Origin of the sequence: Flavobacterium aquariorum (genome assembly GCF_003254745.1) — a bacterium.
GTDB classification, from domain to species: Bacteria; Bacteroidota; Bacteroidia; order Flavobacteriales; family Flavobacteriaceae; genus Flavobacterium; species Flavobacterium aquariorum.
In genome coordinates, this window is the sequence record NZ_QKXH01000007.1 from 173,014 (window position 1) to 230,684 (window position 57,671).

Here is a 57,671-nt window from a genome sequence, read left to right on the forward strand (position 1 = left end):
AAGTATTTCCGAACGCAGAACATATCAGTTGATTTCGGGATTGCGTAATCTTCCTGCGTTCTTGGTTGATAATCCAGGATTGAATTCAGGATTTATGATTCCGCAATATACAGCTGCAAGTATTGCAAGCCAAAACAAACAGTTGGCAACTCCTTCGAGCGTAGATAGTATAGTTTCAAGCAATGGTCAGGAAGATCATGTCAGTATGGGAGCGAATGGCGCTACCAAATGTTTACGCGTGATGGATAATTTGGAGCGTATTTTAGCCATTGAATTAATGAATGCTTCACAAGCGATAGAATACCGTAGACCTTTACATTCAAGTGATTTTATAGAAATGTTTTTAAAATCTTACAGAAGTGAAGTTCCTTTGGTAAAAGAAGACAGAATTCTTCATTATGATATAGAGAAAACAGTAAGTTTTCTAAATAGTTTTCAAATAGAAGAAGATTTGTTAACATTAGCTTAACATTGGCTTTAAATAATGAAGTAATTTTGCACTACTAAAACATAAACAAATGTCATTAAATAGTATTTTTCAATTTCTAGTTCCAAAAGACAAAAAGTTCTTTCCTCTTTTCGAAGAAGCATCAAGTAATTTAATCGAATTGGCTTCAATTTTGCACGAAGCGGTAAATCTTCCTTTGAAAGAAAGAGAAGTTCTTTTTATCAAAATTGATGAACTAGAGCAAAAAGGAGAAGACATTACTCGTCAAACCAATTTAGAATTGAGCAAAAATTTTATTACTCCTTTTGACAGGGAAGATATTCACTCTCTAATCACTTCAATTGATTATGTAGCCGATTATCTTCATGGTGCCGCTTCAAGAATGCGTTTATATCAGGTGGATAAAATCACGAAATCAATTCGTAAAATGACAGAAATCAATCTAGAGGCCTGTCAAAATATTGATGTTGCAGTAAAAGAGTTGAAAAACTTGAGCAATATGAAAACGATTACCAACGCTTGTGCTAAAATTAATAAGTTGGAAAACAAGTCGGATATGGTTTATAACAAAGCCGTTTTTGAAATTTTCGAAAATGAAACCGATGCCAAAAATATCATTAAATATAAAGAAGTATTGTCAGTTTTAGAATCAGCAACTGATAAATGTAAGAGTGTTGCTAGTGTTTTAGAATCTATTACGGTAAAACATTCTTAATTTAATTCTATTCATTTGAAGATATTGATATGACTTTACTCATAATTATTATAGTTCTAGCATTAATTTTTGATTACATTAATGGTTTTCATGATGCTGCCAATGCTATTGCTACTGTTGTTGCAACCAAGGTTTTATCACCGTTTCAGGCGGTACTTTGGGCAGCTTTTTTTAACTTTTTGGCTTACTGGGTTTTTGGCTTGGGTGTTGCAAATACCGTTGCAAAAACGGCTGATTCAAGTCAAATTGATTTAGTAGTTATCCTTGCAGGTGTTGTAGCGGCAATTATTTGGAATTTAATTACTTGGTGGCAAGGAATTCCTTCCAGTTCTTCACATACTTTGATTGGCGGTTTTGCTGGTGCTGCGGTTGCGCATGCAATTACAATGCATGGTTTTTCAGATTATATTTTAATTGAAGATGGAGTACAGCACACTAGACATTGGTATGATATTGTAAGTTGGTACAAAGCTGGAAAAGATGGAGGTATGCCTTCAGGGGTAGTGATTATTATTGCATTTATAGTTCTTGCCCCTTTGTTAGGAGCCTTTATGTCGTATTTGATTTCTATTTGGTTGTTAAATGCTTCCAGAAAAAGTATCATACCTAAGCTATTTACAATTGCATTAATGATATTGTCAGTTTGGTTTGTTTATAGCCAAATGGTTCCATTCGAAAAAATCGAAAAGCCTCGTTTTGAATCTTCTGTTTTTTGGAGTGTCGTATTTGAATCACACAATATTAAGTGGTTTTTGGTAGCATTTATAATACTATCGATGTCAACATTTGCTTTAGTATTTAGTAGTTTAAATTTACACAAAGCGGATGCGGTTTTGAAAAAAATGCAATTATTGTCTTCAGCGGCTTTTAGTTTAGGTCACGGTGGAAATGATTCACAAAAAGTAATGGGAATTATTGCTGCAGCTGTGGCGGTTTATATCAAAACTAGTGGTGTCGATATTATGAATCTTCCAGATTGGTTGCAAGTAGTTCTTCCAGATGACGATAAAGGTATAAAAGGAGTAATGCCTGAATGGATTCCTTTAGCTTGTTATACTGCTATTGCTGTTGGAACATTAAGTGGTGGTTGGAAAATTGTGAAAACAATGGGTTCTAAAATTACCAAAGTAACTTCTTTTGAAGGAGTAGCTGCAGAAACTGCAGGAGCTTTGACACTTTATTTCACAGAACATTTTAAAGTGCCGGTAAGTACAACACATACTATTACAGGATCTATTATTGGAGTTGGATTAACAAAACGTATTTCAGCTGTTCGTTGGGGTGTAACGGTGAGTTTACTTTGGGCTTGGGTACTAACGATTCCTGTTTCAGCATTACTGGCTGCGCTAGTATATTGGTTTCTAAATATATTTTTGTAAAATAATTATCATACTATAAAAAAACCATTCGCATTCCGAATGGTTTTTTTATGTCTTAAAATTTGCGTTTTTTATTTTTGGAGCAGAGACCTGTTCGGTAATAATCAACAGTTCTCCAGCTGTTCACTGTATTCCCGATTAATAAAAACTACGGCAAAAAAGCCTTGTTTTTCTATATCGGGAGATGCCGTTTCCATCTGGGCTAAATGACAAGTTTAGAACTATTATGAGCTTTTCAAAAAATGAAATTCTATGTTAACAGTTGTGATTTTAGAAGAAAATAAATTTTAGAAGATTTTATGATAGAGTTTAATTGCCTTGAATTAAATTTTTACGATTCTTTCTGCGTTTGTAATGAGTTTGCTTTAGAGTATTTTCACCTGTAATTATGCTTATGTTTCCATCAATTTCAAGCATGGCGAGTTTTACATCCTTGAAATTTTCTACACCATGTTCTCTCATGGCTTCTTTCAATTCATCCGAAGTTATGTCTAGCTTACTCAAGTTTTTGAAATCTAAAGTTCCACTATGAATTAAGATTTCGGGTTTTTCAAGCATTAATTCCTCAAATTTTTTATAACGATACATTAATTTCTTTAAGATGAAATTAATCGCAAAAAGTACTGTTGCTGCTGCTAAACCTCCCCAAAGTGTTGTGTTGTTTCCTACCATCGCATTTTGCACGGAATTGCTTATCAGTAAAATTAAAATTACATCGGCGGTATTGAGCTGGGATAGTTCTTTTTTGCCAAAAACCCGCAGCGCTATAACCATGAAAAAATACACAGTTGCACTGCGAATGACGATGTCTAGGTAAGGGTTCATAGTTTGGATTTTGGGTTTCAGATTTCAGATTTCAGATTTCAGATTTCAGATTTCAGATTTCAGATTTCAGATTTCAGATTTCAGATTTCAGATTTCAGATTAAGAATGTTAAGCATCATATTGTGTTTAGATTAAATTTTTTATAGTCTTTTCTGTTTTCTGCCGTCTACTTTCTGCCATCTATACTCTTTGCTCTTTATTCTATTCTCTAAAAATCTATTTTATTTTGAAATTCTTTTCAATAGCTTTAATCATCTCTCCAGCAATATCTTTGTTGGTGGCACCTTCAATTCCTTCGAGTCCTGGAGAAGAGTTTACTTCAAGCAATAAAGGTCCTTTTGCGGAGCGGATAATATCAACACCTGCAACTTTTAAATCCATTGCTTTAGCGGCTTTTATGGCAATCTTTTTTTCTTCTGCCGTAACTTTAATTACCGATGCTGTTCCGCCCAAATGGATATTAGCTCTGAATTCGCCAGGCATCGCTTCTCTTTGGATTGCAGCAACAACCTTCCCGTCAATTACAAAACACCGAATATCTTTTCCGTTAGCTTCTTTGATAAATTCTTGAACTAATATATTCGCATTAAGGCTTTTGAATGCGTTAATTACACTTTCTGCAGCTTTTTTGGTTTCTGCCAATACAACGCCTTTTCCCTGAGTACCTTCAAGTAATTTCACGATAAGTGGCGACCCTCCAACCATTTTGATTAAATTATCTGTATCCAGTGGAGAATTGGCAAATCCTGTTGTTGGAATGTCAACACCATGATTAAGTAATAATTGCAAGGAATATAATTTGTCTCTCGATTGTGTGATAGCAGTTGACGAGTTTAAACAATAGACTTTTAATGCTTCAAACTGTCGAGTTAAGGCGCAACCGTAAAAAGTAATACTTGGTCGAATTCGGGGAATGATTGCGTCAAATTGGTTTAATATTTTTCCGCCTCGGTAATGAATTTCTGGTGTTTTAGCGTCCAGTTTCATATAACATTCCTTAATATTCAAAAAATGCATTTCGTGACCGCGCATTTCTCCAGCTTCCATAATTCTTTTGTTGCTGTACAATTCAGGATTACTGGCCAAAAGTCCTATTCTTAAACCTGAGCTGGCTTTTTCTGAATTTTTATATAATTCAACGAGACTTTCAGTGGTAGGTTGTCCTAAAAGATATTTTTGTTCCGGGTCAACCAGTATTCTTCCGCTCATGGCTTCGCGTCCCAAAAGCATGCGAAAACCCATCGAGTCACGATTTGTAAGGGTCATTTCAATTGGCCATTTCGAATCACCAATGGCAATTTGAGTTTGAATAACATATCGGTGCTCCCTAAAGCCACTGGAACTTTTTACAATTCTTTTGTCAACCATTGGTGCTTCACAATGAATAACAGTTTTTGTATTGTTCTGTATTGGATTTATGTCAAACTTTACCCAATTAGCATCATTTTTTATAAATGGAGCAATATTGATAGCATGCAAAGCAGATGTCTTTGCGCCAGAATCGACACGGGCTTTAATTGTAGGGATTCCTAATTCCGGAAAAGAGCACCATTCTTCACTACCCAGTATGACTTTATTTTGAAACATAAATTAATTTTGTTGGTCTTTTTTATAACTACCAAATGTAGATATTTGTTTTTAAAAAAATACGATAATATCCTATAAAAAACAAACCCGTTATGTTATTAAAACGTAACGGGTTTGTTATGTAGTATTTTATAATAAATTATTGATTAGTAGGTTCTTCAGCTTGATTAGTAGGTTCCTCGGCTTTGTGAATATTTACAGTTAATTCTTGTGAGCCATCTGCAATATCCATAAAGATTTCATCACCGGTTGCAATTTTTGATGTGATAATTTCTTCAGCCAACGTATCTTCAACATACTTCTGAATCGCTCTTTTTAATGGTCTTGCACCAAATTGTTTATCAAAACCTTTATCCGCTATAAATGCTTTGGCTTTGTCAGATAATTTTAATTGATAACCTAGTTCTTTGATGCGGTCATATAGTTTTTGTAACTCGATGTCAATGATCAAATTGATGTCTTCTTTTTCTAAAGTATTAAATACAATTACATCATCTATTCTGTTCAAAAATTCTGGAGCAAAGGTTTTCTTTAAAGCATTCTCAATTACGCTTTTAGAATTATCATCGGCTTGTGCAATTTTAGCAGCAGTGCCAAACCCAACTCCTTGCCCGAAATCTTTCAATTGACGGGCTCCAACATTAGACGTCATAATGATAATTGTATTTTTGAAATCAATTTTTCGGCCTAAACTGTCGGTTAAAAATCCATCATCAAGTACTTGAAGCATCATGTTGAAAACATCAGGATGTGCTTTTTCAATTTCATCAAGCAATACAACACAATATGGTTTTCTGCGTACTTTTTCAGTTAATTGACCACCTTCTTCATATCCTACATATCCAGGAGGCGCTCCAACCAATCTCGAAATTGCAAATTTCTCCATGTATTCACTCATGTCTATACGAACCAACGCATCTTCTGAATCGAAGAGTTCTTTTGCAAGGACTTTTGCTAATTGTGTTTTTCCAACACCAGTTTGGCCTAAGAAAATAAAAGAACCAATCGGTTTGTTTGGGTCTTTCAATCCAGCGCGATTTCTTTGAATCGAACGAGCGATTTTTAAAACTGCCTCGTTTTGTCCAATTACTTTATTTTGAATAAGCTCAGGAAGTTTAGCTAGTTTGTTGCTTTCAGTTTGTGCAATACGATTTACCGGAATTCCGGTCATCATTGATACAACGTCGGCAACATTATCTTCTGTAACTAATATTCTATTGGTTTTAGAATCTTCTTCCCATTGCTCTTGTGCTATGGCTAAATCTTTTTCTATCTTTTTCTCGTCATCACGAAGTTTAGCTGCCTCTTCATATTTTTGTTTCTTAACAACCAAGTTTTTCAATTCACGAACTTCTTCCAATTGTCGTTCCAAATCCAGTATTTGTTTTGGAACATCAATATTAGTGATGTGAACTCTTGATCCAGCTTCGTCCAATGCATCAATGGCTTTGTCTGGTAAAAATCGTTCAGACATATAACGATTTGTTAATTTAACACAAGCCTCAATTGCTCCAGGCGTGTAAATCACATTATGATGATCTTCATATTTATTTTTAATGTTGTTCAAAATGGCAATCGTTTCTTCAACAGAAGTTGGTTCTACGATTACTTTTTGAAATCGTCTTTCTAATGCACCATCTTTTTCTATGTATTGACGGTATTCGTCTAATGTGGTTGCGCCTATACATTGAATTTCACCTCTTGATAAGGCAGGTTTGAACATATTGGATGCGTCGAGTGAGCCTGTAGCTCCGCCAGCACCAACAATTGTATGAATCTCATCGATGAAAAGAATGATGTCATCATTTTTTTCCAATTCATTCATTACTGCTTTCATTCTTTCTTCAAACTGTCCTCTATATTTAGTTCCGGCAACTAGGCTTGCCAAATCTAGAGTTACAACACGTTTGTTGAATAATATACGTGAAACTTTCTTTTGAATGATTCGCAGGGCAAGACCTTCGGCAATAGCAGATTTACCAACCCCTGGTTCACCTATTAGCAAAGGGTTGTTTTTTTTGCGGCGGCTCAAAATTTGAGAAACACGTTCTATTTCTTTTTCGCGTCCTACAACGGGATCTAATTTCCCCTCTTCTGCCATTTCAGTTAAATCTCTTCCAAAGTTGTCAAGTACAGGAGTTTTAGATTTTTTATTTGATTTATTGGCAGGATTATTAAAATTACCTTCCTTGAGGCTGTCATCTTGTCCTGAATCGTCATTGTAGGATTCGTTTTTTGGCAAGTTTTCTAAAAAATCGTCTTCGTTTGGAGTCATGTTGATGTATTGTTCTTTAGCTACGTCATAATCTATTTTAAGTTTATTCAATAGCTTGGTTGTAGGATCATTTTCGTTTCTCAAAATGCACAACAGTAAGTGTGCAGTGCTGATTGATGAACTTTGGAAAACTTTTGCTTCTAAAAAAGTAGTTTTCAAAGCGCGTTCTGCTTGACGTGTCAGATGTAAATTTTTCTTTTCTACACTAACATCAATGCTAGGGCTGGCGGGGCTTAGGATTTCAACCTTTCTTCTTAAATGGTCAAGATCAACAGACAGGTTGTTAAGGATGTGAATTGCTTTACCATTTCCATCCCTTAGAATGCCAAGCATCAAATGTTCAGTACCTATAAAGTCATGTCCAAGGCGTAAAGCCTCTTCTTTGCTATAAGTAATAACGTCTTTTACTCTAGGTGAAAAATTATCATCCATATTATTAGGTGTTGTTATTGTAAATTTAGTAAATAAGATTATCAAAAGCAAAAATCATACCTTTAAATACTCTTACTGCTAAGTGACAAAAAAAATGATGAACATATAGTTAAAGCCTACTTAATTTATTAACTAAATGCCAATGAAAATTTGTTAATAAATCGAATAAATTTCTGTCTGTTTATGAGTGAAAACATATTGAGAAAGGTTATATTAGCGGGATTTTTTAAAACAAAATAATTTTAATTTAAGTATATATTATGTCTGAAGGAGAAAAGTTAATTCCTATTAACATTGAAGATGAAATGAAAACAGCTTACATCGATTATTCGATGTCAGTAATTGTATCAAGGGCGCTTCCTGATGTTAGAGATGGCTTGAAACCAGTACATCGAAGAGTACTATTTGGAATGCATGATTTGGGTGTTAATTCAAGATCTGCCCATAAAAAATCCGCAAGAATTGTCGGGGAAGTTCTTGGAAAGTATCACCCACATGGTGATACATCTGTTTATGATGCCATGGTTCGTATGGCGCAAGAATGGAGTATGCGTTATTTATTGATTGATGGCCAAGGTAACTTTGGATCTGTAGATGGCGATAGTCCTGCAGCAATGCGTTATACAGAGGCAAGAATGCGTAAGATTTCGGAAGAAATTCTAGCAGATATAGATAAAGAAACAGTTGATTTTAAACTGAATTTTGATGATACATTAGAAGAACCAACAGTTATGCCGACTCGTGTTCCTACACTATTGATAAATGGTGCGACAGGAATCGCTGTAGGTATGGCAACAAATATGCCTCCTCACAACTTAACTGAAGTGATCAATGGTACTTTGGCTTACATGGATAATAATGACATAGAAGTTGACGAGTTGATGACGCATATTAAAGCTCCGGATTTTCCTACAGGAGGTATAATATACGGTTATGAAGGAGTTCGTGAAGCTTTTAAAACAGGAAGAGGTCGAGTAGTAATGCGTGCCAAAGTAGGTTTTGAAGAAGTGGATGGCCGTGAATCTATTATTGTTACCGAAATTCCATACCAAGTTAATAAAGCAGATATGATTAAACGTACTGCAGACTTGGTTAATGAAAAGAAAATCGATGGTATAGCTAATATTCGTGATGAATCGGATAGAAACGGAATGCGTATCGTTTATATATTAAAGCGTGATGCTACGCCAAATGTGGTGTTGAACACGCTTTATAAGTTTACACAATTACAATCTTCTTTTAGTGTTAACAATATTGCAATTGTGAAAGGTCGTCCACAAATGTTAAATCTGAAGGATCTGATTCATTATTTTATTGAACACCGTCATGATGTGGTGACTCGCAGAACGCAATTTGAATTGAAGAAAGCTGAAGCCAGAGCTCATATATTGGAAGGTTTGATTATTGCTTCTGATAATATTGACGAGGTTATTGCGTTAATTAAAGCATCTAAAAGCACAGAAGAGGCAAGAGAAAAATTAATCGAAAGATTCAATTTGTCAGATATTCAATCTCGTGCTATTGTTGAAATGCGTTTACGTCAATTAACGGGTCTTGAACAAGATAAGTTAAGATCGGAATATGATGAAATCATGAAGTTAATAGAGCATTTAAAAGCTTTATTGGCAGATGTAAACCTAAGAATTGCGTTGATAAAAGAAGAACTAACAGAAATTCGTGATAAGTACGGGGATGAACGCCGTTCTCAAATTGAATATTCAGGTGGAGATGTAAGTATTGAAGATTTGATTGCAGATGAGAATGTGGTTATTACAATATCCCATGCGGGTTATATCAAACGTACTAACTTGTCCGAATATAAAACACAAAATAGAGGAGGAGTTGGTCAAAAAAGTGCCGGTACAAGAGATCAGGATTTCTTGGAACACATGTTTGTTGCAACGAACCATCAATATATGATGTTTTTTACACAAAAAGGAAAATGTTTCTGGATGCGCGTTTACGAAATTCCGGAAGGAAGTAAAACTGCTAAGGGTAGAGCTATTCAGAATTTGGTGAATATCGAAAGTGACGATAAAGTAAAAGCTTTTATTTGTACTCAAGATTTAAAAGACAAAGAGTATATCAATAGTCATAATCTTGTAATGGTGACCAAAAAAGGACAGGTTAAGAAGACTTCATTGGAGAAATATTCTAAGCCAAGGGTTAATGGTGTTGCTGCAATTACAATTAAAGAAGGTGATGAATTATTGGAAGCCAAATTAACTAATGGTGAAAGCCAAATCATTTTAGCAGTTAAATCGGGTAAATTGGTTCGTTTTGAAGAAACCAAAACACGTCCAATGGGAAGAACAGCTTCCGGGGTTCGTGGTATTACTCTAAAAGACGAAACTGACGAAGTGATTGGAATGGTAACTGTAAATGATATGAGCAGTGAAATTCTAGTAGTTGCTGAAAATGGTTATGGAAAACGTTCTAGTTTAGATGAATATAGAATCACAAATCGTGGAGGTAAAGGGGTTAAAACTCTTAATATTACTGAAAAAACGGGTAAATTGATTTCTATAAACGCTGTAACGGATGCAGATGACTTAATGATTATCAATAAATCTGGTTTGACCATACGAATGGCTGTTGAAGATCTTAGGGTTATGGGAAGAGCTACGCAAGGTGTAAAATTGATAAATATCAAGGGTAATGATTCAATTGCGGCTGTTACTAAAGTAATGAAAGATGATGCCGAAGAAGTAGTAGTAGATGAAGATGGGAATGTAATTGAAGCTGCGGCTATCGAAAGAGTAAAGCCTGTTTTGGAAGTGCTAGAAGATGATGGGACAACTGAAGAGGATGAGGAAGACGATGATGAAGAAATAGAAGATGATGACTCAGCAGACGAAGAAGATGCTGATGATGAGGCATAATTAAACAGTAATAGAATAAATAAATATAAAATAGATTAATATGAAAAGTAGATATGTAATAATAGCGTCAGCATTATTTTTATCAGTAGCAAGTATTGCTCAAAAAAATGAAATAAAAGCTGCTGAAAAAGCATTAAAAGCGGGCAAATCCGATGAGGCTATTACAATTTTAACAGGAGCAGAGTATTTGTCTGTAAATGCTCCTGATGCTGAAAAAGCACAATTCTTATTTGTAAAAGGAAATGCACATTTGGATTTGGCGAATAAAAATGTTGAGGCTGATAAGAATTTAAGTTTAGCAGCAAAAGCGTATCAAGAATTGTTAGAGGTTGAAAAAACTTCTGGAAAAGTAAAATATTCGACACAAGCTGCAACATCAATAGCTGAAATTAAAGGTAAATTAATTAATTCAGCTATTGAAGATACAAAAGCCAATAAGGATGCTGAAGGAGCTAAAAAGTTATATGAAGCATATTTATTAGAGAAAAAAGACACCATTAATCTTTATTATGCAGCGTCTACTTACGTAAATGCAAAAGATTATGATACGGCTCTTAAGCTTTACGAGGAGTTAAAAGTTCTAAACTATTCTGGAAAAGCTACTTATTATTATGCCGTTAATAAAGTAAATAATCAAGAAGATTTTTTTAATACTGCGGCCGATAGAGATCGCATGGTAAAAATGGGAACTCATGAAAAGCCAAGAACTGAAAATGTGCCTTCTAAAAGAGGTGAGATCTATAAAAATGTAGCCTTAATTTATGTGCAACAAGGAAAAATGGATTTAGCTAAAAAAGCAGTTTCTGATGCTAGAAAAGCAAATCCAGATGATACTTCGTTAATATTAACTGAGGCTAATTTGTATCTTGAGTCGAAAGATATGAATACTTACAAAAAGTTGATTTCTGAAGCATTAGAAAAAAATCCAAATGATGTAGATTTGATTTTTAATTTAGGTGTTGTTAGTGCCGGAGCGAAAAACTATGCTGAAGCTGAAAAATTCTATACTAAAGTTATGGAATTAGATCCAAAATACATTAATGCTTATATTAATATGGCAGCAATGAAATTGGATGACGAAAAAGTTATCATTGATGAGATGAATAAACTTGGTACTTCTGCTGATGATATGAAACGTTATAATGTGTTGAAAAAGAAAAGAGAAGACTTATTTAGAAGTACAATTCCGTATTTGGAGAAAGCGGTAGCATTAGATCCTAAAAATGTTGATGTAGCAAAAACATTGTTAAATGTATATAGTGCACTAGAAATGACTACAGAGTATAAAGCATTGAAAGCAAAAATGTAGTCTTCATTGAATAGTTATAAAAAATCCTGCTCGAGTATTCGATGCAGGATTTTTTATTTAATATGTTTTTCTTAAATGCTAAAATAGTAACAATTGGAATTTTTTTACCATATAAAACTAGTATAAGAAATATAAATAGATTTTAATAGGTTGTTATACTAGTTTTATATGGTAAAAAAACTCGTGAAATAAAAAAAATATTTTGGTTTTTATTGGGTAAGGTTATTATAGTGCAATAATAGCTTAAAATTGCATGATTTTTTTTTGAATAAAATCGAAAACAATACAGTTTGTCTTATTTAACGAAATCATTATCTTTTTGTTAAAATTTATTACTATTTTATTTGTGCAATCAAAAAAAAAAATTATTTTAGACCAAAATTATAAGTTTAGAAATCGATATAGTTAACGTAAAAGTTATGTAAACTAAGTATTGTTAATTGTTTAAAGATGAAATTTGTAATTCAAAAAACTAATTAAATTCAAATTGTGTAACCTAAAAATTATTTTAAATATGCCAAAAACTACTTTCTTGTAAAATGTTTGAAAAAAACATTTCTTTAGGGTTGAAACCTATTTTAGAATTTTAATCAACTATTATTTTAAATTGCATTTTAAACCCTTCTAATATTTATTTTACTTTTTTGTTTAGTAACTACTATAGTTTTTCTAAATGCAGAAGGAGTAAAATATAATTTTATACTAGTTTCTATAAAAAATAACCCCCTAATATTAACAACTAAACTTAACCTTATGAAAAGAAAATTTGTAATACTGTCAATAGTGTTATTGATAAATGCTGGTGTATTTGCACAAAAGGACCAAATAAAAGCTGCTCAGTCGGTTTTTGAAAGCGGAAAATCTCAAGATGCATTGGGGATTTTGAAAAAAATTGAATATTTAATTTACAATTCTACCGATGAAGAGAAGTCAGATTTCTATTTATTGAAAGGTAATATTTTAAAAGATTTAGCTTTAAAAAATATTGATATGGCCAATAATCTTTCCTTGGCAGCAGAGGCTTATCAAGAATTGATTAAAGCGGAAAATGAGGCAGGAAAGTATAAATATTCTTTACAAGCGAATACGGCTTTGAGAGAAATGAAAGCTACACTTGTCAATGGAGCGGCTGATGATTATAGGACGGGTAAATACAAAGAAAGTGCTGAGAAAAGTTATAAGGTCTATTTATTTGATAAAAAAGACACTTTGAATTTATTTAATGCAGCTTCTTCATCGATGACGGCTAAGGACTTTGATTCAGCAATAAAATATTATGAAGAATTAAAAAGAATTAATTATTCTGGAAAAGGGGTGATTTACTACGCTACAAATAAGAAGACAAAAGTAGAAGAAAGTTTTGCTTCTGCAGCCGTTAGGACAGCAAGTATTGCTGCAGGGTTTCATGAAAAACCTAGAGATGAGTTTTCGCCATCTAAAAAGTTGGAAATTAATAAAAATTTAGCTTTTATATATCTTGAAAAAAATGATGCAGTTAAAGCGGAAATTTGTTATAATAAAGTTTTAGAGTTAGATCCAAATTATATTGATGCATATATTAATTTAACGTATGTTAAATTGGAGTCTAAAAAGGCTTTAGTTGATCAGATGGCAGCTTTGGGCAATACTCCAAAAGAAATGGAGCTTTATGATCAGTTGAAAAATAAAAAAGATGATTTGGTAAGAAGTGTGATTCCATATCTTAAAAAAGCATTGGTTATTGAGCCTAAAAATCAAGATGTTTTGAAGTCACTTTTAGGCGTTTATAGGTCTTTGGATATGACTAATGAATACAATTCATTAAAAGCAAGTATGTAGCTTTGTGAGAATAACAATTATATAAAAAAAATGCTAGAAAATATTTCTAGCATTTTTTTTATATAATTTTTTTAATTACTCTTAATTTATGAGTGTGTTTGTTAATTTCAGCATTGTAAATTCCTAAATGGTCTAGTCTGTCAATTCTTACCTTTCCGCTTGCGTGAACAATATAGTTATTTTCCATTATTATTCCCACATGGATTATATTTCCTTCGTCATTGTCAAAAAAAGCTAAATCACCAGGTTCACTTTCTTCAATAAAACTTAATGCTTCCCCTTGTGTGGCTTGTTGCGATGCATCTCGCAATAATTTATAGCCATTGAGTTTGTAAACCATTTGCGTAAAACCGGAACAATCTATTCCAAAAGGTGTTTTTCCTCCCCATAAATAGGGCGCACTTAAATACATGAAAGCAGAATTTAGTATATTATTTTTTGGTTTTATTCCGCTTATTTTTGTTCCTTCGAAATCAAAATTATTGATATTGATTTCTGGACAGCTTAAAAAAGATAAGGAAGCTCCAAGTGGAATGGGAATCAATAAATTGGAAGGTGCTATAATGTATTCTATCAAATCGCCATTAAGGATAATTGCGTCAGACGAAAGTTGGTTGAAGCAAGATTCTGTAATAGGTTGAAATTGTTTGGTATCTATCCAGCCTTCGTATTCATCATATTGCATTTTTATATAAGACCATTGTTTATGTTGTTCCAAAACTTCAAAATGTTCTCCAAATAAGACCTGAGAAACAATTTCACTTTTATCACTAGCTTCGGCGCGAAGTGGAATCATGGCTAAATTACAAATCCCAAACATTTATATAAATTAGAAATTAAAATAATACGAATCAAAAAATATCTGTAAAAATAGTAATTTTCAATTCGTATTATTTAATAATTGTATTTTATTTAAAGTGATATTTATGAAATGTTTCTTTCAATAACAAAGGCAGAAGCGCCACCGCCACCGTTACAAATAGCAGCTGCTCCATATTTTGCATTATTTTGTTTTAAAACATTTAATAATGTAACAATTATTCTAGCACCTGAACAACCAAGAGGATGTCCTAATGATACGGCTCCGCCATTAACATTTACTTTTTGATTATCTAATCCAAGTATTTTTGAATTAGCTAATCCAACAACTGAAAAAGCTTCGTTAAATTCAAAATAATCAATTTCGTCCAAAGTTAAATTGGCTTTTGTTAACGCTTTAGGTAACGCTTTTGCAGGACTCGTCGTAAACCATTTTGGTTCTTGGGCAGCATCTGCATAACCTCTTATGTAAGCTAAAGGTTTTAAACCTAAAGAAATTGCTTTTTCTTCACTCATTAAAATAACTGCTGCTGCACCATCATTTATAGTTGATGCATTCGCTGCGGTAACGGTTCCGTCTTTCGTGAATACTGCATTTAGTGAAGGTATTTTTTCAAGCGAAACGTTAGTGAACTCTTCATCTTTTGAAATGATTATTGAGTCGCCTTTTCTTTGAGGAACGGCTACAGGAACTATTTCGTTATCAAATTTTCCTTCACTCCAAGCTTTAGCAGAGCGTTCGTAAGATTGAATTGCAAAATTATCTTGTTCTTCTCTTGATATTTTATATTCTGTGGCACAGAGGTCAGCAGCAACACCCATGGCACTATTGTCATACGCATCTGTTAAGCCATCTTTTTGCATTCCGTCAACCATTGTACTGGGTCCGAATTTAGTTCCGCTTCTCAAATGCATATAATGAGGAATCAAACTCATATTTTCCATTCCGCCGGCAACTACAATTTCGGCGTCTCCACATTGAATAGCTTGCGATCCCAACATTAGGGCTTTCATTCCAGAAGCACATACTTTATTAACAGTTGTACATACAACATTATTCGAAAGGCCCGCATAAATTGCAGCTTGACGTGCTGGAGCTTGACCTACGCCAGCTTGCACGACATTACCCATAAAAACTTCGTCAACTAAATTTGGATCTAATTGTATTTTTTCTAACGCACCTTTAATAGCTATTGCTCCTAATTTGGGTGCGGCAATTGTAGATAATCCTCCCATAAAACTGCCGATAGGTGTTCTAACAGCAGAAACGATAACAACTCTTTTGCTCATGTTTATTATATGTTGATTTATTATAGCAAATTTAAACTTATTTTGTAAAATTCAAATTTTTAATGAATTTAAATTGGGATATATTTAACGAATCTCTGTTTTTGCGTTGATTTTTGTTTAATTTACTAATAAATGACTTTTCTATTTTGAAGTGTACATTATTTCAATTTGAAAATTTTACATTACTATGTTTCAGGCTTCTTTATTGCTAGATATGAATGTTTATTTTTTGTTGCAATTTTAGTGTACAGTAAAAGAAGTAAATCATAATATTGGGACGATAGGAGGTTTAATTAATATTCAAAAGCAATTTAGTGATGTTGTATTAACAACAACAGTTTGTTTTGGGTTTTTAATTGGAAAAAGTAATTTTTTGAACGATAGTTATATCTTTGATAGTGAAGTCATTTGAATAAATAGTAGAGAAATATGAAAAAAAAGTTCTAAAATAGTTGTGAGAAACGTAAACATGTCTTAAGTTTGCAACCGCAAAACAGGACACGTTTCCTGAGGTTTTGGAGAGGTGCCAGAGCGGTAATGGAGCAGATTGCTAATCTGTCGACGGGTAACCGTCGCCAGGGTTCGAGTCCCTGTCTCTCCGCAAGTTATTTGTGATTAAGAATCATAGCGAGATTCGATATTTTATTATATTTTCATAAATAAATTGATAATTTTTTTTCGGGGTGTAGCGTAGCTCGGTTATCGCGCCTGCTTTGGGAGCAGGAGGCCGCAGGTTCGAATCCTGCCACCCCGACTAATAAGAATAATGGACGCATAGCTCAGCTGGATAGAGCACCTGCCTTCTAAGCAGGCGGTCGAAGGTTCGAATCCTTCTGCGTTCACTTAAACCAATTTTTAAGTTCATTAAAAATTGGTTAAAACACAGGAAACCCGCACTTTACAAAGATGCGGGTTTTTTTATTCTTCATTTTTATTTTCAAAAACACTCATTATTGCACGAAATTTTATGGCTGATTTGTGGCATTTTACTTTGTCAAAAAAAGCTGCCACAAAAATCTCTTTAACTTGTTGCTGGTCAACATGTAAAGGTGGTTAACGACTTGATTTTGGGATATTATAATTCGACCTTTATTAACTTATTAAATTGTTGAATTATGTTAGAAAACAGTTTTGGAATTATCTTCTTTTTGAAGAGTTCTTCAAAAAGTACCAATGAAAGATTTATTTATCTGAGAATTACTGTAAATGGTGTGCCTAAAGAAACCTCTACTAAACGAAAGTGGAATGTAAACAGATGGGAGCAGAAAACAGGACGAGCAACAGGAAATAAGGAAGATGCTAAAGCTTTAAATTTCTTTTTATATTCTCTGGAAATGAAAATAAGAAAGTTTGCAGAACAACTTTCTGAAAAGCAGGAATCTCTTAGTAGCATAAAGTTGATTAATTTTGTTTTAGGAAAAACCAAGCAGAAAACAACCGTGCTTCAGGAATTTCAGCTTCATAACGATCAAATGCTTGCTTTAGTGAAAAGGGGGGAGTATGCTATCGGAACTCATGTACGTTTTGAAATATCAAAAAAACATGTTAAAGATTTTATGGGGTATAAATATGGCGTAGAGGACATGGAGTTTAACGAGCTTAATTTTGAGTTTGTAAAAGAATATGAATTTTATCTTAAGACGGTAAAGAAAAATGCTAATAATACAGCACTTAAATACATTACTAATTTTAAGAAAATTGTTCTTATTGCAATGGATAAGGAATTTCTTGTTACAGATCCTTTTAAGCGGTTTAAATGTAAAAAGGTAAAGGTGTCGAAAAAACCTCTAGCAGGTTTTGAATTGTCACTGCTGGAGAAGCACAAGTTTTCTACAGCTCGTTTAGGTGTAGTTAGAGATGTTTTTGTTTTTCAATGTTATACCGGTCTTGCATATATTGATGCTTTTAATCTTAAGCAATCAGATATAAAAGAAGGTGTTGATGGGGAACAATGGATTTTAACAGAAAGACAAAAGACAGGAAGTCCGATTAACATTCCTTTACTTCCAAAGGCAGTTGAAATTGTTGAGCGATATAAAAATCATCCTCTCTGTATTGAAAGAGATTCAGTACTTCCAGTGAGTTCAAATCAGAAAATGAATGAGTATCTTAAAGAAATAGCAGATTTATGTGGTATTACAAGTACGTTAAATACCCATAAAGCCAGAAGAACCTTTGGGAGTACGGTAACACTGAATAATAATGTGCCAATCCACATCGTGAAAGAAATGCTGGGACATCAATCAGTTAGCCAAACTGAGCAGTATGCTCTTACTGAACAGATTTCTATCGGGCGTGAAATGACGGGGCTAAAACAAAGACTGGCAGATAAGGAAGATGTTTCAGGTAAAGTGACTTTACAAACAATTGAGAGGATGGAAAAAGAGTTACGTGATATGAAGGAAAAGCTAGCCTTATTAAAGTCATGATTATAAAAAAGGTAGTAGCTCCAAAAGTTTACAGCGATAAATATTTCTTAACAGATTACTGTTATATACATTGTACTATAAGCAATACATTTTTTGACAGAGGTCAAATTGAAATGGTATCTACTTTCTCTGAATTAGTACATAACTATTTCAAGGGAGAAATAAATGTACTGTGCTAGCACAGAAGTTTGGATGATGATTTTGATGAGATTGTACTGAGCGCATAGTTAATATGAATAATAACTAGCTGGCCCAAGAATACTCATTAAAAACTGCACAAAATCTCAAGACTCTTTGCGGAATTTTTTAGATTATTTGAATAAACGGTTGATGATGCTGAAGGTTTTAGTTCTCTTTAAAAATGGTTAAATGCATTTTTAATTTTAGGATGCAGATCAACTTTATGGACGTTTCATTTTTAGATAATTAGCTTGTACCTTTTAAATTTCTATGGATTAAGAGCAGATATTATGGGCACTGGGATGGATTGTATTAAAACGTCTGCACCAAATTTTTGTATCAGTTCATCATCGGAAATGCTGTCAGGAAATGCCATAGCCAGCAGATGCTGCGGTCTGGAGCAGGCAACATAGATTATCCTTTGCTTTTCACTTGGAAATGTAGTTGTCTGGTTAAAATCCTTGAACGTAATACTTTCCTTGCCGCTAACCCTATCAAAAAAGCACAACATGGCATCCATAGTACTGCCCTTAACCTGATGTACGGTTGTAATAGGAATATTTGTCTTTTTAGAAGCGGGTTTATTAAAATAGTTATCTACTGGTTCTTTTTTCAAGTCTTTCATAGTAAACCCATCCATTCTTTGCTTAAAAGTAAAAGCTTCCGAAGCATCAACACCGAATTTATCAGTAAACGCTTTCAAACAAAGTGTTGTCCAATCTTGTAAAGAATTTGATGTGGCTGGTAATTGATGGAAAAAAATCAATAGTAATGAATTAAAATTTGAATCTGTTTTTCTTTCATTAAGTAATTCCTGCCTGTCATTATATGGGAGTTTTGGATGTTCTAAAATTGTAACTATAGCTCGTATCTCATTAATGGCATTCCTAACAAGCCCTGACTGAAAGTGAAAAATAGCTTTTAATATCAATACTGGAATAAATGTTTTCCACGGATTAATATCAGTTGTATTTCCGGTCACTTTATCCTTAAGGGTGTTCCCTCGTACTACCACATGGCAATTTAAAAGTCCATGATCGATACATTTTTGTTCAAAATGCTCCAAGATGTCCTTAGGGTTTGTGTCATTATACTTATAGACAATGATGGGTAACTTTCTGTCCTCGACTCCAAGAGAGTTTATTTTTGGATCTTTGGCAGTTCTCATTATACTAAAGCAGTCTATAATACGCTGCACGGATCTCCTGTTCTCATTTAAAGGCAGCCCATTCCATCCAGCTGCAGTATACTTCGCCGTAAAAAGAGCAGGTTTTGCACTTCTCCATTCGTAAAGGCTCTGGTAAGGATCCCCTATCATCTCTATATTGGAAAGACCTAAAGATACCAGTACATTAAATATTTCATGCTGAATATCAGAGTTATCCTGCGCTTCATCAATCAGCATGTATGGAAATCTTTGGATCAGCAAGTGTCCAATCCGCGGGATATCTCTTAACAAGGTTAGTGCAAAAAAGGCACTGTCAAGGTTTGAAATTAGGCCTTTCTTTTTTTTGATTTTCATAATTGCTGCGCCGTAAGCCTGAAAATCTGCATCAGCAACATTTTTTGGTACAGTTCCTTTAAAGCTATATCTTCCCGCGGCATCTATCCATACAGCACTTGGTGCATACGAGCGTGCAAGCTGACTGCCATTTGTTGTTATGAATCCTCGTATTTCTGGTGAAAAAGCTTCCTGCTGTTTCCCATCCTTTAAATAATATACTTTACAGATACTATCAATTTGTTCTGCACTCTCAGCTATTTTTGGCCTTAGGCAGCCTGTCTCAAGCAGATAGAAAAAAGGTAAGGTTATGTAAGTATTTACAAAACTGTCAAGTGTAGATACTAAATGCGGGTATTCCAATTGATCACTATAAGATTTGCGGTACTTGTCAAGTATTTCGTCTTTGGCATTGTTTGTAAAAGAAAGACAGGCAATGCCGGAATACTTTCCGTAAGTATCCAGACATTCTTTTTTCAACAGGGAAAGTTTGTGTACAAGGCATGTCGTTTTTCCGCTTCCAGGACAGGCACTCAGGATAATTTTTCCCCTTGCATCAAAATAAGCCTTTCGCTCTACAGTTATGTCAATTGTCATTGAATTAGTTTTTCAAGTGGTTAAATGCCTTAACTATGTATGGCGGTACTACAAATGAAGTTTTTGCTTCGGCAATATTTTCGATTATATAAAGTGCAAAATCCTGTGCAAATACGGCCTTGCCCGGCATGCACTTCCACATAAGGATAGCTAATTTTTCCTGCTCCTGCTTACTAAAATTTGACTTTAGGGAGCTTAGGTACGTATCCATATGAACAACAGGATCTGGACAGTTTGCCTTTAAATATTTGTAAAGGAAATTATTTTGCAGAGCGGCGAGATGGTCAGGAATATTACTGTAGCAAAGATCATATTCAAGAGTCTGAAATGCTACATTTACACTAATATTCGTTTGTTTATTTGCCACCGATTCCAGATTTTTTATACGGTTACGAGTATTTGGCGCAATTAAAGATGTGTGGAGCGCTATATGGTTTCTATAGCTATCTGCAACAAGATTATCAATATTGTATTCCTTCTCTTTTGATTGCGGGAACCGATCATCATCAGTAACTATAGCTATCTTTTTAGGAAGCTTCTTTTTGTTATCAGTGCTGTTGAATAAGAACATAAAAGGATAAAAAGATATCCCTCCGACATTCACCATTTCGATACTATAATCTTCTAGGTTAAAACCTTCGACGTTACAGAATGCGGACAGCAGCAGTTCTTCCGAAATTCCCTCTACGAAAAGACAAGATTTTGCAAAAAACAATTGGGATTTTGTGACGTCTATATAGCGCTGTAACTGCTTCATTTTAAAATTTATATCATCCTGTAGAAGTGGTTTTTTTTTGGATGTATCCTGAATAATTTTTTCGGAGTCACGTTCCTTAAAAATCTCTTCAACAGTATAAGCATCACTATCCAAAACAATAAGATTGGAGAAAGGCACTTTTGAAGTGAGTGTCGGTGAGTGGGTTGTAATAAAGAGCTGGCTGTTTTCAGAACTGTTGGATTCTTTCAGGAAATTGTACAGGCTCAACTGAAGCTGGGGATGTATATGTGCTTCCGGTTCTTCGATTAACAAAGAAAAATGAGGAATCGGATCCTCTTTAATACGTTCTTTGATATCTCCCAGTACGGTAGCTATATAGATAAGGTTGTTGAATCCCAAGCTATTCTGCATCAGGTTGAAACCCTCGTCCGAACCGGTTTTCATATCATGAGGGAGGTAGGGCTTAATGACATTTACGATATATTCGATTCTTGACTGTTCAACATGCAGACCGATCTGGTTATTATTGGTATTCTTATAAATACTTTTTAAATTGCTGTTTATATTGTCCCTTGTTTCCTGTACTTCTGGTCTTTTTAATAACTTATCATTGGCTTCTTTGATAATTTCTTTAAATTTTTCTTCCGTTTTCTTCTGTTCTACAAGCCGTTTGATAACCTTACCCAATAAATTTCCTCTTGTAGTCAAAAGGTCTCTTGTGCTGTCACGTATAGCACTCAAATAGTAGTGCTGGAAGAGCTGAAAGGTATTATAATCGGCTTTTTGGCCTTCAATAATTCCAGTAAAAAATGAAAATTTTGGATTGTGTTTATCCTTTTTGTAACGCAGTTCTATCCTCGCGTAATCGTTTTTACTATTGACAGGGTCAATTACCATATATTCATAGAATGCACCTTGCTGCTGCGGGCTTAATCCCCGGAATTCGTAACTTATGCTTATAAGATCACTTGTATTTATTAGTAGTGCTCCTGCTGCATCAATTGAAATAGTTTCATGAAAATCTTCATTGGAAACGGTAAGTTCCCTGATCGGTTCGCCGATATTATATAAAAGACGTATAGCGTCAATAAGTGCTGACTTACGTGCGCCATTTTCTCCGATAATAACATTAATTTTTGAAGAAAAATTGACCTCAAGGTGGCCTATGCCTTTATAGTTGTTGATGGTAATTTTTGATAAATACATCTAAAATTCTATTAATTGGTTTTGCTTACTTCTAATTCTACTCTAGGGAACAATACTAAAAAAGTTTGATTCCATTTATTTAATTCCTTCAATATTTTATAAAAAAATGATTACGAAATGCAATATACGTTATCTTGATTTATCTTTTAACAATGATTGTAAAAAAACGTATTATACTTGATTTATATTTAAATCAAAAAAATAAATTTAGTGAAAGGAGTAGGAAGATTTAAGATTTCAATTGCAGTTTGGAATTCAAAAGATTGCAAAAAGGAAAAAGTCAGGGAAGCGGAAAAGTAGGTGTAGATTCAAAGATTGAATGAATTGCAGAAAAGTGCCTTGAAACAGCCTTTGAAAGAAGTCCGTAAGTTTAATACCTTAACTTTTTGTGACAAAAAAGGTATCCCCTCCAAAAGTTGGTAACCATCATATATGCCAAAGCATCAGATTACCATATTGGCGCCTTTGCAAAATTTATTTCCATAGATCAAAAAGATGCCGCTCTTAAACCTAAGAATATTTCAATGGAACAAGCTGCATCTATTCTTCTTGTTGAACTTACAGCGTGTAAGGTCCTGATGGGAAGGGCAAAAATTACTCATGGCAAAAAAAAAAATCTTTATTCAGGCTGGCTTAGGCTAAAGAGCTACTTTACCTTTGTATATAAAACCGCTCCATGTATCGGTAGCAGAATGGATATCATTTGGATTATTAATTGTTTCATCGAATCAAGATTGTGTTTTTTAGCTTTTTAAGTTCTTGTTTTTGTTGCTCAATCAATTCTTCCATTTCATCAAAAATCAATTTATATTTTTCATCTACCGATAAACTTTCAATTTTCGATTCATAATTATTAAAGTCATAAACTCCCGAACTATCATTTGACCAAGTTATCATTTCAAAATGTTGCAAAAAATCTTTTTCTTCATCACTAAGAAAATCTTTATTCTCTATAAACCAATCACTCGTTTTTGATAATAAATCTTTATTTAAATTTGTACTAATGACGGTTAAGAATAGCTTTTCAGTATTATTTTTTACCAAATCAACAAAAGTAGCCCATTCATTATTACTAGGTAAATGTCTATATTCAAGCCAATTTGGAAGAAATGAAAGGTCATCCTTTTTAAATACTTTTAATAATTCAATTATTGGTTTTAAATCCTCCAGTGGTTGTCGCATAGGTAGATTCTCTTTTTGTGACCATACTTTTAAAATTATATCACAACATTCTTTTTGCAATTTTTTCTTTTCTTGTTCAGATTTACATTTTTCTACGTTCTGAATTAATTCAGCCAGATAATGAACCATCCATCTAGCCAAAGTATTTACAGTATACTCAAGTTTTAATTCTTCTATTAGGCGCTTACCCAATTTTATAATTTCTTCCTCTGATTGTTTTAACTGTGCCATCTGGTGTTATTAAATATATTTTAGTATTTGTGTTTTTATCAAATGAAGATTCATCTTCATCGACAGCATGTTGATTTCTATTTCGATATTTTTTTTCTTCGAGTTGTCTATTTATATGACATTCAATTATAAGAGAACTGTTAATGACGGATAAGTATTTGAGAAGAAAACTTATTTTTACCTGCAATGTTCCAGCATAAGTTTCTAAATTAGTGTCGTATCGGCGATATCTTTCTTCAGTAACATCATACCAATTTTTATAAATTGAAATTTTTTGATTTTCATAGTATGCTTCTTTGTTATTTTCTGAAAATGTAATATCAAATATTTTGCAAATCTCCTTGCCTAAAATCACATAATCTTTGCCAAAAGTGGCTGTTTCCGGATCATGAGAATCTAAACCTTCAAAATGCGAACTTATTTGACGCAACCAACCTTTATATTTAAAATCACTATAGTTTATTTTAGAGCGTTCTTCATTTTCGAATGGTACATTATAATCGTATCTATTTTTTGCAGTTTGAAATGCTGCTAATAATGCTTGGGCACCTTTTTGTGAAACTAATGCTGATTTTATTGATACAGTTTCACGGTTTTCACCAATGTACTTAGAAACATAAGAATATGGAGTAAGATAACCTGTTTCTTGAAAATTAGTTAAGCCGACTTCAGTATCAAAATCTTCTTCATTTATATTATCTCTCCAATTAGAATCAAATTCATCATATTTGTATTGCCAATATTTTTTTTCTAAAGGTAAAGAATCCCTCAAGTCTGATTGCCAAACATTGCTCCAGATATTTCCTTCTGAATTCAACCATTCTTTCCATGACTCGTACATGTTTTTTTTAAGCAATGGTTTAGTTTCTAACAAATCGTTTGCTGCACAAAACATAGCGTGATATTCATAATATGTTTCATGATTTTCTATTACACATTGACTACCTTTTCTATTATCAAACAAGCCATAATCATTATCATTTTTAAATTTTCCAAGGTGATTTTCATATAGGTTATCAATAACTCCCCATTTCTCTACTATATATTTTTCAGCAATTACAGCAACCTCTTCGCCAGAAATATTAAAATGACTACCTACACCGCTGTACCAGTAAGGTATTGTATCCATTCTATCAAAAGAGAAACGCCATTTGTAATTTTCAAGTTCAGATATTTTTTCATATTTAGGAAAGTATTTCTTTTGTTCGCCATTCTTTTTTAATTTTGATTTCAGACTTTTTTTAATGGCTAAGTTTTCATCATCTGTATAAATTTTATTATCAAAAGAATAAAGATTAAGACATGTTCTTCTTATAAAATATTTGATTAGTAAGTGAGGTAACTCTATATTAAATAACTCTGTATAAAATTGATCTTTAAAATTGATTAATTGTTCAGGTACTTCTGAACTTAATCTTTCAATAGCTATCCACAAATATAATTTTGCCGACATCCAATAATGTGGGTAATTTTTATCTTGAAAAGGAATACAACCTTTATTGTTTTGATTTTGAAGTAAAATTTGTAAAATTTCTACGTTTCCAAAATTCACTAATCTTCTTATACTGTGAATTGCTCGCCATCGCATTCGTTTGTCAGGATTGGCCAAAACAAACATTAAAACTCCTGCAATAATTTCATTATTGTTTATGGGAGGTAATAAATTATTGTTCCATGGGCCATCTGCTATTTCAGGCTTAATTTTAGCATTCCATCTTTTCAGTACCCATGAAAGAACATTTTCATTTTCTTCGATAGTCAGTCTGTTTTTGATTAATTCAATAGTACCGTAAATCGATTCGTATGTCATTAAATCGATTTTCTCAGGTAATATACTTACTATATGTTCTGTAAGTGTAATGTCATCTACGGAAAACATATTGGCAAACTGTTGTACTTTCCAAAGGCTCAAACGATAACCATCGTCAAAATGTTCAAACCAGTTGAGTAATACGTATTTAAAATTAGCTTTTTTCCATTTTTTGACGCCAGGATGTATGTCCCATTCTTCGAGCCTTTCTTTTAATATATTCTCAAAGTAATCGGATTCTAAAAGTTGAGAACTAATATCAACCAAGGCATCTAAATGTGCGACATACTGAGATGGTGAACATTTGGCTTTTATGTCTTTAAATAAGTTTTCAATTTTCCATCTATTATGGTAGTCGTTTGCATTGATTAAAACTTGCTGTAAGGCAGATTCCAACTCGTTAGTTGATGTAAGATCAAGATTGTCAATGCTTATATTATGTGGATAATCAGTAATTGAAAAGTCATTTATAGAATTTGATTCTTGCTTTTTCTCAGTGATGCTTTCTTGAAAATCCAGATATTCTTTAATTCTATTAATTATTTCAGGTTTTATAAATTTACCTGTTTTAATTTCATCGTATATTACTTGAATTACGCTATCACTTTTTGATAGTTCATTATCCCTAAAAATTCTTTGCACAAATTGTGACTTGTTTTCAATATCTCGATTTTCATCAAACTTTGAAAGGACTAATTTATAAAGTTTGATCTGATTGTCATTATAATGATAATAATTATCAAGTGGAATTAATGATCCCGCAACAATGTGATCGATAAAACCTTTTTCTAATGCATTTGTTATTAATTCTGGGATGAAGTCTTCAAGTTTTATAATACCTCGATCATGCCATCTACAAATAGTTGTAAAAGCCGATGGTATATCAATTTCTAAGATAGACTTTAAACCCTCTTTATATGGAAAATGATCAGTATCATAATAAGAAAGTTTAATGTGACAGAATTCAATAAACCGCGCCAAATAATAAGCTAATTCAGGATTAGGATGTTTAATTCCGATTTCTGTAAAGCTGCTGATAGCCCTTATTTGTGACATAGCTTCATAATCTATATCAGAAACAGATTCTATTGCTTTGTTAAAATAATACGTACCCGTTTCAATATCTATTTTATTACCATATATACTGCATTTTATATAGTCATCCGTAATTTCTTTTGCACCACTATTACTATCAATAAGTATAGAATCTATTTCGGATAATATTTTTAAAGAAAATTCATTATAGCCATCTAATATTGTAATTATTTTAAGTGCATTAAATCGCTGAGTTAGTTTTGAAGTAATGTTTTGAGTGTTTATAAATATCTCTTCAATTAATGGAATAGAATCAGGAAAATGAATAGCAATCTCAAATAATAAATCAGAGAAGTATTGGGTTCTTTCAAAGCTCCAGTGTCTATTATATCTTTTAAATTCATAATCATTTCCCAGATTTTTACAAATTTGATAGAATTTTGTTAGACAATCCTCGTCGGTTTTAAAATTGCCTAATTTATCAATTTTTAGATGGTGGATTTGTAATGCATATTTAAAAAAGCTCTCAAATTCATTCTTATCGTTTTCAACTGAATTTCTTTCTTTATAATCTTTGATTTTAGCTAAGTCAATAAATTTTTCAGGTAAAATTTCTTTTACGTTTTTAACTTTTCCATTTAAAGCAGCTGTCAGTGTCTCTATTCTTATAGCAAGATTTACCGCTGATGAGCCTTCACCATCATAGTATTTACTAGTAAAATGAGGAACACGGTCAGGGAGTTTATACTTAATTAACGAGAGGATATTTAATATTTCTGCAATATCAAGACTTTTATAATGGAGAAGTATGTTACAATAGTCAACAATTAAGAGATTAAAATTTAGAGGGAGTTTAATATTTCTCTGTAAAATTCTTAACAAAATATAAGCTAATTCAGTTAAATCAAAATCAATTTTCTTTTTACAACTGAATAGCCTACAAACAATGAAGATTTTTACATCAATTCGTAAGTTGCAATTTAGCCATTTTTCTAACTGTGTGTCAGTGCTCATAGATAGAATGTTATCGGCTAAATATCTACCTGCAGATAATAGTGTACTTTTTGGACTCCACCTATTAATCGAGTTAAAAGCATTTTCAGCTCCATATATTCTTAGTATAGCTTCTGTCTCATACGCAATATCTATATTTGAAATTCTGTAGTTTCCGTAATCTTCTTTTGCTACAGAGGCGTGCTTCCAATTCAACCATTTTTTTGCAGTATTTAAGTGCTTTATAGCAATTTTTCTTTGATCAGGTTGTCTAGAATATATACCGGCAAGCTTTAAATGAAATGATCCTGCCCATGTTTTCTCTTCTGATTTGAAGTTTAGTCTTGCTAATGATGATTCATTTCCAAACTGTGTAACCAAATCGGGATATTGGATTAAAAGTTCAGTTAATGATTTGTCAGTATTAGATTCTTCAGCCGCAATCATAAGCAGTTTAAAATAAGTCAAATTATCGTCATCTGAAGAACTGACTTTCATTGATAGTTTAGTTCTATTTATATAAACCTCTTTGTTCCGGATAGGATCTAGTGGTACAGATAAAAAACTTCTTTCTAAAACAATATTTTTTAATTTTTCTTTTTCTTCTGCAATGAATAAAATATTGCCTAATCCAATTGATGCATAATCATCTTTTTCAGCTTTTTTGATAAATAATTGAGCAATAACTTTTAATTCATTTATACTTGCTGAATATTTATTACGAATATGGTTTTCAAAATCTTCATCTCGAAAATTAAAATGATTATTTTCACAAATCAGTCCATGCCAAATATCAGTAGCTAAATCACCTAAAAAACCTTCTGACATTGCAGATACCTCTTGTAAATAATTTATTGGAACCGGTCTAGGTAGGGTTATTAAATATTTAAAAAAAATATCAATTTTTTTCTTTCCATTTTTACCGATCCTTTTTGTTGCTTCAATTATTTTTTCTTCAATAATATCTTCTACTTTTTTTCCATTGGGTTTTAAATAATTGATTACTTCATTAATTCCTTTACTTTTTAAATCTATTGAATAAGATTGAACACGAGGAATACCGCCAGTTAAGTTGTGAAAATCATTAATTTCAGTTTCAGTACTACTAGGATAACTATATTTTAGAAATTGTTCAGATTCTGATAAGATGAATGGTTGTAATTCTATATCTACATATTTATCCGGAAGTCCTAAAGTTGCTTTTCTATATGATCTTGTAGTTACAATTATATTGCAAGAACTCGGTAAGTTTATATTTAGCAAATCCGAAACGAAACTTTTTTCATCATTTTTTTGAGCAGCTGTAATACTATTATCAGCTGCATCAATTATAATTGTAAGGAATGCTTTTTCATTTCTAGATTTTAAAATTCCGATTGCAGAAACTATTCTTTTTTTTAATTCTTTAATATAAACTTCATCAGATTCGTTATGAACGATTAAGAACTCTGTCCCTAATCTTTTAGCAATTTCATTTGATATATGTTGTAATGCATATTTATGTAAGTGTCTTTTATCATCGGCGTCTAGATATGCACCAGCACCATAACAATCAAATACGATACATTCTGAATAAGAAGGTAAATTATTCTCTATTTGTTTTGTAATAGTAGATTTTCCAATTCCAGCGACACCGTGAATACAAATAGGTAAACCAGATTTATTAGTCCCTATTTTTTCTATTATTTCATCAAGCTGTTCTCTTTTTATATTATTTTTTAATTTTTCAAAACTTTGGGTAACTGGAAATAAGTTTTCTACACTACCATTGTTGAATCCTAGATTTGCAATGATATCGACATAGGTAATTTTTGTATTCTCTTTTGATTCCGGCATCATTTTATTCCAAATCAATTTGTATAAACTATTAAATTGATTTTTAGAAGTAACACTAGTATTGCTTATCGCTATAATGAGTCCCTGTTCCAGCTCATTCCTAGAATTCTCACCACATTCACTAAAATCAAGAAGCTTCAGGAAACCAAGAAACTCTATCTTTGATAGGTTTGTAGCCTTGAATATTGATTTAAAAGATTCCTTGTAAATTTTTATTGTTTTGTTAAAATTTTCAAAGGAGATTGATTTTTTATTGGCTAATAATTCCTGAGAATCTTCGATCAATTTTATCTGCGATTTATTGAAAGATCGATTACTGATAAGTTTTATTTGTACTTTTTTTAAAACCAATTCTTCTCCGAACTCATCAATTAACGTTTTGTAAATTGTTGAGAATCTATGAATTATTGATCCATCAGTATTTCCACTTTTTTTGCCTTTATATAATTCAGAAAAATTAATATTTTGTTTTATTCTTCTTGTACTGTATTTTAGTTGAGAAATAATTATTTTTTCTGCCTCTATGAACTTTTCTCCACCATAGTATTCTAATAAATCTACTCCTAGCAATTTTTCACCTGTTGCATCAATTTTTGTTGCTAAATTTTGCTCAACTCCTTCAATGTAAATTGCTTTTAGACCATTATCATCAAAATTTAATAAATTTAAGGATTTTTTTAAAGTCCATAATACATGGAAATCATCACCGGCATTAGATTCTGGTGCTTCTGAAATAGTTTTAACGTCTCTCATTAAATCATTTTTAAGTTCTTTTTAAATGATTTAATGACTTCTCAAACTTCAATGTTTCTATATATCTCCTAAATTCTTTCATAGCTTGATAGTTTTTTTGGATTTTTTAATATTTTCTTGAATCATAATTAGACTTGTTAAACTTTCTAAATGTTGAACGCTTTTACCATTAGTTCCTGTTCAGTTCTAGGAATCCCTATTTCTTTAGCTATAGTTTTCCAGTTGCTTGTTGCCTTCAAAACTTCTTCTATAATGGTTTCCATTTGTTGTTTGTTTAGACGAAAATATTCACCAACACTTTTTGCTAATTCGAAATCAAGGTCATTATTATCGGTATCTATGTTTAAAGCTAAACCGTCTTTGTCAATTGATGGATTAAGGTCATATGCAGGTGAGAGTATCCAACCTTCTTTTGTTAGTATAAAACCGTGATTTCTTAAATGGTCGTCTGTATTGGAAATAGCAATATTGAAGATTATTCTGCGCCATAGCTGATGTAAATTAGCTTCTATGTTTGCGCCGTAATTGCTAATAAATTCAGCGATGTCCAAGTAACTTGCGTGATTGTCACGAATTGTATCTTCATTATTAGCCGTCATTGTCATTGCAGAAGCAAAATGTATTCTTTCTCCGTTTTCTCGGTCAAAACGTTTTGTGAAAAAAGTATGGTAGTTACCCATTATTTTTTCTATTCGGCATGGTGCCATTTCTATTCCGGCATTTATTGCTAGCTGATAGGCTAAGAATTCCCAGGCAGCTTTATCTGTTGTATCTGTTTTAGATGGGAATTTGGCAATCCAAAGACTTTTATCAGCGTCTAAGACATTGGCTTTTGGTCTTGCTCCGCCTAATGAGGAACCTGGTGCCATTAAAACGGATAACCATTTTTTTACCTCATCATTATCCTCATCATTTTCAAAATTAGCAGCTGCGTTTTGCAACACACGAATGGATGACCATGGTGGAGTAGACGCTGTTTTATTGTTGTCCAGAAAATCTCCATCGGGATCTGTTTTAAAACGTAATGCTCCCATACGGCTTTCATCGTATACTCCTAAAAGAAAATCAATATCGTACAGCGTTTTAGGTTTTTCATTATTTTCTCTTGCTAACTGTGCTTCTCTACGTTTCATTAGTGTTCGTCCCCAAGTGTCGGGCATACTATCTAGGAATATGCCAAAATTTTCTTTTTGATTTGGGTATTGTGGACCACCGTATAATTGAATATCCGGGTCGAGTATAAATTTTTGTTCTGATTTAAGCCACTCTTTATCATATTCAAAGCTGAATGCTTTTTTACCTTTGGCTTGTTGTGCTGATAGGATACCAATGATTTTTGATTCGGACATTTCTTTCCAGTGTGCGTAAACGTATATGTCTGTTTTGTTGGTGGACATTATGAATAGTTATCTTTTTTAATTATTAGAGTTTGTTATGTTGACACTATTATTTTAATAGTTCAAGATCCTGAAGTTTTCTTCCAAGTTCATCATCTGAAGCGAGTTTAAGAAAATCATCCTGAAGCCCTAATACTCTTAGTACATTAAAATAAGCACCAATAGCAACACTAGGATTGCCTTTTTCTATTTGATATAAAGTAGTCCTAACTATATCTGCTCTTTCTGCTACCTGAACAGCAGTTAGCTTTCTTCTTTTCCTGGCAAGCTTTATGTTTTCGCCCATCTGTTCTAACGTGATTTGGTGCTTAGGAAAAACGGTTTGTTTTTTTCTGTTCATACTATTGATATGTTCATTATTATGAACAAAAATAATGTTTATGTTCATAATAACAAACATTATTATATGTTTTTATTTTTTAGAAGTTAAAGCTATATGATCTTTTAGGACTATTTATAGTAATTGTTTTCTTTAAGAATTATTGTTTTTACTATCTCCTAGATCTTCATTTCTCTTATCATCAATTTCTTTTTCATATGCAATCAAATTAAACATTTCCCGCAATCTACTTCTACCATGATTTCCATAAACATTCTCAATTCACTTGCTGATAGATTGTCATTATATGCATTTTAATTTTTATTTGTGAAGATATCGTAACGACTTAATAGAGTTTCTGCCATTACATTGCACTCATTTCCGTAGTATTTTAGGTTATTGCAGTTCAATAAAGACTTTATTGACAAATTGAAATTTGCCTAAAAGATTCGAACCTACACGTTTGAGCCTAGTAATTTTAAGCGTTTTTAAAATTTACATTTCAAATTGCCACGAATTTGCCCTAAAAATTTCATATGTTTTGAAAATGATTAAATTAATCTGTTCATTATTAGTATGTTGAAAAATAGAAATATAAATTGAAGTGTATTGCTTAATACCCTGTATTTATAGGGGTTTAGATTGCATAAGCGCTGAAGTTTAGTTATTTATGTCTTAGGGTTAATAATTTAAATTTGTAAAATAATTATGCCTTTTCTTACAAGGGATCGCGGGTTCGGAAACTTCTGCGTTCACAAAAAAGCCTCTATTTTAGGGGCTTTTTTTGTTTTTAAATGGTTTTACTTTTTTAATCCTTTTAAATTTTCCTACTTTTATGAAAATTTATTAGCTATGACTTCTTATTGTAAGCCTCTATTCGTTTTTCTTTTTCTTCTGAGCCTAATTAACTGTAATTCACAAATAATTTCAAATGTATCGGCAGCTAAGGTGAATGTAAATGATACTACTTTTGTGAATTTAAAAGACTTTAGTCAAGATTTTATATACGATATGAAGTACGCTACAAATGACAATTTTTTGAAATCTAAAGTATATGATTGTGCCGAATGTTATTTGCGTTATAAAACTGTAAAAGCGCTGATTTTGGCCAATGAAAGATTTATGAAGAAAGGTTTTAAAATAAAACTTTATGATTGTTATCGACCTTTGGATATTCAAAAAAAAATGTGGGCGATAGTTCCGGATCCACAATATGTAGCTAACCCAAGTAAAGGTTCAATCCATAATAGAGGAGGGGCTGCAGATATCACGTTGGTTGATTTCGAAGGTAAAGAATTGGACATGGGAACTTCTTTTGATTTTTTCGGAAAAGAAGCTAGTCATGGCTATCGTGGTTTTTCGAAAGAAATTTTAAATAATAGGAATCTGCTGAGAAAGGTTATGGTTAAGGAACATTTTAATTCTTTTGATTCTGAATGGTGGCACTATAATTTGAAAGCTGGTTTAAATGACAGGGTTTCCAATTTTAAATGGGAATGCAAATAGGTTCATTTATTATTCTAAATTTTTTCTTTTTTTACTTCAAAAAAAATTTTTTATTGTGTTCTTACACTTTAGGAGTTACAAAAAGAGCTATTTAAATAGCTCTTTTTCTTGTTGAAATTTAATTATATTAACTATCTAAAGGCTTGTTAGTTGTCTTTTTTTTATCAGAATTAGCTTTAAAATAGATGTAAAACATGTACTTTATCGATTATATTGTTGTTTAATTGATTTATATTTTACTTTCGCGCTCTAAATCATTTAAAAACAATGATTTAAAATTCGGATAAGTTAACCCCTATATTGGATTCAATTGAGAGCAAAAAAATGCTTTTAACTTCAGTTTTTGATTCATTATAAAATTAAAGTAATGATTATGTTTAATTTTATATATAAGATCAAGAGAATATAAATCGTTAGATGAAAAGGATATTACAGAATAGTTTTTTTAAATGTATTGGACCGGAAAATAGATCAGGAATTACATTTGTTGAAGTGGTTGTTGTCGGATTACTAGTTCCATTGGTAGTGCGAAATGTGAAAAATTATGTTATCAATATTGATAAGCAAAGTGATAATCAAGAGAATTAGAATGTATAAAAAAAACATTTTCAAGTGAGTTAAGAATCATTTGAAAATGTTTTTTTATTTTGACTAGAAGATATTTATTCGATGCAACGTAAGTTGTCCATAAAATAAGTTTCCGGATGGTATACTTTTCCGTCTAGTTCAGCTATAAATTCTTTTTTGAATATAATATCTTCAATGTCAGTGAGGTATTTTATTCGCATTAAGGAAACTGGAGATGTTTTTAAGTCGTCATAGTTCTCTTTTGTAAACATAAAAATTCCGGACTTCACCCTATTGTCAAAGCCTTTGTCATCTCGTATCATAGTACCGCAATTTTCTTGGTCTATATGCAAAAGAGTAACAATTTTTCCATTTTGAAGTTGCAAAAATATTTTTGAATCTTTGTCAAAACAGTTTGCTTTTACGAATTCTTTACTTTTTTGTATTAATTGTAAGGTTAGCGTTGGTAGTCCGTCTGTTAAAGCTAAAGAATAAAAAATGTAATTGGAATTCCCTCCAAAAACCTTTTCACTAATTAAGTATTCTTTTGTGGATTTGTAGGTTCCAAGAGAATCTGTAACATTTGAAGCGTATTCGCAAGGTTTCTGAGCAAAAATATTAAAACTTAAAAAGCATAAGGCTGTAACAAGTATGTGTTTCATTTTATTTTATTTTGGTGCAAATTAAAACAATTTTAGTGTTATTTTGATCGGTTGTAAAAAAACAATATAAATCTCCGCCCTCTTTTATTTTCCATTTTTTTCGGATGCTTTCAACCGAATCTAAAAAATTTCGTGTAGTAATATTGGCTTTCTGATTTTCTAAATATTGTTTCATATCACTTTTGTTATAAGCAATACAATTTTTAATTTCAAAAATTCTGCCTGGAAATTTTTTTTGCTCATCTGAGGTATATAAATGGGAATGTTTATGCAATTTATTCAATCCATAAAAAAGGCCTACTTGGTCAAATCCTCCTGATTTCATTATAGAGCTATTGGGTTCGTAGAGATATTTTTGTGGTAAACTATAAGAAGGCTGTTCATGAATTTCATTTAAAATAAATTCAAATGTTTCTGTTTTGTCATTTAAAATATTTACAGTTTTAATAATAACAGATTCATTATAGTCTTTATTTAACTCCCACAATAATTCCTTTACTTCATTTTCAACAGCGATTATATGTATGGATTTGACATGGTTTAACTCATTAATACCTGCTGTGATGTCCAATATTGGAGCCGTTTTTAGTAAGATTGAATTTGATTTTTTAAAATAAAATTCTAAATTTTCGGGCACATTAGGTAAGCAATCTTTTAGCATGAATACTTTTCCTTTGCTTTCATTTCTTCTGGAAGGATCTATGTAAATCCAATCCCATTTGGTATTTGTTTTTGATAATGTTTCAAAACTATCGCCTACATAACAAATAATGTTATTGCTATTTAATTGCTTGCAGTTGTGTTGAACAATGCTGGACAATTCAGCATTAATTTCACAATGCGCTATGTTTTTTATTTTTTTAGAAAAATAGTAATCATCGATACCAAATCCTCCTGTTAAATCTATTAAATTGTCACCCGAAACAATTGAGCTTTTATAGAAAGCCGTCTTTTCGGAAGAAGTTTGTTCAACGGATATTTTACTTGGATAAATGATATTTTGAGTGGAAAACCAAGTTGGCAGTTTGTCTTTTGCCTTTGATTTTGCGGCAATTTGATTTATAATTGAAATCCATTCCACGGTAGGAAATGGATTTTTTTGAAGAGCCAATTTTGAAATGGAGGCTCCAATATTTAAATCAATAAATTCTTGAATTTTAGAGTCTAAAATGTCTAGGTTCAATTTATAAGTTTTTTGTTATTTGTTGAATAAATTTATTGTCTGGGAAAAATTCTTTGCTAATTACTTTTATTATAGTGTATAAAGGAACGGCAATAATCATTCCCATAATACCAAATAAAAAGCCTGCAATCAATATGACAAGAAATATTTCTAAAGGGTGAGAACTTACACTTTTTGAAAAAATGATTGGCTGAGAAAAATTATTGTCTATTACTTGTACAATCCAAAAGCCTATTAATACATAAATGGTAGTGGGCAAGATTTCGGATTGAAAGTCGGAACCCAAGTTGCTAAGCATTGTTAAAACTGCGGCTAAGATTGAAGCAATTAAGGGACCAATATAAGGAATGATATTTAGAATAGCACACAAAAAAGCAATTACAAATGCGTCTGGGATTCCAAAAATAAACAATACAATAGTATATAATATGAAAACGATGAAAAGTTGGATTAGTAAACCTATAAAATATCGAGAAAGCAACGTGTTTATTTTTTCAACAGAGTTTAAAATTTTTTCTTCGTGAGAGTCCGGGATAAGTAGTTTTGCTCCTTTTACAAATATAGATCTGTCTTTAAGAAAGAAAAATGTAATGAAGAGAACAGAACCAAGACCCATACCGAAATTACTAATTGTTCCTACTACAGAATTTAAAAAATTAGGTATTATATTTAAATTTAGTATTGATTTATAGTTTTTAGCATCAAAAATAGTAGCAGTGTCTATGTGATGTTGCTCCAAAAATTGGTTTAATTGTTTGAAAAGTTCTAAACTATTCTTTTCAATTTCAATTGTATTCAAAAGAGATAAATTTTGCCCTTGTGATATAATCAAAGGGATGAACATCATTACAAAACCAAATATAATTAGAATATAAATTATTAGAACGGTAATGGATGCAAAAACATGCTTGAATTTTAATCTTTTTTTGAAAAAATCTAAAATAGGTAATCCAATTAAGGTTAGTATCAATGAAACTATTAGATAAATTAATACGTTTTGAATTTGGTACAGAAAATAAAGAAGTAAAGTAGTTAAGATTAAAGTAGTAACTGCTCTTAAAATCCCATTTGCAATAATTTTGGATGTTATCATATCTTTTATTTGGTTATAAAGATAAAAAAACTCGCTAATAAGTAGCGAGTTTTTCATTCTAATAACAAATTAAATCAAATTCCCAAAGCAATTAAATTCCGAAAGCAGCTCTTGCTCCTCCAGAAACAAATAATGCGCTCATTCTTGATTTCTGACCATTTGTGAACATAAACATTCCTCTATCGTCAGTGTAATCCATATAGTTCATTGTCATTTCATTATGAGCAGGAAGACATGTACTTACGTATGGATAAACAGGTACTCCAAAGTTTGAAGTTTTAGCAACTGGAGTATCAGAAACTAAATCATCTCCGCAAGATGCATCTCCCCAAATATGTCTTAGATTCATCCAGTGGCCAATTTCGTGACTTGCAGTTCTTCCTAAATTGTATGGATAATTTGCTGTACCTGATAAACCAAAGTATTTTGAATCTATTGCAACTCCATCAGTAGCAGAAGAACCTCCTGGGAATTGAGCATAACCTAGGATTCCTCCACCAATAGTACAAACCCATAGATTAAGGTTTGTTGTAGGAGATGTTGGATCTAGTCCACCTTGTTTTGTTTTTTTCATGGCATCTCTAGTTCCCCATGAACTTTTTGTTGTTGATTTTCTGTTGATTTTTACTAATTCAAATGTAATACCAACATTTGCGGCTACTCCTGCAAATTCTGCTGGCGTATTTGCAAAATCAGGGTTTGTTGCAGTAAAATCTTTGTTTAATACATCAATTTGCGATTGTATTTGTGCATCCGAAATATTTTCTGCTGCAGTTCTGTACAAAACGTTGACGACTACTGGAATTACAACTTTTCCATTTACTAAACGTTTTGTCAATAAAGCGTTTTGAGTAAAAGCTTCAATTTGGTTCATTCTAATAGCCAAAGTTGGGTCGGCTTTCAATTGCGCTTCCAAAACGTCTTGTGTAGCACATTTTCGTTGGGTAATTGCATTTGTAGAATCGTTTTGTGATTCAGTTTGCTCGTTTTGACAAGCAAACAACATTAGACAAGCCGCTGCTGATAAAATTAATTTTTTCATAATGGTAATCATTTTGTTAAATAAAAGTTTGTTTGGTTAATTATTATGCAATTTTATAACAAAAGATTAATTTTTTAAAATTTATTTAACAATAATTTTACGTGTTTTTATTAATTAGCTGGTTTTATTGACTTGGGCAATAGTAATTTGGGGGTAATTACGTAGCTTTATACATACTAAATTAAATCAGATGTCCTGTTTTTAGTTTATTAAATATAAATTAATACTTTTTTACTTGTTAAAATATTTATATATAAAACATTAATTTTTACTAAAAGAGAGTTAAAGTATTGAAAAGAGAATTTTTATTTTGACGAAATTAATTTGAGAAAACGTAATTTATTATATTGGCTCCCATTTTTAAAGCTTTTTCACGAACTTCTGAAGGGTCATTATGGACTTCAGGATCTTCCCATCCATCACCGAGGTCGCATTCATATGTATATAGAAGTACTAATTTATTTTCGACAAATATCCCAAACGCTTGAGCTCTTGTCCCGTCATGTTCATGGATTTTAGGCAAACCATTTGCAAAAACAAAAGGTTTTTGAAATATTGGATGGCTTGACGGTATTTCAATTAAATTGTTATTTGGAAATATTTTTTTGATTTCCTTACGAATGTATTGATCCATTCCGTAATTATCATCGATATGCAGAAAACCACCACCGAATAAATACTTTCTTAAGTTTGTTATGTCACTTTCACTAAATACCACATTACCATGTCCTGTCATGTGCACAAATGGATAGGAAAAAAGATCTGGACTGCTAGGTTCAACAGTTCTGGGTTTCGATTTGATTTTTGTGTTTATATTGGCATTACAATATTTTATTAAGTTTGGAAGTGAAGTTGGATTTGCATACCAATCGCCACCACCACTATATTTTAGCAACGCAATTTCTTGTGAGAAACAGGTTAAAGAAGAGGATAGTAGGAATAAAAATAATGCCTTTTTCATAAAATATAATTATCGTATTGAATTTTAAAATCTAATCCTCATTAGTAAAAACAACACTGTGGCAGGCAACTACTGCAGCAGTTTCTGTTCGTAATCTTGTTTCGCCTAAAGAAACTGGAATGTAATTATTTTCTAATGCTAATTCTATTTCTTTGTTCGAAAAATCACCTTCTGGACCTATTAAAATGGTGTAATCCGTTTTGGGCTTAAGTATAGATTTTAGAGATTTTTTATTTGTCTCTTCGCAATGAGCCATTAATTTTTCTCCTGAGTTTTCTTTTTTTATAAATTCTTTCAACGAAATAGCAGGATTTAATTTTGGAAGATACGTTTGATTGCATTGTTTCATTGCCGAAAGAATGATTTTTTCAAACCTGTCTTGGTTTATTATTTTTCTTTCAGAACGATCACATATAATTGGAGTGATTTCATGTATTCCAATCTCGGTAACTTTTTCAAGAAACCATTCGTAACGATCGTTCATTTTCGTAGGAGCAACTGCAAGATGCAATTTGTGTTTTTGTGCTTCCGTTTTTTGTATTTCTAAAATTTGAACGGTGCATTTATTATCAGAAGCTAATGTGATTTCAGTTTTAAATAAAAAGCCTAAACCATTGGTTACATATAGTATGTCGTTGTCTTTTTTACGTAATACTTTAATAATGTGCTTGCTTTCTTCTTTATCAAAAGAAAAGGTTTCGGTCGTTTCGTTTATTGTAGGGTTATAAAATAATTGCATAATTTAAAATTGTATTCGTGCTTTTGAAACAACTTCTGCGGTTTCAAATTTTTGGGATAAAAACTTTTGATAACCTACAATTCCAATCATTGCAGCATTATCGGTAGTATATTCAAACTTAGGGATGTATGTTTTCCAACCGTATTTTGTTTCTGTTTCTTTCAAAGTATTTCGAATTCCAGAATTGGCCGAAACTCCTCCGCCAATTGCAATTTGTTTGATACCAGTCTCTTTAACTGCCATTTTTAATTTATCCATCAATATTTCTATAATAGTGTATTGAATGGAAGCACAGATGTCGTTTAAATTTTCGGTTATAAATTCAGGGTTTTCATTTTTTTTCTTTTGGATAAAATAAAGAATAGCTGTTTTTAAACCAGAGAAACTGAAATCCAATCCTGGTACTTTTGGTTTTGTAAAAGGAAATGCTTTTGGATTCCCTAGCTGTGCATATTTATCAACCAAAGGACCGCCTGGGTAGGGAAGTCCAAGTATTTTGGCACTTTTGTCAAATGCCTCGCCCACAGCATCGTCTGTTGTTTCACCTATGATTGTTAAATCAAAAAAATCATCAACCCGAACAATTTGGGTATGTCCACCACTTATTGTTAACGCAAGAAATGGAAAGCTAGGTTTGTCAAAGCCATCTTCATCTATAAAATGAGCCAAAATATGGGCATGCATGTGGTTTACTGCAATAAGAGGTATTTGTAAAGCCAATGCTATTGATTTTGCGAATGAACTTCCAACCAAAAGAGACCCCATAAGTCCCGGACCTTGCGTAAAAGCAATTGCAGATAGCTGTTCTTTTTTAATGTTAGCTTTTTTTAAGGCAGCCTCGATTACTGGAACTATATTTTGTTGATGTGCACGAGAAGCAAGTTCAGGTACAACACCTCCATATTGATTATGAATTAACTGATTGGCAACAACATTTGACAATACTTTGTCGTTACATAATACTGCAGCGGCAGTATCATCACACGAACTTTCTATGGCAAGTATATAAACCTCTGGAATTTGCATATGAAAAGATGATTTTTGAAGTATATTTGATGGATTACTATAAAAATAGTATTTTTACAGCTGTGCCAAAATTAAAGATTTTTTAGTTAAGGTATTACCATTTCCAAAGGCAAATTATTTATTTGTACTAAAAAAACAAAAAGCGACTCTTATCAAAAAGATTAAAAAAATAGTATTCCGCAGTCTACTTGGACTAATTTTACTTTTGTTAGTACTTTTTATAGCCCTTAGTTTACCTTTTGTTCAAACTAAGCTGGCTCAGTATTTCACGAATAGTATCAATGAGGATTATGGTCTCCATATGGATATTGATGAAGTGCAGCTTACCCTTTTTGGAGGTGTAAAACTAAAAAGAGTATTGATTATAGATCATCATAAAGACACTTTGATTTATGTTAAAAGATTGAATACTTCATTGTTGGGTGTCAAAAAGATTTTAGATGGAGATCTAATTTTTGGAGATTTGGCGATGGATGGTGTTCTTTTTAATTTAAAAACCTATAAAAAAGAAAAAAAGTCAAATCTGGATTATTTTATTGATGCATTTGGCACGAGTAAAACGCCTTCCAAGAAACATTTTTTATTAACAGCTTCAAGTATTGATTTGTCCAATGGTCGATTTATTTTGAGTGATGAAAATCATGAAACCGTAAAACCTGTCGACTTTACAAGATTGAATATATCTGTTACCAATTTTAAAGTATATGGTCCCGAAGTCTATGCTAATATTCAAAAAATGTCTTTTTTGGATCATAGGGGGTTGTATGTGAAAAGCTTAAAGGGGAATTATAGTTTTACCCAACAGCATATGATATTGGATAAAATGGAAATTGAAACCAAAGAATCCAGTATTAAAGGTTATGCTGCTTTGAACTATGAGATTGAAGATTTTTCTGATTTTCAAAATAAAGTCGAATTTGATGTTAAGTTAAAATCAACAACATTATCATCCAATGATATTCGTTTTTTTTACAATGAATTAGGTAAACATCAATATTTTAAACTAAGATCGCATATTACTGGACCTTTAAATAATTTGAAATTTCTCGATTTATATCTAAGAGATAATAGAGGTACTAAAATCGTTGGCTTTATAAATTTTAAAAACCTTTTAGGGACAAAAGATCAAAAATTCTATATGAATGGAAAGTTTGATCAATTGGATGCTAATTATGATGATTTGGTAAGTATATTGCCGAATGTTTTAGGTAAAAAGCTCCCTATTATCTTAAAGAAATTTGGGGATATTTCATTAATTGGAAACACCCAGGTTACAACCACCTCAATCCATGCCAATCTTATGGCAAAAACTGCTTTGGGTGCTGTGAAATCAAAATTCATCATCAATAATATGGATCAAAGTGACAAGGCAGCTTATGTTGGTTATGTTGTTTTGGATGATTTTAATATTGGAAATTTATTGGATAATAAGGATTTATCCAAAGTTAGTTTAAATATTGATGTCGATGGGCATGGTTTTTCAGAAAAGTACTTGAATACTTCTTTGAAAGGTATAGTTTCGAATTTTGCATATAATGGTTATAATTATAAGAATATTACTGTAAATGGGGATTTTAAATTGCCTTTATATAAAGGATCAATTATAGTGAACGATCCAAATTTAAAAATGAATTTTGATGGATTGGTTGATTTAAGCAGAAAGGAAAGTCAATACGATTTTCAAATTAAAATTGACAAATCGGAATTGAATAATCTGAATTTTGTGAAGGATTCTATTTCTAAATTTAATGGTGATATTATTGTCGATGTACAGGGGAATTCTATTGACAATATGCATGGTAATATTTATGTTAATAATGCTACTTATGTCAATTCAAAGACTGCCTATCAATTTAACGATTTTAATCTAAATTCAAGTTTTGATGATAAAAGAATCCGAACTATAAAAGTAACGGCTCCTGATATAACTAATGGTACGGTTGTGGGAAAATATAAATTTTCTGAATTAAAAGGGTTGGTTACAAATTCGTTGGGAAGCCTTTATACAAACTACAAACCGATTCCGGTTAAAAAAGGACAGTTTTTGAAATTTAATTTTGAAGTTTACAATAAGATAGTCGAAGTATTTTTCCCTGAAATTCAGATAAGTGAAAATACTATAGTAAAAGGGAATATTAACTCGGATAATAATGAATTTAAATTCAATTTTAATTCTCCAAATATAAAAGCTGCAGATAATTCTTTTGATAATATTAGGGTTAATATTGATAATAAAAATCCATTGTATAATGCCTACATTGAGTTGGATAGTATTAAAACAAAAAGATATAAAATCCGTGATTTTAGTTTAATAAATGTCACTTCAAAAGATACTTTGTTTTTTAGGACTGAGTTTAAAGGAGGTTCAAAAGGGCAGGATTATTTTAATTTGGACTTATATCATACTATTAATAAGGAAAATAAAAATGTAATCGGCTTCAGTAAATCAGAAATTAAATTAAAGAATAGTTTGTGGTTTTTGAATGAGGCGAATCTAGCCAACAATCGTTTGGTTTTTGATAAAAAGCTAACAGAGTTTAAACTGGATGATTTTATACTTTCCAATAAGGAGCAAGAAATAAAGCTGGATGGGGAGTTTAAGGGCAATTATTACAAAGATATTAATGTCGAATTCAAGAATTTTGACATCAATGCACTAACCTCGGCCCAACAGAGTTTTGCTATTTATGGAAATTTAAATGGAAAAATTAATTACAATCAAAATAAACAGGTCTATAAACCTACGGCATCATTACGCATTGATAGTTTGAAAGTCAACGATCATGATTTGGGAGTTTTAAATTTTGACATACAAGGAGATGAAAATTTTAGAAAATTCACCTTGTTCTCTACTATTGAAAATAAAGATTTTGAATCTTTTAGTGCCGATGGGACTTTTGAGATAGTAAACAAAGAAACCTTGTTTGACTTGAATTTAAAATTTGATAAATTTAATTTGGCAACATTAAGTTCCTTGGGAGGAGATGTTATTTCAAATATAAGGGGATTAGTGTCTGGAAATGCAACTATTGGAGGTACTTTGAGTAAACCAGATGTCAATGGACGTCTGTATGTTAATGGTGGAGGATTGGCAATACCTTATCTTAATGTCGATTATGCATTGAAAGAAAAAACTATTATTGATTTAACAGGTGAAAAATTTCTTTTTAGAAATAACACTTTAATAGATACAAAATACAACACTACGGGAACTTTAAATGGAGTAGTGGAACATAAGAATTTTTCGGATTGGAAATTAGATTTGGCTATTAATTCAAAGAGGCTCCTTGTGTTGGACACTAAAGATAGTGAAGATGCTGCTTATTTTGGAACGGCATTTATTGACGGTAGCGCAACAATTAAAGGACCTGCAAATAGTTTATTTATTAAAGTTGATGCAAAATCTGAAAAAGGTTCGGCTCTTAAAATACCTATTAATAGTGCAGAAAGCGTAAGTGAAAATAGCTTTATTCATTTTATAACCCCGAAAGAAAAATTCAATTTGCAAAAAGGAATTGTTGATAAAACAAAGAATTATAATGGACTTGAATTAGAGTTTGATCTTGAAATCACACCCAATGCGGAGGTTGAAGTTATCTTGGACAGAAGTTCGGGACACGGAATGAAAGGACGCGGAAATGGTACACTTCTGTTTAAAATTAATACACTCGGTGCTTTCAATATGTGGGGAGATTTCTTGCCTTATGATGGTACTTATAATTTTAAATATGGTGGATTAATCGATAAGAAATTCAAAGTTAGAAAAGGAGGTTCTATTATTTGGGAAGGAAACCCAATGAGAGCCCAACTGAATTTAGAAGCGGTTTATAAGACATCGGCAAACCCTGCCTTGCTATTAGAAAATTCAAGTGTCAATAAAAAGGTTGATGTTGAAGTCATCATTGGGATTCGAGGTGATTTGTCACATCCGGAACCCGATTTCATGATTGATTTCCCTACCATAACAAGTGTTTTAAAATCAGAGCTTCAAACAGAATTAGCTGATAAAGACGTAAGGCAAACTCAGGCATTGTACTTATTGTCAACAGGGAGTTTTTTGGGTAGAGATGGATCCAGTCAAGCTGTTGCATCAAGTATGTACGAAACCGCTTCAAGTATGTTGGGAAATATAGTTCAATCAAATAATGAAAAATTTGAAATGAATTTTAATGTTGTTTCACCGGACAATAGACCAAGCACCCAAACGGATGGTAGAGTTGAAGCAATCGTTACTTCTCAAGTAAATGAAAGAATTACAATAAATGGTAAAATTGGGGTGCCTTTTGGGGGCGTTAATGAATCTGCTATAGTAGGAGCTGTCGATATTAAATATAGAGTAAATGATGACGGATCTTTTAATTTCCATGTTTTCAATAAAGAAAATGATTTAAATTATATAGGACAAGATATAGGCTATACTCAAGGTGCTGGTATTACTTATGAGGTGGATTTTGATACTTTTAGAGAGTTGGTCGATAAAATGTTTAAAAGTAAAAAGCTAACGATAGGTAAAAAAAATAAAACAAAAGATGATAACTCTGATTCCAATTTGAATCCTGATATCATAAATTTTACAAAGCCCAAAGAACCTAATTCGGACAAGCCAAAAGTTAATCAGGATGCTGTACTTCCAGAGGATGATTAATGGTAATTGGTTATAAATAAGTAGCTTATGCCTTTTTTCAAAATTTTAGCTAACTTTATGGCTAGATTTTGTTTTCCACTTTATTCATTAATTTTATAAAGTCTGTTTATTTCTTTTCGAAAAATAGATAAATAGCTCGTATTTCCCCATTTTCCGACAGTTTCGGATTTTCAAAAAGGAAATAAAAAATAGTCCTTTTTGAATTAAAAAAACTTATCAACGAAAACGTTTGAATTTCAGTTATTTTATTAAAATGTTAGAAAGCACCCCCAAAATATCTTTGATATATGCTAAATTTACACTTTAATACTTAAAAAAATGTCAAAAACAATAAAAAAGATAGGTGTACTTACCTCTGGAGGAGATTCTCCAGGAATGAATGCCGCTATTCGTTCTGTTGTGCGAACATGTGCTTTTCATAACATAGGATGTGTTGGTATCTATAGGGGTTATCAAGGAATGATTGAAGGGGATTTTAAGGAAATGGGACCCCGAAGTGTAAATAACATTGTAAACAAAGGAGGGACTATTTTAAAATCTGCTCGATCAATTGAATTTAGGACTCCTGAAGGAAGAGAAAAAGCACATAAAAATTTAGTAAAAGCAGGAATTGATGCTCTGGTAGTAATAGGCGGTGATGGTTCTTTTACAGGAGCATTATTATTTAATTCTGAATATAATTTTCCGGTCATGGGAATTCCTGGGACCATTGATAACGACATATTCGGTACAAGCCATACTTTGGGTTATGACACCGCTTTAAATACAGTTGTTGATGTAATTGATAAGATCCGTGATACGGCAAGTTCTCACAATAGATTATTTCTTATTGAGGTAATGGGGCGTGATGCTGGTCATATAGCTTTAAACGCAGGAATTGGTGCTGGAGCTGAAGAAATTCTTATTCCAGAAGAAGATTTAGGATTGGATCGTTTGTTAGACTCTTTAAGAAAAAGTAAAGCTGCAGGAAAATCTTCAAGTATAGTGGTTATCGCCGAGGGTGATAAAATAGGTAAAACTGTTTTTGAACTAAAGGATTACGTAGAATCAAATTTTCCGGAATATGATGTGCGTGTATCAGTGTTAGGACATATGCAACGCGGTGGTGCCCCATCTTGTTTTGATAGAGTTTTGGCCAGCCGACTAGGAGTAAAAGCTGTTGAATGTCTATTAGATGGCAAATCAAATTTTATGGTTGGATTATTATGTGATAAAATTGAATTAACGCCTTTAGAACAAGCCATCAAAGGACATACTGAAATAGATCGAGAATTACTTCGCGTTTCAGATATTATGTCCATTTAAAAGTAAAAAAATAAAACAAAAAAATAATTTAAATTTAATACAATGTCAAAAGTAAAATTAGGAATAAACGGATTTGGTAGAATTGGAAGAATTGTCTTCAGAGAAACTTTCAATAGAGACAACGTAGAAGTAGTTGCGATAAATGATTTGCTAGATGTAGATCACTTAGCTTACTTATTAAAATATGATTCAGTTCACGGTCGTTTTAATGGAACTGTAGAAGTAAAAGAAGGTAAACTTTATGTGAACGGAAGAAACATCCGTATTACTGCTGAGAGAAATCCAGCTGATTTAAAATGGAATGAAGTTGATGTTGATGTAGTTGCTGAGTGTACAGGTATCTTCACAACTATTGAAACTGCAAATGAGCACATTAAAGGTGGTGCTAAAAAAGTAATTATCTCGGCCCCATCTGCAGATGCTCCGATGTTTGTAATGGGAGTAAACCACGAAACTGCAAAAGCTTCAGATCTTGTTGTTTCTAATGCTTCTTGTACTACAAACTGTTTAGCTCCTTTAGCTAAAGTTATCCATGATAATTTTGGAATTGTTGAGGCTTTGATGACTACTGTTCATGCAACAACTTCAACTCAAATGACTGCTGACGGTCCTTCTAGAAAAGACTGGAGAGGTGGACGTGCTGCAAGCATAAACATCATTCCTTCATCAACTGGTGCTGCTAAGGCTGTTGGAAAAGTTATTCCTGATTTGAATGGAAAATTAACAGGTATGTCTTTCCGTGTTCCTACTGCTGACGTTTCTGTTGTAGATTTAACTGTAAAAGTAGCCAAAGAAACTTCTTATGAAGAAATTATGGCTGTTTTGAAGAAAGCTTCTGAAACTTCAATGAACGGTATTTTAGGATTTACTGAAGATGCTGTTGTGTCTCAAGATTTTATTTCTGATAAAAGAACTTCAATCATTGATGCTACTGCAGGAATTGGTTTGAATTCAACTTTCTTCAAGTTGGTGTCTTGGTACGATAATGAATATGGTTATTCAAGTAAATTAATTGACTTGGCTGTTCATATCTCTTCATTGAAATAAAATTTATAATTTTACAAAATCCCATTAAGTGAAATTAATGGGATTTTATTTTTTTGTTCTATTGAATGTTTTTCTCACTAGAAGTGTTTAAAATAAGGAACAAAATTCATAACCAATAAACCAAATAATATGAAATGAGCATGAGCGTAAATTGGTTACAAGTGCCAATGAAGATATGCGAATTACATATGACCGATAAAAAACAATAAATATCTACATATGAAATTAATAGTTGATAGTGGTTCTACTAAAGCAGATTGGATTGCAATAGATGATGACGGGAAAGTTATGTTTACCACACAAACGTTAGGTTTAAATCCAGAAATTCTTGATAAAAATGAAATTCTCGATCGATTAAATGATCGGTTTGATATATCACAAAATAAAAAATTAGCCACCCATTTGTTTTTCTATGGTGCTGGTTGCGGAACAGATAGAATGAAAATTTTTCTTTCTCAGGTTTTTAAAGAATATTTTTCAAATGCTATTGTAGTTGTTGAAGAAGATACTTATGCAGCTGTTTTTGCTACTACACCAAAAGGGGAAAAAGCAATTGTTAGTATATTAGGCACGGGTTCAAACTGCAGTTATTTTGACGGTAAAGTTTTAGAACAAAGAGTACAATCATTAGGCTATATTGTTATGGATGATTGTAGCGGAAACGTTTTTGGAAAAAATTTAATTAGAAAGTACTATTTTAATAAAATGCCAAAAGAATTAGCAGAAGTTTTTGAAAAAGAGTATGATGTGGACCCTGACTATATCAAAAGTAAATTATATAAAGAACCTAATCCGAACGCCTATCTTGCAACTTTTGCAAAATTTTTAATTCAGCATAAAGAACATGAATTTTGTAGAAAAATAATTTTTAAAGAAATGAAATCTTTCATTAAGAATTACATCAAGCAATTTGAAAATTGTAAAGAAGTACCTGTACATTTTGTAGGTTCTATCGCTTTCTATCTAAAAGATGAATTAGCTGAAATTTTTGAAAAATACGAATTGCAATTGGGTAATGTATTAAGAAGGCCTATTGATGGATTAATCGCTTATCATATTGCAAACAAATAATTATATGGAAATTGCAATTATTGCCCATGACGGTAAAAAAGAAGATATTGTTAAATTTCTAATTAAAAACCGTGAAGTGCTTCAGCAAGAAAAAATAAATTTTATTGCAACTGGAACAACTGGAGGAAGAGCGGAAGCTGCCGGTTTTAAAACCAGAAGAATGCTTTCTGGGCCATTAGGAGGTGACGCACAAATTGCAGGAAGAGTTGCTGAAGGTAAAACGCAAATGGTTTTATTCTTTAAAGACCCTCTTTCAAGTCATCCGCATGAGGCAGATGTTAATATGCTAATACGTGTTTGTGATGTACACAATGTGCCGTTGGCTACTAATGAAGCAACAGCACAATTGTTGATTGATGCTATAGCACAGCAATCATAGATATTTCGACATTTACATTTTTTGGCAAACATGCCACTTGAACCGTTTCACGAGCTGGAGCGGTTTTTTCGTTAAAATAAGATCCATAAACGGTATTAATACTTCCAAAATCGTTCATGTTCATAATGAAAATGGTAGTTTTTACCACGTTTTCAAAAGTCATTCCAGCTGCCTCGAGAACGGCCTTCATGTTTTCCATCACCTGTTTGGTTTCCGATTCTATATTGTCTACTACCAACTCCATTGTTACTGGATTCAATGCGATCTGGCCGGAAGTGTATAAAGTATTTCCTTTTAATACAGCTTGATTATAAGGTCCAATTGGTGCTGGGGCATTTTCGGTGTAAATTATTGTTTTCATAACCTATATATTTAAAGTAAATTTATTGATTGGTAAGTTTTCGTTTTTCCCATTTAATGTCACTAAGTACACCAGATTTGATTCCAATGAAAAAATTCCAGCTGGCACTATCTCCAAAAGGAGTCCAGTTAAAAGCCATTCTCCAACTCAATAAATCCCTTTCAAAACGTAATTGAGTAAAGGTAACACCCTTTTGAACAAAATCATATCCTGTAGAAATTCCAGCTTTCCATTTTGGTGTTAAATCTGCATTTGCAGAAATCATAATAGAATTTCCGGTTATTTTCTTTTCTCTATTATTGTTTCCATAGGTCAAAGAATAAGCAAATGTCATATCCCATGGCAATTTTGATCTAAAGAATTCTGAAACAACATCTTCACCTTCATTGTCCTCATCAAACTGACTTTTTCTAATATTATTAGCATCAATATTTGATCCAAATAAATCATCTTCACGCCCTCCGTTTCTTTTGCCTTGGTCGTTTTTGTCTTTTTCTTTTTTCTCTTTTGTACTTGATATTGAATAATTCATGGTCAAATTGGCACTGGTCATTCTAAAAAGACTTCCTCCATTATTGATATTGAAAACATCTATTCTGTTTCCCGAGTTGTCAATCGCGTACGGGTCAAAAGTGGCTCCAAAATTAGCGCTCAATTTATTGTCAAAAAATTGGGTTCCACCGCTTACTCTTACTGGTGCCCAAGCAAGCTCCTTGGCATCAAAATTATAACTCGTTGAAAAATTCAAATTGTTAAGTAACATTATTTTCTTAGGCTCAGTTTTGGTACTGTCCTTATCTGCTACTTTTGCCTCAAATGTATTACTAAGATTGAAACCAACAAAATTGGAACTATTCATGCCTGGGGTGCCATACATACCTCCTTCAAATCGTGTGTAATCTTTTTGCATAGTCCCACTGCCATCTGTTGCATAAGTATCGTAATATTTCTCAAAACTTGGTGTGTAACTATGTGAAATTGCGGGACGCATTATATGTCGAATGGATTTTATTATTTTGTCGTCACCAAAATTGAATGTACCATAAATTGTTGTTCCAACACTTGTAGAAGAGGAGTATGTCCTAAAAGAGTCAAATCCTTTTACATCTGTGGTAACAACGGTGCTTAATTGGTCGTCATAATGTTTGTCGATTGTGTTAAAATACCAAACTTCCTCATAATTTAAAGACGAAGAGACACTAAAGTATTTGAAAATTTTAAAATTGGTACTTACTGGAATTGTATGTTGGAATCCTAGTTCTCCGTCTCTGAACATTTCAGGTTTGAAAAATAATGAATCGGTTGTTACAAAGCTGTTTTTTCCGTTTAAATTGTATTGTAAGTTGATGTTTTTGAAGATTCCCTTTTTTGCTCCGTCATTTAGTGCAAATGGATAAATACGATCCAAGCTAAACTGAAGCGTAGGAAGTGTCATGTTGATTACTTTTGTATTCGTATTTTGGGAATGTGTTGCAGTTAACGATATTCTACTTTCTGGAACAGAATGAAAGACAGTACTGTACGATATGGAGGAACTCAAAGTATTGTTTAATGAAGAACCAACATTGACTTGATTAATTGTTTGCTTAAAATATTCACTACTCCCCAAATTCACAGAAGCAGAAAAAGTGGAATTTGGATTAGCTTTCGAATCTTGAGAATGTGACCATTGAATATTGTAAATTTTAGTTTTTGAATAATCTGGATACCCTCTCTCACTGATGATATTGTTCTCAAATCTAATATTAACATTCCCTTGATAATGGTACCGATTGGCATAGGAGGATTGTGCATTTATACCGTAACTTCCATTGGTGTAATAATCTCCAAGTAGTGTTAAATTATAATGGTCGCTTAAAGCAAAGTAATACCCCCCATTTTGAAGAGAGAAACCTTTATCGTTGGAATCATTGTAGGATGGTAATATGATTCCCGAAGTACTGGTTTCTTTTGAAAGAGGAAAATAAGCAAAAGGCAAAAATAATGGGGTGGGTACCCCTTCAATCACCATATTGGTAAAACCTGTAACTATTTTTTTACCAGGAATAAATTTTATTTTATTGGTTTGAAAATAATATTCAGGATTGTCTACATCTTTTGAAGTGGTAAATCTAGCTCCTTTTAAAAAATATACCGAATCGTTTTCCTTTTTAGTTATAGCTGCTTTTACGTTGAATTCTCCTTGAGAAGATCTTGAATTCCAAATTAATGCTTTTTTAGTTTTAAAATTAAAACGAATTGAATCAGGTTCGATAACATTTGAACCTTGTTTGAAATTTGGAAATTGTGTGTAATTGCCAAGTGAATCTTTTATTCTTCCGGCATAAACCTCGTTTTTTTCGTAATCCATTACTATAATACCCGATTTTAATTCAACATCTTGGTAGTATAATTCGGCTTTGTCATACAAAGTAATGAGTTTCTTTTTTTGTTCAATCCTTGCATATTTTTCTGCTTTGTATTTTACTTTACCATTAAGAAAGTTTTTTTTAACTTTAATAGTGTCCAATTTAATGGTGTCAGTAGGGGATTCAGCCAAAGGATTTTTAATACTATCTTCCTTGATCGGTTTCTTAACTTCTTGTTTCTTAGAAGGAATTGATGTTTGTTTCTTTTTTATATCTTGGGAATATAAATCAGAACATCCTAAAGATAGGAAAAATGATAGTAAAACGATATTAAATAAGTTTGTATGCAAAGGTTTAAATGCTATTTTTGTAAAATGAAGACTCGAATATTCGCGAGCCAAAATTACTATAATTTTTTGGCAAAAATAATCAAATCATAAATTTATAACGGAAGTCTTATAATTAAATTAACTAATAGATGTATATATCAAAAAAAATAAAAATTGCATTCACATTTTTATTAGTGATGTTGGCCATGGAATCGTATAGCCAATCGAATGATTTTAAAGTTACTTTAGATGCTGGTCATGGAGGTCATGACTTTGGTGCGAATTATAATGGACGGATTGAGAAAAATATTGCATTGGCCATTGTGTTAAAAGTGGGTAAAATTTTGGAATCATATCCTAAGGTAGATGTAATATATACTAGAAAAACAGATGTTTTTATTGATTTGATAGAGCGTGCCAATATTGCCAATAGAGCTGATTCTCATATTTTTGTTTCTATACATTTGAATGCCAATAGAAATACCGCTGCAGATGGGACTGAAACCTACGTTATGGGGATGAATAAGATTGCTTCAAATCTTGAAGCTGCAAAAAAGGAGAATGCAGTAATCACAATGGAAAAAGATTATAAACAAAAATATGAGGGTTTTGATCCAAATTCTCCAGAAACCATGATTGGTATGACTTTGATGCAAGAAGAATATTTAGATAATAGTATTTCATTAGCAGGTAAGGTAGAAGATGAATTTGCAAAATTAGGTAAGAAATTAAGACATGGAGGCGTGAAGCAAGCACCTTTTATGGTTCTGCATAAAGCGTATATGCCTAGAGTTTTAATTGAAACTGGTTTTATCTCGAATCCTGTCGAAGGGGATTTATTAAATTCGGAAGAGGGGCAAAATGATATCGCCAGAGCTATTGCAAACGCAATAATCAGTTATAAATATGACTATTTTGGAGATGGAGGAGCAGAAACTTTTGGAGAAAAACCTTCTCAAATCCTTAGGGAAAATCCTGTAAAAAGTTCTGAGAATGTAGAGGTAAATAAAGAGATCATTAAAAAAGATACTCTGGGTTCAATTTATAAAATTCAGTTGTCAGCCAGCAAAAAAAAGGTAGCATTGGAACCTAAAAATTTTAAAGGATTGCAAAATGTAAAACTTGTTTATGAAGATAATATTTATAAATATTTCTACGGTGAAACTTCTGATTATGAAAGCGCGAAGAACCAACTAACTGAAGTGAAATCGAAAGGATATGATTCGGCTTTTTTAATAGCATTCAGAAATGGAAAGAAAATAAGTATTCAGGAAGCAATCAAATAATACTTATAAATTCGAATATTTTATATTAAATTTGCCCATTAAAAAAACAAAAATTTTGAAAATTACAAGAGAAATAAAAACTGCCGTTTTAGTTATTACATCAATTTTATTATTCATTTGGGGATACAGTTTTTTAAAAGGAAAAGACCTTTTTAATAGTTATAAAACTCTTTATGTTGAATATGCTAACGTAGAGGGACTTGCGCCTTCAGCTCCAGTAACAATCAACGGACTGAGCATTGGAAAAGTGAAATCCATATCGATTGGTGAAAATGGGAAATTATTGGTTGAATTGCAAATAGATACTGAGTTTCCAATATCAAAATCAAGCACGGCTACAATTTATGACGCCAGTCTTATAGGCGGCAAGCAGGTTGCTATCCATCCTAATTATTTAGACAAAATTATCGCCGAAAATGGGGATTACCTAGCGGGGACTATAGAGGCTAGTCTTATGGCTTCATTGGGCGATAAAGCGGCTCCAGTTATGGCTAAAGTAGAGAAATTAATGACTAGTGCGGATAAATTAGTTACTAGTTTTAATTCTGTTTTGGATGCAAAAGGACAAGCAGATTTAAAAAAGAGCTTGGCAGAACTTAGCGCTACTATGGAACAATTCCATAAAGTGGCTTTGAATGCGAATATAATATTGGATGAAAACAAAGGTCAGTTGAAAGGCGTAGTTTCTAATTTCAACAAAGTTTCGGATAATTTCGTTAAAATTTCAGACTCATTAAATAAAGCTGATTTAGGACAAACTGTTAAAAATTTGAATACCACATTAAGTAAAGTAGATGCATTAATGAAAGGTTTAGAGTCTGGAAAAGGTACTATGGGGAAATTGCTGAAAGACGAAGCTCTTTATGTTAATTTAGAAAAAACTTCCAAAGAGTTAGAATTGCTTTTGCAAGATGTAAGATTGAATCCAACCCGTTATGTAAATGTTTCTGTTTTTGGTAAGAAAAACAAACCATATGTTGCTCCAAACGATTCTATAACAAAATAAAAAACTAGTATTTATGAGTTACCTTAGTAATGTGTTATTTGCCATAGTATTGATTATTGGATTCGGGTATTTTTATTCGAATGTGAAAAAAATCATCAGAAATATTAATCTTGGTGTTGATGTTAATCGTAAAGATAATGCAAAAGCGCGTTGGAGAAATATGGCAATGATTGCTCTTGGGCAATCCAAAATGGTAAAAAGACCCGTTGCTGGAATACTGCATATCATAGTTTATGTTGGATTTGTTATTATTAATATTGAATTATTAGAAATCATTATTGATGGTTTATTTGGAACTCATAGGATTTTTGCTCCGCTTGGAGTTGTTTATGATTTTTTAATTGGTTCTTTTGAAATATTGGCTTTTTTGGTATTATTTGCTGTTACTGTATTTTTGATAAGAAGAAATATAATTAAGTTGAGAAGATTTATTCATTCTGATTTAAAAGGCTGGCCAAAAAGTGATGCTAACTATATTTTGTATTTTGAGATTACTTTAATGACTTTGTTTTTATTAATGAATGCCTCCGATTTTCATTTGCAAAATGTACCCGGAGGATTTTCACATTTTATAAAAGCAGGTTCTTTTCCAATAAGTCAATTTATTGCTCCTATTTTCAACGGAATGTCCAATGAATTGGTGATGTTGTTGAATGAAGGCTTTTGGTGGTTGCACATTGTTGGAATTTTGGTTTTTATGAATTATTTGTATTTTTCTAAACACCTTCATATTTTATTGGCTTTCCCAAATACGTATTTTGCAAACTTAAACCCACAAGGACAGTTTGATAATTTGGCTTCGGTAACTGCAGAAGTGAAATTGATGATGGATCCCAATGCTGACCCATTTGCGGCAGCGCCAGTTTCTGAAAATGAAGTTCCAAGCAAATTTGGTACCAGCGATGTCCAGGATTTAAACTGGGTTCAGCTATTAAATGCCTATACATGTACTGAATGTGGTCGTTGTACTTCTTCTTGTCCTGCAAATCAAACAGGAAAAAAATTGTCTCCTCGTAAAATTATGATGGATACAAGAGATAGATTAGAAGAAGTAGGGAAAAATATTGATGCTAATAAAGGTGTTTTCGTACCGGACAATAAATCGCTATTGAACGATTACATAACTCCTGAAGAATTATGGGCATGTACTTCTTGTAACGCCTGTGTGGAAGAATGTCCTGTAAACATCAGCCCGCTTTCTATTATTATGGATATGAGACGTTATCTTGTGATGGAACAAAGCGCAGCTCCAATGCCTATAAATGCTATGATGACCAATATAGAGAATAATGGTGCTCCTTGGCAATACAGTCAACAAGACCGATTGAACTGGAAAAACGAAATATAGTTTAATTGGTTATTCGTTTAAGCGTTTAACCGATTCAACATTTAACCGATTAAACAAAAAGAAATGTCAGAAAATTTAATTGTGCCAACAATGGCCGAAATGCTAGCCCAAGGAAAACAACCAGAAGTTTTATTTTGGGTAGGTTGTGCAGGAAGTTTTGATGATAGAGCAAAGAGAATAACAAAAGCATTTGTGCGAATTCTAAATCGTGCCAATGTTTCTTTTGCCGTTTTAGGTACAGAAGAAAGTTGTACTGGAGACCCTGCAAAAAGAGCAGGAAATGAGTTTTTGTTTCAAATGCAGGCCATGATGAATATCGAAGTGCTTAATGCTTATGAAGCAAAAAAAATAGTTACTGCCTGTCCGCATTGTTTTAATACTTTAAAAAATGAATATCCTGAATTGGGAGGCCATTATGAAGTGGTTCATCATACAGAATTCCTTAAATCATTGTTAGATTCAGGACGTTTAACTATTGAGGGAGGGCAATTTAAAGGGAAACGTATTACTTTTCATGATCCTTGTTATTTAGGCCGAGCCAATAATGTATATGAAGCACCGAGAGATTTAATTCAGAAATTGGATGTTGAATTACTAGAGATGAAACGTTCTAAAGCAAATGGTTTATGTTGTGGAGCAGGAGGAGCGCAAATGTTTAAAGATGCCGAGCCTGGCAATAAAGAAATCAATGTGGAAAGAACAGAAGATGCTCTTGAAACAAAACCGGATATTATTGCGGCAGGTTGTCCTTTTTGTAATACTATGTTGACCGATGGAGTTAAAAATAAAGAAAGAGAAGGTGATGTCAAAGTTATGGATATAGCTGAATTGATTGCAAACGCACAAGATTTATAAATAATGGCTATAAGAAAATTTGTTTTCCTGATGTTATTGCCAATATGGAGTTCCTTATTCGCTCAAACTGCAGTTAAAGTAAATTTTCAAGATTCAATTCCCGATTCGATTGCTGTCAAACAATTAAAGTTTAATGCCAAGCAATTGATACTCCCAGTCACTTTGATTGGATTTGGAGTAATTGGGATCAATAGCGATCAATTAAAAGATCTAAACTCCGAAATCAGTGAAGAGGTAGTAGAACACATTGATAAGCAAATAACAATTGATGATTTTACCCAATATGCTCCAGCTGCTTCAGTTTATGCTTTAGGAGCTTTTGGAATAAAAGGGAAAAATAATTTTAAAGATAAATCAATTATTCTTGCCACCTCCTTTTTACTAATGACTATAACAGTTACTGGATTAAAGAATGTTGTTAAAGTTGAAAGACCCGATCTAACAAGTGATAATTCTTTTCCTTCAGGCCATACGGCAACCGCTTTTATGGGAGCCGAATTTCTATATCAGGAATATAAGGATGTTTCTATTTGGTATGGTGTTTCTGGATATGCTATAGCCACTTTTACCGGAGCATTTAGAATGTATAATAACCGGCACTGGCTTACCGATGTTGTTGCAGGAGCTGGAATTGGTATATTAAGTGCAAAAGCTGGATATTGGTTGTTTCCTAAGGTTAATAAATTATTTGCGTCAAAAAGTAATCCAAACAAGAAATCTGCGTTTATTCCTTATTACGATGGGAAACAACTTGGGTTTGGGTATATTTCCTCTTTTTAACCTAAATATAAGAAGCTAGAAAATCTAAAATCATAAATCTGCAGTCTCAAACCTGCAACCTAAAATTATAAATATCATGTACGTTCCTTTTGAAAATTTACCCGAAGAATCCAGAATTTGGATTTATCAATCAAACAGAAAATTTTCGGATGCCGAATTTTCTGAA

At 32.2% G+C, this 57,671-nt stretch carries 41 protein-coding genes and 3 tRNA genes (2 of these 44 only partly in view); 24 read left to right on the top strand and 20 right to left on the bottom strand.

Annotation, left to right across the window (positions count from 1 at the left end):
* The 3 genes in view from hutH to DOS84_RS12290 are tightly spaced (at most 49 nt apart) and all read left to right on the top strand, a layout consistent with a single transcriptional unit that may run on beyond the window.
* Window positions 1-469 carry the end of a histidine ammonia-lyase gene (gene hutH / locus DOS84_RS12280; protein ID WP_111410503.1) on the top strand. Its footprint begins 1,046 nt before the window's first position, so the window shows 469 of its 1,515 coding nt (coding positions 1,047-1,515); its start codon lies beyond the left edge, outside the window; its stop codon occupies window positions 467-469.
* 49 nt (window positions 470-518) lie between these two features.
* On the top strand, window positions 519-1,163 hold the full coding sequence (locus tag DOS84_RS12285) for a DUF47 domain-containing protein (RefSeq protein WP_111410419.1): 645 nt from the start codon (window positions 519-521) through the stop codon (window positions 1,161-1,163).
* 29 nt (window positions 1,164-1,192) lie between these two features.
* Window positions 1,193-2,542: an inorganic phosphate transporter gene (locus tag DOS84_RS12290; RefSeq protein ID WP_111410420.1), complete on the top strand. Its 1,350-nt coding sequence runs from the start codon at window positions 1,193-1,195 to the stop codon at window positions 2,540-2,542.
* A 309-nt stretch (window positions 2,543-2,851) separates the two neighbouring features.
* On the opposite strand, the gene DOS84_RS12295 is transcribed toward DOS84_RS12290, so the two are convergent.
* From DOS84_RS12295 to DOS84_RS12305, 3 genes are all read right to left on the bottom strand, one after another.
* A complete protein-coding gene (locus tag DOS84_RS12295; protein WP_111410421.1) occupies window positions 2,852-3,367 on the bottom strand; it encodes a DUF421 domain-containing protein in 516 nt (171 codons plus the stop codon).
* Window positions 3,368-3,583: 216 nt separating this feature from the next.
* Complete coding sequence (rimK, locus tag DOS84_RS12300; protein WP_111410422.1) at window positions 3,584-4,954, bottom strand: 30S ribosomal protein S6--L-glutamate ligase; 1,371 nt, start codon at window positions 4,952-4,954, stop codon at window positions 3,584-3,586.
* A gap of 139 nt (window positions 4,955-5,093) precedes the next feature.
* Entirely contained in the window at window positions 5,094-7,661 is a 2,568-nt protein-coding gene (locus DOS84_RS12305) for an ATP-dependent Clp protease ATP-binding subunit (RefSeq protein ID WP_111410423.1), read from the bottom strand.
* A gap of 260 nt (window positions 7,662-7,921) precedes the next feature.
* Here DOS84_RS12305 and gyrA point away from each other — a divergent pair, with 260 nt between their 5' ends.
* The 3 genes from gyrA (at window position 7,922) to DOS84_RS12320 (ending at window position 13,670) form a co-directional block, all read left to right on the top strand.
* Window positions 7,922-10,543: a DNA gyrase subunit A gene (gyrA, locus tag DOS84_RS12310; RefSeq protein WP_111410424.1), complete on the top strand. Its 2,622-nt coding sequence runs from the start codon at window positions 7,922-7,924 to the stop codon at window positions 10,541-10,543.
* A gap of 40 nt (window positions 10,544-10,583) precedes the next feature.
* Window positions 10,584-11,852 (top strand): tetratricopeptide repeat protein, encoded by a 1,269-nt coding sequence (locus DOS84_RS12315; RefSeq protein WP_111410425.1) that lies wholly within the window; start codon window positions 10,584-10,586, stop codon window positions 11,850-11,852.
* 753 nt (window positions 11,853-12,605) lie between these two features.
* On the top strand, window positions 12,606-13,670 hold the full coding sequence (locus tag DOS84_RS12320; RefSeq protein WP_111410426.1) for a tetratricopeptide repeat protein: 1,065 nt from the start codon (window positions 12,606-12,608) through the stop codon (window positions 13,668-13,670).
* A gap of 58 nt (window positions 13,671-13,728) precedes the next feature.
* On the opposite strand, the gene DOS84_RS12325 is transcribed toward DOS84_RS12320, so the two are convergent.
* Both DOS84_RS12325 and DOS84_RS12330 read right to left on the bottom strand, forming a co-directional pair.
* Window positions 13,729-14,490 (bottom strand): C40 family peptidase, encoded by a 762-nt coding sequence (locus tag DOS84_RS12325; RefSeq protein WP_111410427.1) that lies wholly within the window; start codon window positions 14,488-14,490, stop codon window positions 13,729-13,731.
* A gap of 104 nt (window positions 14,491-14,594) precedes the next feature.
* Entirely contained in the window at window positions 14,595-15,779 is a 1,185-nt protein-coding gene (locus DOS84_RS12330; RefSeq protein WP_111410428.1) for an acetyl-CoA C-acyltransferase, read from the bottom strand.
* A 517-nt stretch (window positions 15,780-16,296) separates the two neighbouring features.
* Between DOS84_RS12330 and DOS84_RS12335 the strand changes: the two genes are divergently transcribed.
* The 4 genes from DOS84_RS12335 (at window position 16,297) to DOS84_RS12350 (ending at window position 18,208) form a co-directional block, all read left to right on the top strand.
* Window positions 16,297-16,380 (top strand) — tRNA-Ser (locus tag DOS84_RS12335).
* A gap of 78 nt (window positions 16,381-16,458) precedes the next feature.
* Window positions 16,459-16,533: transfer RNA gene (locus DOS84_RS12340), tRNA-Pro, on the top strand.
* A gap of 14 nt (window positions 16,534-16,547) precedes the next feature.
* Window positions 16,548-16,621, top strand: a tRNA-Arg gene (locus DOS84_RS12345).
* A 273-nt stretch (window positions 16,622-16,894) separates the two neighbouring features.
* Window positions 16,895-18,208 carry a site-specific integrase gene (locus DOS84_RS12350; protein ID WP_111410429.1) on the top strand — a complete coding sequence of 438 codons (1,314 nt, stop codon included), beginning with the start codon at window positions 16,895-16,897 and terminating at the stop codon, window positions 18,206-18,208.
* A 448-nt stretch (window positions 18,209-18,656) separates the two neighbouring features.
* On the opposite strand, the gene DOS84_RS12360 is transcribed toward DOS84_RS12350, so the two are convergent.
* Together DOS84_RS12360 and DOS84_RS12365 are read right to left on the bottom strand one after the other, a co-directional pair.
* The gene (locus DOS84_RS12360) at window positions 18,657-20,486 is read right to left on the bottom strand and encodes a UvrD-helicase domain-containing protein (protein ID WP_111410430.1); all 1,830 of its coding nucleotides are present in this window, start codon (window positions 20,484-20,486) and stop codon (window positions 18,657-18,659) included.
* Window positions 20,487-20,490: 4 nt separating this feature from the next.
* Complete coding sequence (locus DOS84_RS12365) at window positions 20,491-22,410, bottom strand: ATP-dependent nuclease (protein ID WP_111410431.1); 1,920 nt, start codon at window positions 22,408-22,410, stop codon at window positions 20,491-20,493.
* A gap of 416 nt (window positions 22,411-22,826) precedes the next feature.
* Between DOS84_RS12365 and DOS84_RS12370 the strand changes: the two genes are divergently transcribed.
* The gene (locus tag DOS84_RS12370) at window positions 22,827-23,165 is read left to right on the top strand and encodes a hypothetical protein (RefSeq protein ID WP_111410432.1); all 339 of its coding nucleotides are present in this window, start codon (window positions 22,827-22,829) and stop codon (window positions 23,163-23,165) included.
* On the opposite strand, the gene DOS84_RS12375 is transcribed toward DOS84_RS12370, so the two are convergent.
* From DOS84_RS12375 to DOS84_RS12390, 4 genes are all read right to left on the bottom strand, one after another.
* On the bottom strand, window positions 23,131-23,823 hold the full coding sequence (locus DOS84_RS12375; RefSeq protein ID WP_111410433.1) for a hypothetical protein: 693 nt from the start codon (window positions 23,821-23,823) through the stop codon (window positions 23,131-23,133). The genes DOS84_RS12370 and DOS84_RS12375 overlap by 35 nt on opposite strands.
* A complete protein-coding gene (locus tag DOS84_RS12380; protein WP_111410434.1) occupies window positions 23,777-30,250 on the bottom strand; it encodes an ATP-binding protein in 6,474 nt (2,157 codons plus the stop codon). Before DOS84_RS12380 ends, DOS84_RS12375 begins: the two co-directional genes overlap by 47 nt.
* 146 nt (window positions 30,251-30,396) lie before the next feature.
* Complete coding sequence (locus tag DOS84_RS12385) at window positions 30,397-31,647, bottom strand: type II toxin-antitoxin system HipA family toxin (protein WP_111410435.1); 1,251 nt, start codon at window positions 31,645-31,647, stop codon at window positions 30,397-30,399.
* A gap of 49 nt (window positions 31,648-31,696) precedes the next feature.
* Window positions 31,697-32,035, bottom strand: a complete 339-nt coding sequence (locus DOS84_RS12390; RefSeq protein ID WP_243636375.1) for a helix-turn-helix domain-containing protein — start codon at window positions 32,033-32,035, stop codon at window positions 31,697-31,699.
* A gap of 783 nt (window positions 32,036-32,818) precedes the next feature.
* On the opposite strand from DOS84_RS12390, the gene DOS84_RS12400 reads away from it, so the two are divergent.
* Both DOS84_RS12400 and DOS84_RS19090 read left to right on the top strand, forming a co-directional pair.
* The gene (locus DOS84_RS12400; protein WP_111410505.1) at window positions 32,819-33,472 is read left to right on the top strand and encodes a M15 family metallopeptidase; all 654 of its coding nucleotides are present in this window, start codon (window positions 32,819-32,821) and stop codon (window positions 33,470-33,472) included.
* Between the two features lie 417 nt (window positions 33,473-33,889).
* Window positions 33,890-34,060, top strand: coding sequence for a hypothetical protein (locus DOS84_RS19090; RefSeq protein ID WP_165830431.1), 171 nt, complete (start codon window positions 33,890-33,892; stop codon window positions 34,058-34,060).
* Between the two features lie 74 nt (window positions 34,061-34,134).
* On the opposite strand, the gene DOS84_RS12405 is transcribed toward DOS84_RS19090, so the two are convergent.
* From DOS84_RS12405 to tsaD, 7 genes are all read right to left on the bottom strand, one after another.
* Window positions 34,135-34,701: a hypothetical protein gene (locus tag DOS84_RS12405; RefSeq protein ID WP_111410436.1), complete on the bottom strand. Its 567-nt coding sequence runs from the start codon at window positions 34,699-34,701 to the stop codon at window positions 34,135-34,137.
* A 1-nt stretch (window position 34,702) separates the two neighbouring features.
* Window positions 34,703-35,884 (bottom strand): THUMP-like domain-containing protein, encoded by a 1,182-nt coding sequence (locus tag DOS84_RS12410; protein ID WP_111410437.1) that lies wholly within the window; start codon window positions 35,882-35,884, stop codon window positions 34,703-34,705.
* 1 nt (window position 35,885) lies between these two features.
* Window positions 35,886-37,034, bottom strand: a complete 1,149-nt coding sequence (locus DOS84_RS12415) for an AI-2E family transporter (RefSeq protein WP_341537933.1) — start codon at window positions 37,032-37,034, stop codon at window positions 35,886-35,888.
* A gap of 34 nt (window positions 37,035-37,068) precedes the next feature.
* Complete coding sequence (locus tag DOS84_RS12420) at window positions 37,069-38,019, bottom strand: zinc metalloprotease (RefSeq protein WP_111410507.1); 951 nt, start codon at window positions 38,017-38,019, stop codon at window positions 37,069-37,071.
* A 319-nt stretch (window positions 38,020-38,338) separates the two neighbouring features.
* Window positions 38,339-38,980: a DUF4159 domain-containing protein gene (locus DOS84_RS12425; protein ID WP_111410438.1), complete on the bottom strand. Its 642-nt coding sequence runs from the start codon at window positions 38,978-38,980 to the stop codon at window positions 38,339-38,341.
* A gap of 31 nt (window positions 38,981-39,011) precedes the next feature.
* Window positions 39,012-39,719, bottom strand: coding sequence for a 16S rRNA (uracil(1498)-N(3))-methyltransferase (locus DOS84_RS12430; RefSeq protein WP_111410439.1), 708 nt, complete (start codon window positions 39,717-39,719; stop codon window positions 39,012-39,014).
* Between the two features lie 3 nt (window positions 39,720-39,722).
* Entirely contained in the window at window positions 39,723-40,745 is a 1,023-nt protein-coding gene (tsaD, locus tag DOS84_RS12435; RefSeq protein ID WP_111410440.1) for a tRNA (adenosine(37)-N6)-threonylcarbamoyltransferase complex transferase subunit TsaD, read from the bottom strand.
* Window positions 40,746-40,950: 205 nt separating this feature from the next.
* Here tsaD and DOS84_RS12440 point away from each other — a divergent pair, with 205 nt between their 5' ends.
* The 5 genes from DOS84_RS12440 (at window position 40,951) to DOS84_RS12460 (ending at window position 49,192) form a co-directional block, all read left to right on the top strand.
* A complete protein-coding gene (locus DOS84_RS12440; RefSeq protein WP_111410441.1) occupies window positions 40,951-45,390 on the top strand; it encodes a translocation/assembly module TamB domain-containing protein in 4,440 nt (1,479 codons plus the stop codon).
* Window positions 45,391-45,708: 318 nt separating this feature from the next.
* On the top strand, window positions 45,709-46,695 hold the full coding sequence (gene pfkA, locus DOS84_RS12445) for a 6-phosphofructokinase (protein WP_111410442.1): 987 nt from the start codon (window positions 45,709-45,711) through the stop codon (window positions 46,693-46,695).
* A gap of 42 nt (window positions 46,696-46,737) precedes the next feature.
* On the top strand, window positions 46,738-47,742 hold the full coding sequence (gene gap / locus DOS84_RS12450; protein ID WP_111410443.1) for a type I glyceraldehyde-3-phosphate dehydrogenase: 1,005 nt from the start codon (window positions 46,738-46,740) through the stop codon (window positions 47,740-47,742).
* A gap of 219 nt (window positions 47,743-47,961) precedes the next feature.
* Entirely contained in the window at window positions 47,962-48,813 is an 852-nt protein-coding gene (locus tag DOS84_RS12455; RefSeq protein WP_111410444.1) for an N-acetylglucosamine kinase, read from the top strand.
* A gap of 4 nt (window positions 48,814-48,817) precedes the next feature.
* Window positions 48,818-49,192, top strand: a complete 375-nt coding sequence (locus DOS84_RS12460) for a methylglyoxal synthase (protein WP_111410445.1) — start codon at window positions 48,818-48,820, stop codon at window positions 49,190-49,192.
* On the opposite strand, the gene DOS84_RS12465 is transcribed toward DOS84_RS12460, so the two are convergent.
* Together DOS84_RS12465 and DOS84_RS12470 are read right to left on the bottom strand one after the other, a co-directional pair.
* A complete protein-coding gene (locus tag DOS84_RS12465) occupies window positions 49,173-49,553 on the bottom strand; it encodes a RidA family protein (protein ID WP_111410446.1) in 381 nt (126 codons plus the stop codon). The genes DOS84_RS12460 and DOS84_RS12465 overlap by 20 nt on opposite strands.
* 22 nt (window positions 49,554-49,575) lie before the next feature.
* Window positions 49,576-52,251, bottom strand: a complete 2,676-nt coding sequence (locus DOS84_RS12470) for a putative LPS assembly protein LptD (protein WP_424320175.1) — start codon at window positions 52,249-52,251, stop codon at window positions 49,576-49,578.
* 128 nt (window positions 52,252-52,379) lie between these two features.
* On the opposite strand from DOS84_RS12470, the gene DOS84_RS12475 reads away from it, so the two are divergent.
* The 6 genes from DOS84_RS12475 to DOS84_RS12500 form a co-directional block, all read left to right on the top strand.
* Window positions 52,380-53,516: an N-acetylmuramoyl-L-alanine amidase family protein gene (locus tag DOS84_RS12475; RefSeq protein ID WP_111410448.1), complete on the top strand. Its 1,137-nt coding sequence runs from the start codon at window positions 52,380-52,382 to the stop codon at window positions 53,514-53,516.
* Window positions 53,517-53,571: 55 nt separating this feature from the next.
* Window positions 53,572-54,522 (top strand): MlaD family protein, encoded by a 951-nt coding sequence (locus tag DOS84_RS12480; protein WP_111410508.1) that lies wholly within the window; start codon window positions 53,572-53,574, stop codon window positions 54,520-54,522.
* Window positions 54,523-54,535: 13 nt separating this feature from the next.
* Window positions 54,536-55,870 carry a 4Fe-4S dicluster domain-containing protein gene (locus tag DOS84_RS12485; protein ID WP_111410449.1) on the top strand — a complete coding sequence of 445 codons (1,335 nt, stop codon included), beginning with the start codon at window positions 54,536-54,538 and terminating at the stop codon, window positions 55,868-55,870.
* 63 nt (window positions 55,871-55,933) lie between these two features.
* The gene (locus tag DOS84_RS12490) at window positions 55,934-56,725 is read left to right on the top strand and encodes a (Fe-S)-binding protein (RefSeq protein WP_111410450.1); all 792 of its coding nucleotides are present in this window, start codon (window positions 55,934-55,936) and stop codon (window positions 56,723-56,725) included.
* A gap of 3 nt (window positions 56,726-56,728) precedes the next feature.
* A complete protein-coding gene (locus DOS84_RS12495; protein WP_111410451.1) occupies window positions 56,729-57,505 on the top strand; it encodes a phosphatase PAP2 family protein in 777 nt (258 codons plus the stop codon).
* A gap of 76 nt (window positions 57,506-57,581) precedes the next feature.
* Window positions 57,582-57,671 carry the 5' end (the start) of an ABC transporter ATPase gene (locus tag DOS84_RS12500; protein ID WP_111410452.1) on the top strand. The gene runs 393 nt beyond the window's last position, so only the first 90 of its 483 coding nucleotides appear in the window; its start codon is at window positions 57,582-57,584; its stop codon lies beyond the right edge, outside the window.

Coding starts and splice junctions, on each gene's coding strand:
- DOS84_RS12285 (WP_111410419.1), top strand. CDS start 519: ATGTCATTAAATAGTATTTTTCAATTTCTAGTTCCAAAAGACAAAAAG.
- DOS84_RS12290 (WP_111410420.1), top strand. CDS start 1,193: ATGACTTTACTCATAATTATTATAGTTCTAGCATTAATTTTTGATTAC.
- DOS84_RS12295 (WP_111410421.1), bottom strand. CDS start 3,367: ATGAACCCTTACCTAGACATCGTCATTCGCAGTGCAACTGTGTATTTT.
- rimK (WP_111410422.1), bottom strand. CDS start 4,954: ATGTTTCAAAATAAAGTCATACTGGGTAGTGAAGAATGGTGCTCTTTT.
- DOS84_RS12305 (WP_111410423.1), bottom strand. CDS start 7,661: ATGGATGATAATTTTTCACCTAGAGTAAAAGACGTTATTACTTATAGC.
- gyrA (WP_111410424.1), top strand. CDS start 7,922: ATGTCTGAAGGAGAAAAGTTAATTCCTATTAACATTGAAGATGAAATG.
- DOS84_RS12315 (WP_111410425.1), top strand. CDS start 10,584: ATGAAAAGTAGATATGTAATAATAGCGTCAGCATTATTTTTATCAGTA.
- DOS84_RS12320 (WP_111410426.1), top strand. CDS start 12,606: ATGAAAAGAAAATTTGTAATACTGTCAATAGTGTTATTGATAAATGCT.
- DOS84_RS12325 (WP_111410427.1), bottom strand. CDS start 14,490: ATGTTTGGGATTTGTAATTTAGCCATGATTCCACTTCGCGCCGAAGCT.
- DOS84_RS12330 (WP_111410428.1), bottom strand. CDS start 15,779: ATGAGCAAAAGAGTTGTTATCGTTTCTGCTGTTAGAACACCTATCGGC.
- DOS84_RS12350 (WP_111410429.1), top strand. CDS start 16,895: ATGTTAGAAAACAGTTTTGGAATTATCTTCTTTTTGAAGAGTTCTTCA.
- DOS84_RS12360 (WP_111410430.1), bottom strand. CDS start 20,486: ATGACAATTGACATAACTGTAGAGCGAAAGGCTTATTTTGATGCAAGG.
- DOS84_RS12365 (WP_111410431.1), bottom strand. CDS start 22,410: ATGTATTTATCAAAAATTACCATCAACAACTATAAAGGCATAGGCCAC.
- DOS84_RS12375 (WP_111410433.1), bottom strand. CDS start 23,823: ATGGCACAGTTAAAACAATCAGAGGAAGAAATTATAAAATTGGGTAAG.
- DOS84_RS12380 (WP_111410434.1), bottom strand. CDS start 30,250: ATGAGAGACGTTAAAACTATTTCAGAAGCACCAGAATCTAATGCCGGT.
- DOS84_RS12385 (WP_111410435.1), bottom strand. CDS start 31,647: ATGTCCACCAACAAAACAGACATATACGTTTACGCACACTGGAAAGAA.
- DOS84_RS12390 (WP_243636375.1), bottom strand. CDS start 32,035: ATGAACATAAACATTATTTTTGTTCATAATAATGAACATATCAATAGT.
- DOS84_RS12400 (WP_111410505.1), top strand. CDS start 32,819: ATGACTTCTTATTGTAAGCCTCTATTCGTTTTTCTTTTTCTTCTGAGC.
- DOS84_RS19090 (WP_165830431.1), top strand. CDS start 33,890: ATGAAAAGGATATTACAGAATAGTTTTTTTAAATGTATTGGACCGGAA.
- DOS84_RS12405 (WP_111410436.1), bottom strand. CDS start 34,701: ATGAAACACATACTTGTTACAGCCTTATGCTTTTTAAGTTTTAATATT.
- DOS84_RS12415 (WP_341537933.1), bottom strand. CDS start 37,034: ATGAAAAACTCGCTACTTATTAGCGAGTTTTTTTATCTTTATAACCAA.
- DOS84_RS12420 (WP_111410507.1), bottom strand. CDS start 38,019: ATGAAAAAATTAATTTTATCAGCAGCGGCTTGTCTAATGTTGTTTGCT.
- DOS84_RS12425 (WP_111410438.1), bottom strand. CDS start 38,980: ATGAAAAAGGCATTATTTTTATTCCTACTATCCTCTTCTTTAACCTGT.
- DOS84_RS12430 (WP_111410439.1), bottom strand. CDS start 39,719: ATGCAATTATTTTATAACCCTACAATAAACGAAACGACCGAAACCTTT.
- tsaD (WP_111410440.1), bottom strand. CDS start 40,745: ATGCAAATTCCAGAGGTTTATATACTTGCCATAGAAAGTTCGTGTGAT.
- pfkA (WP_111410442.1), top strand. CDS start 45,709: ATGTCAAAAACAATAAAAAAGATAGGTGTACTTACCTCTGGAGGAGAT.
- gap (WP_111410443.1), top strand. CDS start 46,738: ATGTCAAAAGTAAAATTAGGAATAAACGGATTTGGTAGAATTGGAAGA.
- DOS84_RS12455 (WP_111410444.1), top strand. CDS start 47,962: ATGAAATTAATAGTTGATAGTGGTTCTACTAAAGCAGATTGGATTGCA.
- DOS84_RS12460 (WP_111410445.1), top strand. CDS start 48,818: ATGGAAATTGCAATTATTGCCCATGACGGTAAAAAAGAAGATATTGTT.
- DOS84_RS12465 (WP_111410446.1), bottom strand. CDS start 49,553: ATGAAAACAATAATTTACACCGAAAATGCCCCAGCACCAATTGGACCT.
- DOS84_RS12475 (WP_111410448.1), top strand. CDS start 52,380: ATGTATATATCAAAAAAAATAAAAATTGCATTCACATTTTTATTAGTG.
- DOS84_RS12485 (WP_111410449.1), top strand. CDS start 54,536: ATGAGTTACCTTAGTAATGTGTTATTTGCCATAGTATTGATTATTGGA.
- DOS84_RS12490 (WP_111410450.1), top strand. CDS start 55,934: ATGTCAGAAAATTTAATTGTGCCAACAATGGCCGAAATGCTAGCCCAA.
- DOS84_RS12495 (WP_111410451.1), top strand. CDS start 56,729: ATGGCTATAAGAAAATTTGTTTTCCTGATGTTATTGCCAATATGGAGT.